Origin of the sequence: Devosia sp. SL43 (genome assembly GCF_021729885.1) — a bacterium.
Classification (GTDB): domain Bacteria; phylum Pseudomonadota; class Alphaproteobacteria; order Rhizobiales; family Devosiaceae; genus Devosia.
Map to the genome: position 1 here is coordinate 173,015 of NZ_CP063401.1, position 55,888 is coordinate 228,902.

Here is a 55,888-nt window from a genome sequence, read left to right on the forward strand (position 1 = left end):
TGATTATATACGATGCGGTGGTGCCACCGAATTTGACGGCACCTACCCCGGGCGCCGCCGCGAAGCCCGTGCCGGTAATGATCACAATCATACCGCCCGTGGCCCGCCCGGCAGTCGCTGTCAGCGATGTAACCGTCGGCCGCGGCACATAAGTAAACTGGTCGGACGGGCCGGTCGCACTGGTGCCGCCAACGGTCGTCACCCGGACATCCACTGTTCCGGCACTTCCGGCGGGGGCAACTGCGGTAATGCTGGTGGGGCTGTTGATTGTGAAGGTGGAAGCCGGAGTGCCGCCGAACGTTACGGCCGTCGCAATCGAGAAGCCGGTGCCCACTATGGTGACAGTCGTGCCGCCCCCGGTGGGGCCTGCAGTCGTGCTAAGCGACGTGACGGTTGGCGCAGCCACATAGGTGAACTGGTCGGCCGCGCTGGTCGCACTGGTGCCGCCTGGTGTGGTCACAGTCACGTCCACCGTGCCAGTCCCCGCGGGGGACGTCGCCGTAATGCTGGTGGCGCTGTTGACGATGAAGGATGCCGCATTGGTCGCACCAAAGCGAACGGCTGTTGCGTTGAGGAGATCCGTTCCGGTGATCGTGACACTGGTTCCGCCGGCAGTCGGGCCGCTGGTGGGGCTGACACCCGTCACCACCGGCGTACCGGCGCAACTGATCAGAGCATGCGACTTGCCAGGATTACTTATGCTGCTCCACGCATAGAGGGTGATGTCCGGGTTGGCGCTGACGGTATATTGCCCGCTCAGGTTCAGTTCGGCGCCGCTGCCAGCGTATTGCTCCAGCACAACATCATAATTGCCGCTCCCTTGATTGATGTAGACGGCGAAGCCTGGGCCGCTATTCGGGTCATTTTGAGGGTCGTTTGTACTTCCGGTGGTCGTGACCGAATAGGTGATGACCTCACCAGGATACAACCCAGAATACTCAAGGAAATACTCGTCCCCCACCGGGGTCACGACACCGGCCCAATCAGAATTGATCAGCCCACATGCCGTACTGGCTGCCATTGCCGGCTGAACCATCGCAACGGCGAGGCCCGCGAAAAGAGCCAACCCCACGAGCGCGTTGACCAACTCCGCATGCGCACGCGTTACTGCAGCAAAAAACATGACCGACAATGCCCCACTCACCCGCCGCGCAAACAGAACCGGCCCCAGGACTGGCAGGGTCAGTTGGTCGCACGACTGAGTCTCAGTGATGCAGCGTCACGTCGGCAAAGTCCTGAAGATGCAGGGCGGACATTCTGATATCTTTCTGATATCTGCTGCCGAAGGGCTGGCCGCGCTCTCCACCACAGAAGGGAGCCGGACACAGCAGTGGGGACCAGATGCTTTGCTTCGCCGGCTTTGAGCTCGATGAGCGACGCGCCGAACTGCGCGGACCGGACGGCGCTCCGACCAAGTTGCGTCCAAAGAGCTTCGACTTGCTGGTGTTCCTGGCAAACAATCCAGGCAGGGTGGTCGACAAGCAGGAACTGATGGCGGCCGTCTGGCCCAACATCCATGTTGCCGATGACAGCCTGTTTCAATGCATCCGCGAACTGCGCGTCGCGCTCAGCGACGACCAGCGACAGCTGATCAGGGTCGTCTCGGGGCGCGGCTATGTGCTGGAGACCGTGGTGACCGGGCCGGATGCAGAACGTGCGTCCAACGCCGAGACAACAACTGCCGCCCACTCCGAAACGGTGAGGTCGCGTACATCGCTCAACTGGCGCAGCCGCTGGGTTGTCGCGGGCTTTGCGATGCTCTGCGTCATTGCCGGCGTAGCATCAGTTGCCTCAGCCCGGTTTGCGCCGCCGACAACTATGACCCTTGCGGTCCTGCCGATCGTCTATTCCGGCAGCGATGCCGATGGCGCCGTAACAGCAGCAGGCGTTACCGATCAGTTGATCGACGGTCTGTCCGGGATCGGCAACATCAAGGTCACGGCACCCGATGATGACGCATCCGGAGCACCGCCGGACCTCATCATCAGGAGCGAGTTGCGCGAGGAGGGTGATTCGTGGACGCTCAAGGCGCGGCTGACCGAGCGCGCCACCGGAACGATCACCAGTCTCGCCCCCGTGACTGTCGACAGCAGCGCGCTCGGTGCTCAGTTGCAGCAGGTTCGGCTCGCCGCTGGCCTGGGGGATAAACTCGCACGTCTCCTCAACGACTTGGTCGAAGGCGCCGGTTCAGTCCGTGATGCTTCGACAGGCGGCCGGGTGGCAATCGAGCAGGCCACGGCTTCGATCAACCAGACGACCCATGAGCGTTTTGCCGCGGCACAGGCAATGCTCGAGGGCTCGCTGGCGAACCAGCCAGACAATGTCGACGTGCAGATCGCTCTTGCCGCGCTGCAAATGCGCGGCATCCAGATGGTCTGGTATGATGCGAACAAGCGAGCCGCCGCCGCGAGCAATGCCGAGGCCCTGCTCAAACGCGCTATTGCGGCGCGACCACGCTCCATTGCGGTGCTCGAGGCCCAATGCCGCTTCCTCAGCGCCACCAACGCCTTCGCCGAAAGTCTCGTCGCCTGCGCGCAGGTGTTGAGCTTCAACCCCTGGGACGGCTCTTCGCTTTACCTTGTTGGCCTTGGCCAGCTGAACCTTGGTCGCCTCCCGGAGGCCCTCGCCACCTTCGAGCTGGCGGATCGATATGACACGCCGTCTGTATCGCGCTGGACCTGGCTGCTGGGCGCTGGCTGGACCAATCTGCTGATGGACCGGAATGCCGAGGCCGTGTCATGGCTGGAGCGTTCGATCGCCATTACCCCGGCATCAGGCCGCTCACACATGCTGCTCGCCACCGCTTACGAACGCCTGGGGCGCCACGCCGAGGCGGCTGCCGCCATAGCCACGGCGATGCAATTGCGACCCAACTCGACGATATCAAACGTGCGACCGCCGACGCAGAATAGCAGCCCCGTCTTCGTCAGCGCGGGCGAGAACATCCTGCAGACCCTGCGAACGCTCGGCCTGCCTGACCGATAGCTTCCATCGGCGCTCCCTGGCGCGATCTCGATCGATCCTGAAGTTTCCTCGGGGCGGTCCAAGCCAATATAGCACCTCTAGTCCGGCCCATGGCCAGCGGCTAAGCAGCACCCGCAGCGATCACTTGCTTGGTCAGTTCGGGTGCGCCGAACAGCACGGTTCGGTTGCGACCCTCCCTCTTTGCCCGGTAGAGCGCGAGATCCGCCTCGACTTGCAGCTTGTCCGCGGTCCATCCTTCACTGCCCGTCCGTGCGGCGACGCCGATGCTGATGGTGACCATCGTTGCCACATTGGACCCCGGGTTGGGCAAGGCCGCGTGAGCAATGTTCTTTCGGATCTGCTCAGCAACGAGAAACGCCTCGTCGGCAGTCGTGTCCGGAAGGATAACCAGGAATTCCTCTCCTCCATATCGGGCGACGTGGTCCGATCCACTCCTGACGCTTCGATCAATTATCGCAGCGACTTCGACGAGGCAGCGATCCCCGTGAGCGTGCCCAAGACGATCGTTCAGCGCCTTGAAGCAATCAATGTCACACATCAGGAGCGACGTGCTTCCGCGGAGGTCGTCCGGATGGCCCGCGAGCGCGTTGAGAAGTTCTGTCATCCATCGGCGGTTCGCCACGCCCGTGAGAGGATCGACTTTCACCAGATGATCTAGTCGCTCATTCGCTTGGGTCAGGGCGGCCAGCCGGGCGCCATCCCTAAGTTCGAGGAGGAAAGCCTTCTTGGCCAATACGGACATGGTTCGGCGCGCGAATACGACAGCGACCACGCCGCAGGCAAAGAAGAAGAAAGCAGCAATGGCCTCGGACAGACCGATCAGTGGATTGCGCAGCTGGAACGTTAGGTAAAGGGCGAGGCAGCTTGTCGCGATTCCCAAAATGGTGGGCATGGGAACGCTGAAGGTGGTTATGCCGACGATGCCCACGAACATCATCACATAGAGGTAGCGCTCCTGCCATAAGCCGCCTGCTGCTGCCCCCATCCAGCAAACGGCCAGGAGGATCAGGAACATGCCTGCATTCAGGGCGCCGCCCAGCAGCCAGCCCGGGCGACGCTCTCTCCAAACCATATGTATGGCCAGAGCGGCTAAAGGAATTATAGCGCCCGGGGCCAGCATGGCGACCGCTTGCGCCCGAGGCAGCAGGAGCAGGTTCATGGACAGGGTGAGAATGTCGAGCACGATCACCCAGACCATCCACGATCTGATGATCTTGGCGGTCTGACGCCACGTACGATCTCGAAAGGCTCGCTCCAGCGATCCCGACAACTTGATGTCGCGGGTTCTGCCGCCCAGGAGACGCTCGGCCTCGAGCATGGTGTTTGGGTCGTCGACGTAACTGGCCAGCTGCGACGCTCCGGTCGCAGTGCCCTGCCGAACTTGTGTCGATTTGCCCTTTGGCCTGTGCATGGCCGTACCATGCTCGCAAACTCCTACGCATTCCTGAATGCGTGGGTTGCAATGCCGTTGCTACGCTCACCATGGCTAGCAACGCCTTAAAAATGCCCTGCAGACAGGCCCTGACGGCTCGTTTTTTCGTGTTCCAGGCACCCTAAGTCTTCCCAAGACATCGAGGGTCACGCCGACGGCTGCGACAGGAACCAGGCCACCAATTCCGCCGAGTTGGCCACGCCGACCGAACGAGCAAGCCGCAGCCGATGCGCCTCCACTGTCCGCCGCGACAGCCCAACCTCCTCGGCAATTAGGGTACTGGTCTTGCCCTGCGCCACTAGCGTCAGTATCTGGCGTTGCCGCCCGGTGAGTTTGAGCGTTGTCTGGGTCAACGGCCGGCTCATGGGTTCAAAGCAATAAAGCGCCGCCGCGAATGGATCGCTCAGATCACGCGATCGCCCGTTGACTCGGCACCAGAAGCGCTTGCCATCGGCCCCCGCCATGATCCGCTCGTCGAAATAGACTGCTCCGCCGGGCAGGTGATGCCGCCACATGTCACCGGTGCGCACGAAATCTGCGATGGCGGGGTAAAGGCGTGAGAAGCTCGTGTCGACAAGCTCTTCGCGACGATAGCCGAACAGGCCCGCAAACTCCGCATTGCAGTCGCGGATGATGCGGTGCGTCGCATAGACCATGGGCACCGGAATATCGGCCAAAGCAAACTGTAGCGCTGCAATCATGTCGTAGAAATACGACTAACTCCTGCCGGGCGGCAAGACCTAGCGTAGGCAAAAGACCACCAGAGGAGGAGGGACCCACATGCGTAAGGTCCATGAGACTGTAGCCGAAGCGCTGGCCGGCGTGCTGGCCGACGGCATGACCATCATGTCGGGCGGTTTTGGCCTTTGCGGCATTCCCGAGGCTCTGATCGAGGGGATCGAGCGCTCGGGCGTCAGTGATCTCACGGTCATTTCCAACAATGCAGGCGTCGATGGCGTCGGTCTCGGTCGCCTGCTTGCGACCCGCCAGATCAGGAAGATGATTTCGTCCTATGTGGGCGAGAACAAGCTCTTCGCTCAGCAGTTCCTGTCGGGCGAGCTGGAGCTTGAATTTACCCCGCAAGGCACGCTGGCCGAGCGCATCCGGGCCGGGGGCGCGGGCATACCGGCCTTTTTCACCAAGACGGGCGTGGGTACAATCATCGCCGATGGCAAGGAGGTGCGCAGCTTCGACGGCGAGGACTATGTGATGGAGCGCGGCTTGGTGGCCGACGTGTCGGTCGTGCATGCCTGGAAGGGCGATGCCGAGGGCAATCTCGTCTATCGCAAAACGGCGCGGAACTTCAATCCAATGATGGCAACAGCCGGTAAGGTAACCATCGCCGAGGTCGAGCATCTGGTCGAGGTCGGCGAAATCGAGCCCGACCAGATTCATACGCCGGGCATTTTCGTGTCGCGACTGGTGCATGTGCCCAACCCGGTCAAGCATATCGAGCAGCGTACGGTGCGGCCGCGCGCCATGGCGGAGGCGAACTGATGGCCTGGACCCGCGAACAGATGGCGGAACGCGCCGCGCGCGAATTGCAGGACGGCTTCTATGTGAACCTGGGCATCGGCATTCCGACGCTGGTGGCCAATTACATCCCCGATGGCATCGACGTGCGGCTGCAGAGCGAGAACGGCATGCTGGGCATGGGCCCGTTTCCCTTTGCCGGTGAGGAAGACGCGGACCTGATCAATGCCGGCAAGCAGACCATCACCGAGCTCCCGCTGACCAGCTTCTTCTCCAGCGCCGACAGCTTCGGCATGATCCGGGGCGGGCACATCGATCTCTCCATCCTGGGCGCCATGCAGGTGGCCGAGAATGGCGACCTGGCCAACTGGATGATCCCGGGCAAGATGGTCAAGGGCATGGGCGGAGCGATGGACCTGGTCGCCGGCGTCAAGCGCGTCGTGGTGGTGATGGAGCATGAGGCCAAGGGCGAGCCCAAGCTGCTCAAGGCCTGCACGCTGCCGCTTACTGGCCCGCGCGTGGCCGACATGGTGATCACCGATCTCGGCGTGTTCACGCTGGAACGTCGTGGCGAACCCAGCATGGTGCTGATCGAACTGGCTGACGGGGTCACCGTTGAGGAAATCACCGCCAAGACCGAGGCGAAGTTCAGCATCGGACAGAGCCTGAGGGCGCTGGCATGAGCGACATCGTCATTGTCAGTGCGGCGCGCACGGCCGTCGGGGCGTTCATGGGCGGGCTTGCTACTGTGCCGGCACATGAACTGGGCGCGACAGCCGTTGCTGCGGCGCTGCAGCGCGCCGGTGTGGACGCAAGCGATGTGGATGAGGTGATCCTGGGCCAGGTGTTGACGGCCGGTGCCGGGCAGAACCCGGCCCGGCAGGCGGCGATGCGCGCTGGCATTCCTCAAGGCGCGACGGCCTGGAGCCTCAATCAAGTCTGTGGCTCGGGGCTGCGCGCCGTGGCGCTCGGCATGCAGCAGATCGCGACCGGTGATGCGCGGATCATCGTCGCGGGTGGACAGGAATCGATGTCGCTGGCGCCGCACTGCCAGCAATTGCGGGCACCGACAAAAATGGGGCCGATCACGCTGGTCGATACCATGGTGGTCGATGGCCTGATCGACGCCTTTGGCGGCTACCACATGGGCATCACCGCTGAGAACGTCGCCAAACAGTTCGGCATCGACCGGACGGCACAGGATGGCTTTGCCCTGGCCTCGCAACAGAAGGCCGCCGCAGCGCAGCAAGCGGGGCGGTTCAAGGCCGAGATCGCGCCGGTGACGGTCAAGACGCGCAAGGGCGACGTCATCGTCGACAGCGACGAATACATCCGCGCCGATACCAGTGCGGAAGCCTTGGCCAAGCTCCGGCCGGTCTTTGACAAGGATGGCACGGTCACCGCCGGCAATGCGTCGGGCATCAATGACGGCGCGGCCGCACTGGTGTTGATGCACGCCGATGAGGCCGCGCGTCGGGGCCTGACGCCACTGGCACGGATTGCAGGCTGGGCGACGGCGGGGGTCGACCCCGCAGTAATGGGCACGGGACCAATACCGGCTTCGACCAAGGCGCTGGCCAAGGCCGGCTGGACGGTTGCCGATCTCGATCTGATCGAGGCCAACGAGGCCTTTGCGGCGCAGGCTTGTGCGGTCAATCAGGCCATGGGCTGGGATCCTGACAAGGTCAACGTGAATGGTGGTGCCATTGCCATCGGGCATCCCATCGGGGCATCGGGTGCCCGAGTGCTGGTGACGCTGCTGCATGAACTGGCGCGGCGCGGTGGTCGCAAGGGCCTGGCAACCCTGTGTATCGGCGGCGGAATGGGCGTAGCGCTCTGCGTCGAGCGGGCGTGACGCCGTTGCCCCAGCCATGAGTGGGGACTAGACTCGCCCATCCAAGCAATGGAAACGAGACCAGCCATGGCGCCTACACCAACCGAACGCTGGCCAGCGGCGAATGGCTTGGCCAGCATCGAAGAGGCAGTTGGTGCTTTCAGCCTGCTGCGGGACTTCTTCGAGGGCGCCATCATTGTAGATGCGCAGACGCGCATTACCTGGATGGACAAGCGCTACCGCGAATTGCTCAAGCTCGCGCCCGATTTCGATCCGATCGGCTTGCCGGTGGAAGACATCCTCCCCCATTCACTGCTGCGCCGCGTGGTCGAGACAGGCCGCCCGATCCTGCTCGACATCATGAACTTCGATGACCGCCAGTTCGTTGTCTGCCGTATTCCGCTCAAGGATGCATCGGGCGCGGTGGAGGGCGCGATCGGCTTCGTGTTCTACGACAATGTCGACTACCTCGCCCCCATCCTCGACAAGTTCGAGGCGCTGCAGAAGCAACTCACCAGGGCGCAGGCCGCGCTCACACGAGAGCGGCAAACCAAGTATTCGCTGTCGAGCTTTGTCGGCCAGAGCGAGACGGTCAAGGAGCTCAAGGCCATGGTGCGCCGTTTCGCGCTGCGTGATGGCGCGGCGCTGATCCTGGGTGAGACCGGTACCGGCAAGGAGTTGCTGGCCCATGCCATCCACCAGCAATCTGACCGCGCCGATGGGCCATTCGTGGCCGTTAACATGGCAGCCGTGCCCGAGGCGCTGCTGGAGGCCGAGTTCTTCGGCGTGTCGCCCGGCGCCTATACCGGTGCCGACAAGAAGGCGCGGCAGGGCAAGTTCGAACTGGCGCATGGCGGCACACTCTTTCTCGACGAAATCGGTGACATGCCGCTGGGCATCCAGGCCAAGTTTCTGCGCGTCTTGCAGGAGGGCGAGATCGAGGCGCTGGGCTCCAATACGGTCAAGAAGATCGACGTGCGCATCATCGCCGCGACGTCGCAGGACCTCGAAGCCAAGATCGCCGACAAGAGCTTCCGCGCCGATCTATACTACCGCGTCGCAGTCCTGACGGTACATGTGCCGCCGCTGCGCGATCGGCGCGAGGATATGGCACTGCTATGTGAGACGCTGCTGGAGCAGACCATGCGGGCGGGCGACCAGCGCGGCTGGGTGATCACACCAGAAGCCATCAAGCTGCTGCAGGGCCATGCCTGGCCGGGCAATGTGCGCGAATTGCGCAACGTACTGGAGCGAGCGGCGGCAATGGCGCCGAGCGAAGTGATGGATGCCGGGGTTATCGCTCGCGCGCTACCACCTGGCGCTGCGCGCTTGGGTGCGCCGCGACAGGGGTTGGCCAATGCCGTTGCGGACACCGAACGGCAGGCAATTCTCGATGCCCTCGAAGCCACGGGTGGCCAGAAATCGGCAGCGGCATTGCGGCTGGGCGTGTCCCGGTCGCAGTTCTATGAAAAGCTGAAGCGCCACAACATCGATCTCTAGCTGTCCGAAATTCCGGACAGTGTCGTGTGCGCCGTACAAATCTGCGCGTCCGCCTCATCGGAAAACGCCCAGAACCCAGCCTTTCCGCGCTTGGCACGGAACTTGATAGGGAGTTCGGCAAAAGACCGGACCCATTGAAGGTCCGCTACAGGGTGGAGCATGACGATAAAGCGCGTGGCACTGGTCACAGGCTCGACGAGCGGCATTGGTCTCTCGATCGCCAGCAAGTTTGCGGCGATGGGTTATGGCGTAGCGATCAACAGCTTCGAGGCTGAGGCCGACGTCGTCGACGCGCTGCGTTCGGTGACAGGCAATGGCGTCAATGTGCGCTACTTCCAGTCGGACCTGTCCCTCAATGGCGGTGGTTACGATCTGGTCGGCGAGGTTGTTTCCGCCTTCGGACAACTCGATGTGCTGGTCAACAATGCCGGCGTGCAGAAGGTCGCCCCGATCGAAGACTTTCCGCCCGCCGATTGGGACCGCATTGTCGCGGTGAGCCTGGACTCGGCATTCCACACCATCCGCGCCGCACTACCCGGAATGGCCAGCCGCGGCTGGGGCCGCATCATCAACATAGCCTCGGCGCACGGCCTGCGTGCTTCGCCATTCAAATCGGCCTATGTGGCAACCAAGCATGCCGTCGTCGGGTTGACCAAGGCAGTCGCTCTGGAAACGGCGGAGAAGGGCATTACCGTCAATGCTATCTGCCCCGGCTATGTGTGGACGCCGCTTGTGGCCGCCCAGGTGGCTGACCAGGCACGGGTGCATGGCATGAGCGAGGAGCAGGTTGTGCGCGACGTGATCCTGGCGCCGCAGCCGACGCGGCAATTCGTACAGCCCGAGGAGATTGCCGAGTTGGCGGCCTATCTCTGCGGTGACCTGGCCCGCTCGATCACCGGCTCTGCCATTTCCATTGACGGCGGGTGGACAGCACGATGAGCGCAGCCATGACCCAGATCGACCCCACACCTGACGTGATCCTCTCGGCCCGTGGCCTCACCAAGCGCTTTGCCGGCTTCGTTGCCGTCAACGGCGTCGATCTCGATGTGCAGCGTGGCTCGATCCATGCGCTGATCGGGCCGAACGGCGCCGGCAAGACCACCTGCTTCAATCTCCTGACAAAATTCCTGCAGCCGAGCGCAGGCACCATCACCCTCAATGGGCGCGACATTACCCGCATGCCGGCCGCCGATATTGCGCGGCTGGGCCTGGTGCGATCATTCCAGATTTCGGCAGTGTTCCCCAAGCTCAGCGTGCTCGAAAACGTGCGCATCGCGCTGCAGCGGCGGCGCGGCGACAGCTTCGACTTCTGGCGCTCGCAGACGGTGCTGCACCAGCTCGACGCCGAAGCGGCGGAGCGCGTCGATGAGGTAGGGCTGTCGAGCTTTACGCACGAAACAGCAGGCGAACTGAGCTACGGCCGCAAGCGCGCGCTGGAGATTGCCACCACGCTAGCGCTCGAGCCCGAAATGCTGCTGCTCGACGAGCCGATGGCCGGCATGGCGCAGGAAGACGTGGCGCGCATCTCGGCGCTGATCCGCAAGATCTCGGCCAATCGCACCATCCTGATGGTGGAACACAACCTCTCGGTCGTCGCCGATCTCTCCGATCGCATCACCGTATTGGCACGCGGGCAGGTGCTGGCCGAAGGCCCCTACGAGACCGTAGCCAAGGATCCACGCGTCATCGAAGCCTATATTGGAGCCGGCCATGAGTGAGGCAATGGCCATGACCGGCACTGACAGCCTGCTCGCCGTGCGCGACCTCAATGGCTGGTACGATGAGAGCCATGTGCTCCATGGCATTAATTTCGATGTGCGCCCCGGCGAGGTCGTGACGCTGCTCGGCCGCAATGGCGCCGGCAAGACCACGACGCTGCGCGCTATCATGGGCATCCTTGGCAAACGCCAGGGCTCGGTGCGCTTCGAGGGCCGCGAACTGATCGGCCTCGAGCCGCGCCACATTGCCAAGGCGGGCATCGCGTTTTGCCCCGAGGAACGCGGCATCTTTTCCAGTCTGTCGGTGGACGAAAACCTCATGCTGCCGCCGCAGGTCAAGCCGGGCGGGCTGACGCGCGAAGCCGTGCTGGAGATGTTCCCGAACCTACGCGAGCGGCTCGGCAGTCAGGGCACCAAGCTCTCCGGCGGCGAGCAGCAGATGCTGGCCATCGGCCGCATCCTGCGCACCGGCGCCAAATTCCTGCTGCTGGACGAACCGACCGAGGGCCTGGCCCCGGTCATCGTGCAGCAGATCGGTCGGACCCTGAGCCAGCTCAAGAGCCAGGGCTTCACCATCGTGCTGGTCGAACAGAACTTCCGCTTCGCGGCTTCGGTCGCGGATCGGCACTACGTGGTCGAGCAGGGCAGGGTGATCGACACCATCCCCAATGCCGATCTCGCCGCCAACATGAACAAGCTGCACGCCTATCTGGGCGTCTAGCACCAAGCCGGAAATCGGCATTTTCAGGAGGAACGCAGTAATGAACTTCAAGACCCTCATCCTGGCCTCGGCCACCAGCCTGTTGCTGGCAGGAACGGCCATGGCCCAGACTGCAATCAAGATCGGCGTGCTTAACGACCGCTCGGGCGTCTATGCGGACCTGTCCGGCGAAGGCTCGGTTATTGCGGCCCGCATGGCCGTCGAGGACTTCGACGCTGCCGGCAAGGGCATCACTGTCGAGATCGTCTCGGCCGATCACCAGAACAAGCCCGACGTCGCCTCCAACATTGCCCGCCAGTGGTATGATCAGGACGGCGTCGATCTGATCGTGGACGTCCCGACTTCGTCGGCCGCCTTTGCGGTCAACGAGATCACCCGCGAGAAGAACAAGATCTTCATGAATTCGGGCGCTGGCTCGGCTGACCTGACGGGTGCACAGTGCTCGCCCAACACGGTCCACTGGACCTATGACACCTGGGCGCTTGCCCATGGCACCGGCTCGGCCATGGTGGCCGAAGGCAATACCAAGTGGTTCTTCATCACGGCCGACTATGCCTTCGGCCAGGCTCTGGAGAAGGACACCACCGCCGTCGTCGAAGCCGCGGGCGGCGAAGTGCTCGGCGCGGTGCGCCATCCGTTCCCTGGCACCGACTTCTCATCCTACCTGTTGCAGGCCCAGGCTTCGGGTGCACAGGTGATCGGCCTGGCCAATGCCGGTGGCGACACCGTCAACACCATCAAGCAGGCGTCCGAATTCGGCATCACACAGGCAGGCCAAGCCCTGGCCGGCCTCTTGATCTTCATCACCGATATCCACGCGCTGGGTCTTGAAACCGCGCAGGGCCTGGTGCTGACCGAAAGCTTCTACTGGGATCTCAACGACGAGACCCGCGCCTGGTCGGAGCGTTTCGCGGCCGAGAATGGCGGCAAGAAGCCGACCATGGTGCAGGCCGGCGTCTATGCCAGCGTGTTGCACTACCTCAAGGCGGTGGAATCCACCGGCGGCAAGGAAACCGAAGCCCTGATGGCGGCGATGAAGTCGACGCCAACCAGCGATCCGCTGTTCGGCGAGGGCATGATCCGCGAAGATGGCCGCAAGGTGCATGACATGTACCTGTTCGAGGTCAAGTCGCCGGCTGAATCGACCGGCCCATGGGACTACTACTCGCTGCTCGCCACCATCCCGGCCGCCGAGGCCTTCCGGCCGCTCGAAGACGGCGGCTGCGCCTTCTTGGCTGAGTAATCCACCACGGGCGCTCCGGCCCTGCCGGGGCGCCTCCTTCGTTTCCACCGGGACCGTTTGTCATGTTCGAGCTTTTGGGCATACCGCCACAGGCACTCTTCGGGCAGTTGCTGCTGGGGCTGATCAACGGCTCGTTCTATGCGCTGCTCAGCCTCGGGCTGGCGGTCATCTTCGGCCTGCTCAACATCATCAATTTTAGTCACGGCGCGCAGTATATGATGGGCGCCTTCGTCGCCTGGATGCTGCTGACCTATACCGGCATCAATTACTGGTGGGCGCTATTGATCGTGCCGCTGGTGGTCGGCGCGAGCGGTGTTGTGATCGAACGGCTGATGATCAGCCGACTTTATCACCTCGACCATCTCTATGGACTGCTGCTGACCTTTGGATTGGCGCTGATCATCCAGGGCCTGTTCCGCAACCAGTATGGCGTCTCGGGTCTGCCCTATTCGATTCCCGTCGAACTCTCGGGCGGCACCAATCTGGGCTTCATGTTCCTGCCCAATTATCGCGGCTGGGTTATCGTCGCCTCGGTCGTGGTGTGCTTCGCGACCTGGTTCGCCATCGAAAAGACTCGGCTGGGTGCCTATCTCCGCGCCGCCACCGAGAACCCGACGCTGGTCGGTGCGTTCGGCATCAACGTGCCGCGCATGATCACGCTGACCTACGGCTTCGGCGTGGCGCTGGCCGCGCTGGCTGGCGTGCTGGCGGCGCCGATCTATTCGGTCAATCCCAATATGGGCGCCGATCTCATCATCGTGGTCTTTGCTGTTGTCGTCATCGGCGGCATGGGCTCGATCCTGGGAGCCATCCTGACCGGCTTTGGCCTGGGCATCGTCGAGGGCCTTACCCGCGTGGTCTATCCCGAAGGCTCCGCCGTGGTGATCTTCGTTATCATGGCCATCGTGCTGCTTGTTAAGCCCGCCGGGCTCTTTGGAAGGACCCAGTGATGACCACCCAATCGGAAACCGGCTATCGTTCCGCAGCCGCCGCTTTGCCCGTCGGCACGCCGCGCCATCACCTGGTGATCTTTGCCACGCTGCTTGTCCTGCTGTTGCTGGCGCCTTCGGTGCTCTATCCCGTCTTCCTGATGAAGGTGCTCTGCTTCGCGCTCTTCGCCAGCGCACTCAATCTGTTGCTCGGCTTTGGCGGCCTGCTGTCCTTTGGGCACGCCGCCTTCTTCGGCTCGTCCAGCTATGTCGCGGCTTACGCCGCCAAGGCATGGGGCTTCAATCCCGAATTCGCCATCCTGCTGGGCGTGCTGGCGGCCGCTGTGTTGGGCCTTGTCATCGGTGCTCTGGCGATCCGACGGCAGGGCATCTATTTCGCCATGGTGACGCTGGCCTTTGCACAGATGGTGTTCTTCTTCGCCCTGCAGGCGCCTTTCACCGGCGGCGAAGACGGGATCCAGGCCGTACCGCGCGGCAGGCTCTTCGGCTTCATCGATCTCGCCTCCGATCGCACCCTCTATTTCGTGGTGCTGGCCATCGTCTTCGGCGCACTACTGCTGATCTACCGCATCATCCATTCCCCCTTCGGGCAGGTGCTCAAGGCTATCCGCGACAACGAGCCCCGCTCGATCTCGCTGGGCTACAAGGTCAACCGTTACAAGCTGGCCGTCTTTGTCATGTCGGCCGCGCTGGCAGGCCTCGCCGGCGCCACCAAGGCCATTGTGTTCCAGCTGGCATCGCTCACGGACGTCTATTGGACAATGTCGGGCGAGGTGGTGCTCATGACCCTGCTCGGCGGCATGGGCACGGTTTTCGGCCCGCTCGTTGGCGCGGCAGTGATCGTTACTATGCAGAATTACTTTGCCAGCTTCGGCGCCTGGGTGACGGTGCTGCAGGGCGCCATCTTCGTGGTCAGCGTGCTGCTGTTCCGCGAAGGCATTGTCGGCGTGCTGGCCAAGTGGTGGAAGAAACCGCTGTAGACCTGCCTGGACAGGCTTCCCCTGGCGTTGGATCGTTCATGACCCAGCGCGCCGGCTAGGTCCTTTGGTGAGTTTGAACACTTTCGGACCAATCCTGGGTCTCACCGTTGAACGCTATTCCGGGTCAAAATCGCAGTTTGTTCCTCCTTTCCCAAAAATTCAGGGTTGCGCCAAAACCCCGGTTTCTCTATGTCTCCGCGCAGTCGGGGCGTAGCGCAGCCTGGTAGCGCATTTGTCTGGGGGACAAAGGGTCGTGGGTTCGAATCCCGCCGCTCCGACCATTCTTTCCAATTGCTTGTTTGACTGCGACATGCGGCCTGGCAGTTGGCCGGGCTCTCTGGAGCCATGCCAATGCCATTGACGACGCAAGGAATTGTTTCGGCCCTGCCGCTCTGGCGCGAACTTGCCGGCGGCGCGGCCCGCCTGGTCAATCATTCCGAAAACCAGACCTTTCGCATCGATACACCCGATGGTCGCGCCTACAGTTTGCGCGTGCATCGCACAGGCTATCAATCCGCCGCCTCTATCGAAAGCGAACTGGCTTGGCTGACGGCCTTGCGCCGCGACACGAGCCTGGCCATTCCCGAACCAATCGCAGGATTGGACGGTCGTCTACTGCAACACTTCACTACGCCATCGGGTGAGCCGCGCATGGCGGTGTTGTTCCACCACATAGCCGGGCAGGAGCCTTCCCCCGACAGCAATCTGGGCGATCTCTTTGCCACGCTGGGGGGCTGCGCGGCGACCATGCACCAGCATGTCACGGGCTGGGCGCGCCCGGTTAGTTTCGAGCGGCAGGTCTGGCAGGCCGCGACCATTCTCGATGCAGACGGTCCTTGGGGCGATTGGCGCATCGCGCCCGGCGTCAATGCCGCCAACCGGCCGATGCTCGACCGACTCGATTCGACGCTCTGGTTGCGGCTGGCCGACTATGGCACTGCGCCCGATCGCTACGGCTTGATCCACGCCGATATGCGGCTGGGCAACCTGCTCGTCGATGGTAACCAGGTCACGCTCATCGATTTCGACGATTGCGGCTTCTGCTGGTTCACCTACGATTTCGCCGCCGCCATCTCGTTCCACGAGACCAACCCGGCCGTACCGGCGCTGAAATCTGCCTGGCTCGACGGCTACCAGACCATCCGACACCTCTCGCCGGCCGACCTGGCAGCCATGGATTCCATGGTCATGCTGCGACGCATGGCGTTGCTGGCCTGGATCGGCTCCCATGCCGAGACCAGGCTGGCGCAGACGCATATGAAGGGGTTTGCCGACGGCACGGCCGAACTGGCCGAGCGCTACATGCGCGGGGCGATCTGGTCGGTCTAGATCAGGATACGGGGATTGGCGGGCTGCCGCGTGCGATCATTGCCCACGGCGGTGCTGATGCCCCAGATCAATCCGGCAAGCAGGTAGTAGTGCCGCCAGTGGTCGCTGTCGATGATGACCGATTCTCCCACCAGCATGGTGAAGGTCGCCACAAGCGGGATCATTATCGGCCGGTAGGGGGAGGGGCGGGCGAGACCGATATAGCCGCGCCACAATGTCAGGATCACGAGAAGGTAATACATGGCGCCGCCGCCCCAGCCGTAGACGTGCAGCACCGACACATAGACGTTGTGCGGTTCCTCGATGATGCGCAGGTTGCGGAATTCGTGCGGCCCGATGCCCAGCGGATTGTCCAGCGCCAGTTCGAACGCATAGCCCTGGCGTCCGAAGCGGCCCGTTTCACCCGAGTCGTAGTTCTGTCCGGCGGCGCGCTGCTCGAACAGCGATGAGACCGAAGGGATGCTCAATAGCCCCGCCAGCGCCACCATGAGCATCGCTGCACCAACTAGCGACATGATCATGATGCGCACCTTGTTGTGCGCGGCGGCCTCCAGCCAGAAGCACAGGACCAGCACGATGATCGACGACAGCGCGAAGTGGCCCCAAGCGGCACGGGAGAAACTGACGAACACACCCACGAACAGCACGAGGTAGATCAGCGTCGACCAGAGCTGGCTACGGCCGCTGCCAAGCAAGATGCGCTGCAGGGCATACATGGCGGGCAGGACCAGGAATGGGCCATAGACGTTAGGGTCGTTGAAGGTCGCCTTGGCACGCCCGTAGCGCATGAAGATGTCGGCGCCGGGGATCAGCCCGAGATAGGCGAGGGTGCCGATCAACGCGCAAAGCACCGCGGCCGCCGTATAGGCATTCATGATGATGCGCATGCGCCGCTCGGTGGCTTCGGCGACGTAGTTGGCGACGAAATACGACGTCAGCAGCAGGAAGATGGTGACGATCGAGAAGATCAGCGCGTCGCTGACATCGGTGAACTTCACCTGGAAGCAGGCGATCAGCGCAAACGGCGTGAAGCCGACCATGATCGCCAGCAGGCCGAAGGTCGAACGATAAAGGCCCAGGCCGGCGATAAAGGCCAGCGGCAGCACGGCCAGAAACGTCAGCTCGTACGGCGATGGCTCGAACAGCACGAGGCCGCCGGTGAAGATCCATATCCCGACCATGACATCGAGCAGGCGCATCGTGCGCGCCCGAATGACGGCGAGGCCGAGTCCAGGGGACCCGGCCGCGTGGCTGCCGTCAATCGTGCCTGATGTGGTCAATAGGCGTTCTCGTTCTTGGAGACGAGCGAGACCGGGGTCATCAGCACGATGTAGAGATCGAGCAGGATGGACCAGTGTTCGATGTAATAGAGGTCGTGGTTCACGCGCTGCATGATCTTGTCGATCGTGTCGGTCTCGCCGCGCCAGCCATTGACCTGCGCCCAGCCCGTCATGCCCGGCTTGACCCGGTGGCGGGCGAAGTAACCTTCGACAGCCTCGTAGTAGAGCTTGTTGTCGGCCTTGGCCTGCAGAGCATGCGGACGAGGGCCGACGATGGAGAGTTCACCCTTGAGCACGTTGAACAGCTGCGGCAGCTCGTCGATCGAGGTCTTGCGGATGAACTTTCCGACCTTGGTGACGCGCGGATCGTCCTTGGTCACCAGCTTGGCCGCCGTGGCATCTGCCATATCGGTCCGCATCGAGCGGAACTTGTAGATCTTGATCAGCTCGTTGTTGAAGCCATGCCGGTTCTGCCGGAAGAACACCGGTCCCTTGCTCTCGAGCTTGATGGCAATGGCGGTGATCAGCATCACAGGCGACAGCAGGATCAGCGCCGTGATCGCGACGACCTTGTCGAACACCCACTTGAACACCAGGTTCCAGTCCGAAATCGGCCGGTCGGCCATATCGAACACGGCGATGTCGCCGACATAGGAATAGGCCTTGTTAGTGAACTTGAGTTTGCTCATATGCGCTGACAGGCGGATGTCGACCGGCAGGACCCAGAGCTGGGTCAGCATGTCGAGCACGCGCTTTTCGGCGGAAAGCGGCATCGAGACGATCACCAGGTCCACCGGCGTGCGGCGGGCGAATTCGATCAGGTCGGCAACCTTGCCCAGCTTGGGATAGCCCGCGACAGAATCGGGCGAACGCTCGTCGATGCGGTCGTCGAACAGGCCCAGCAGGGCTATGTCATTGCTGGCGCTGGAGCGGATCTGCTCGATGAGCGTCTCGGCATCCTTGCCGCCGCCGACGACAACCGTGCGCCGCCGCAGCCGCCCCTGGTCGGTCCAGCGCATCACCAGCGCGCGCAGGGCCAGGCGATAGCCAATCAGCAGCACCGCACCGCCACCGAACCAGCTGGCCAGCCAGACGCGGGAGAACAGGTCGCTTGCCTTGAAGAAGAAGATGCCGACCGCCAGCACCACCATGACCAGCGTCCAGCCAACGAGAACCCGGCTGAGCTGGTTGATTACGGTACGATAGGCCGTGATGCGGTGCGTCCGCCCGGCGTTGAACAGCACGTTGGCCAACAGGCACGAAGCCAGGATCACCGGGATATAGAAGGCCGGTTGCCCGAGCTCGACATAGTATTCGTATATGCCGTATCCCAACGCAGCGAGCAGAGCTGCCTCGACGACCTGCGCCACACCGGCCACCACCGCGCCCGAAATCGTCCGCTCCACCGGCGCGGCGATGATGGCTTCGGTTTGGGGCAGAAGCTGGCGCTCGCCGTCCTGGCTCGTCTGTTTGGCGACGTGGTCAAGCACGGCCTGCTTGGGATCGACACGATACATGGGACGCTACCGGTATAAAACTCGTGCCGGCATTGTCCGCGCAAGGCGTTTAGACTCAGTGAACTTGGAGGCTCAAGCTGCTTTCAACAACGAAAAGTAAAGTGCCTCGATGCCATCGGCCATTGCTTCCAGCGAGAAGTGTTCCGACACGTAAGCCAGTCGTGTCCGCATCTCGATAAGAGTCTCTTCGGGATGGTCGAGTGCGCTCTGCATTGCGACGCGCAGCGCCGCCGCATCGTTGGGCGGGATGAGGCTGGCGGCGGTCGGCCCATAGATCTCGGGAATACCGCCGACGCGAGTGGAAATGACCGGCAACTGGGCCGCCGCCGCTTCGAGAACGATATAGGGCAGGGACTCCGCCAGGGACGGAACGACTGCCACCCTGCCTCTGGCAAAGGTTGGGCGAGCGGGCTGGGCGCCGAGGAGCGAGACGCGATCGGTAAGCCCAAGCTGACCGATCTGGGCCTCCAGCGCCGCCCGCGCCCCGCCGTCGCCTGCCATCACCAGCGTTGCTGGGCTGCCGTCGGGCCGTGTAACGCCGGCCAAGGCGTCGATGAGCACGTGGATGCCCTTGAGGTCGCGCAGTTCACCCACAAAAACGAAGTCGGCCGCATCCTGTGCAGGCGGCACCGGAATGAATTCATCCGGCGTGAGTCCATTGTGAATTACCTGCGTGGGGCAGGTGGGCGCACCGATCAGCGCCGAATAGGTGGCCTGCGCATATTTGCTCTCGAAGATGATGGCGCCGGTCTGGGCCATCAGCCAGCGCTCAAGCTTGTGGAACAGTCGCCCCGACATCGAGGTCTTGGAAAAATGCAGCACACCGCCATGCGGAGTATAGAGCGCCACAGCCTTGCCGCCGCCGATACGTGCAAGGCGGGCATAGAAACCGCCCTTGGCGCCATGGCCATGCAGGATGTCGATATCGAGTGACCTAGCCAGCCGGCGCACCGCCAGCGGTGTCACCATATCCCCACCGCCAAGCACGCGTGGCATGGCGAAGCGATGGATGCCCAGGCTTGCATGCGGCAATAGGGCGGCCAGCCGGCTCTCTGTCTGAGCATCGTTGGCCAGGCTATCGACGACAAGCCCCACCTCATGGCCAGTGGCGGCGAGGGCGCGGGTAAGATCGGCAACGTGGCGAAACAAACCGCCCACAGGCGCGCGCATCACCTGCAGGATCCGCAGTTTGCGCGTAGCCATTGAAATCTCCGTCAGAACCAGCGTTCGAGAATGACGATGGTGTCGCCCGGGAATATTGGAAAGTCCAGATCGACCGTACCCTTAACCATCTGTCCGCCCTGGCGACGATAGACCACGGCGTGATTGCGGTCCGCCGTGTCAGAGAATCCGCCGGCCGTGCTGATCGCAGCACGCACCGTCATGCCATATACATAGGGGAACTGTCCGGCACTGCCGATCTCGCCCTGGATGAAGAATGGCCGGTATTCAGCCACTTCCACCGCCACGTCGGGGTTGCGCATATAGCCATTGGCCAGAGCGGCGGCGATGCTGCCGGCTGCCATGGCTGTGGTCTTGCCGCGCACCTGAACCGGGCCAACCAGCGGGAAGGCCACCGAACCGCTGTCATCAATGCGATATGTGTCGGTCAGCTCGTCGTCGCCATAGACGGAGACCCGCACGACGTCGCCGGTATCGAGCTGGTAGGGGCCCTTTGTGTCCACCAGGTAGGTAGCCGGGCGCGTCGAGGCGCAGGCCGCCAGCGGCAGCATGAGGACAAGAGTGAGCAAGGGCAGCCAGCGCATGAGAATCCCGCGCATTGAGAAGTGTCCCAGTGTCGCTTTCGGATGGTTAACAAACTCCTTCCGAAATCGGCGTATTATTGCGATCTGCAAGCAGCTTAACGAATTGCTTACTACGTGGCGGCGATAAATCGTCCCGCACAACGAGGAATAGCAATGGCCTATGAGTCGCAGGCAGTGCGCGACGCACGAATAGACGTGGGAGCTGTGCTCGGCGCTGTGGTGAAACGGCTGCCGCGCGTCATCCTGCTGACGGTGCTGTTGCTTGCCGCAACCTTCGCTATCCTGATGTTCATGCCGCGGCTTTACGAGTCTTCGGCCTCCATCCTCGTCGAGCCCCGCAGCAACATCTATACGCGTGCCGCCAACGAGCAGGCGCCGTCGCTGACCGGCGGTGAAGCTGGCGTGGTGTCGAGCCAGATCGAGCTGATCAAGTCGCGCGATACTCTGATGAAGGTCATCGATCAGCTCGATCTGCGTTCCGTTCCCGAATTTAACGGCTCGGGTGGTGGTGGCTTTTCACCGCTCGGCCTTGTTACCCAGTTGCTGGGCCGCAAGTCGGCCCCTGTGAGCATCGACGAAACGGTGCTCAGCAATCTCTATGAACGCCTGACCGTCATCCAGGAACGCGATTCGCGCATCATCTCTGTGCTGGTGCGCTCGACCGACCCGCAGCGTGCGGCTGATATTGCCAATGCCGTGGCTAATGCCCACGTCGCCCGTCGCGCCCAACTCTCCCTATCCGACACTGCCGAGGCCTCCGGCTGGCTGCTGATCGAGATCGAACGCCTGCGTGGCGTTGTCAACGCAGCCGAGACCAAGGTCGCCGACTTCAAGGTCGACAACGACCTGTTCACCGGCTCGAACAATACCAGCCTGCTCGATCAGCAACTCTCCGCCATTGCCGCCCAGATCAATTCCGCGCAGGAACGCAAGGCCACGGCTTTGTCGCGCGCTACCCTGATCCGCGGCATGCTGGAGCGCGGTCAATCCATCGAAGGCGTGGCGGACGTGCGCGACTCTGTGGTCATCCAGCAGCTGAGCGAAGAGAAGGCCCGTCTGCAGGGCGAGAAGGCCCAGCGCTCTGCTACGCTGCTGGCCAACCACCCGACGATCCAGGCGCTGACGGCGCAGATCAATGAGCTCAACAATCAGATCACCATCGAGGGCCGTCGTGTTGCCGATGCGCTCGATGCCGAGGCCCAGATCGAAGCCGATCTTGAAGTGTCGTTGCAGGCCGATCTGACCCGCGCCAAGGGCACTGCCTCCACCGCCACCCAGGATACCGTCACGCTTGACGGGCTGCAGCGAGAGGCCAAGGCCCAGCGCGACCTGCTTGAAGGCTACCTGCAGCGCTACAACGAAGCCTTCTCTCGCACCGAGACCAGCTCGGCGCTGCCCGATGTTCGCGTGGTTACGCTTGCCGCCCCGTCTGTCACGCCGGCGTCGCCCAAGACCCAATTGGTGCTGCTGGCCGTAGGTATCGTTTCGGTCGCGACCCAGGTCGGCCTGATCGTTTTCGCCGAACTCATGTCCGGTCGCGCCATTGTTCCCGGCCGCGCCCTTGAGCGCCCCCAGGACGAACTGGACGAAGTGCCATTCTCCGAAGACGAGCTCGAGCCAGACCAGATCGACGCTGTTGCGCCTGAGGTTGCCGAAGCGCCAGCCACGCCTGAACCTGTTGCGCGGGACCAATATGTCGAGCCCCAGCTGCCAGCGCCTGTCGCAGAAGCAACCCCCGCAATGCCGCCGGCCACGAGCAACTTTGTGCGCACGATGGCCGAGGATGTCGAGGCCGTCGTGCCGCGCACGCCTGCCGCCGAACCGGCTGCCGAACCCGTCGCCGCACGTCCGGCGCGTCGCGAGCCGCGTGTCGTCCCCGGCATGATCGCCTTGTCCGATCTGGCGTCCGACCTGGTCCTGGGACGCACCCATCTGGTCATCCTGGCCGGTCACCGCTCCAACGCTGACTGCGAGGCTCTCGCCGAAGAACTGGTTGGTGACGCCCTGGCTCGCGGCTTGAGCGTCGCTCTCGTTGACGCCGGCAGTGCCCTCGCCACCGAGGAGACCGGCCTGACCGATCTCAGCACTGAGGCTGCCAGCTTCGGCGATGTCGTGCACAAGTCGGCCGATAACAGCTTTGCTGAAGTCCCATGGGGGCGCGGTCGCGCGATCTCCCGCCAGTCGAGCAAGCCCCTGACCCTGGTCGAGGCGTTGGGCGACATCTATGAGGTCGTGGTGCTGATGACCGGTCCGGTCGGCATGGCCTCCACGCTGCCGCTGTTCGAGAGTCTCGATGGCCGGCTCGTACTGGTTGCCGGCGATGAAGATGAGATCGATGCCGTGGCCGAAACCCGCGAACAGCTGCTCGACGCCGGCTTCGCCCAGGTCGAGATTGCCGCGCTGTCTGCCCGCGTCGCAGCTTGACGGAGGCTCCATGTCAGCCAAGTACGCGGTCATCCGGGCCATGTTCGAAGTGCTCTGGCTGTCTCGTCTGCCGGACCTGATCCGGGCGCTGTCGCGGTCGCGTGGGGTGATCTTCACGCTGCATCGGATCCTCCCGCAGGAACCGGCCGACTTCTCGCCCAACGCCATCCTGCAGGTGCAGCCCGATTTCCTCGAATATGTCATTGAGCGAGTCCGCGATCTCGGCATCGACATCGTCAGTCTGGACGAGGCGCTGGAGCGCCTGGCCGCATCCAGCAAAGGCCGCCCCTTTGTCGTCCTGACCTTCGATGACGCCTACAAGGACAACCTCAAGTACGCGCTGCCCATCCTGCGCCGCCAACAGGCGCCCTTCACCCTCTATGTGCCGACGGCCTTCGTCGATGGGGTGGGGGAGCTCTGGTGGCAGGCCATCGAAGACATCATCACCCCCCAGCAAGCCATCGCCATGACCGTCGATGGCGAAACTGATTACATCGACACGCTCACCACAGGCCAGAAGCAGTCGGCCTTCGACACGCTCTACTGGCAGATGCGCAAGATGCCCGAGCCAGAGCGCATCGAACTGCTGCGCAAGTTCGCCACCGCCTATGGCTATGATCTCGACCTGCAATGCCGCGAACTCATCATGGACTGGCAGGAGCTGCGCCATTTCGCCGGTGAGCCGCTCTGCACCATCGGCGCCCATACCGTGCACCACTACGAACTGGCCAAGCTACCGGTCGAGCAGGCCCGAAACGAGATGGCGCAGTCGGCCGATATCCTGCTCGCCCAGTTCGGCGTGCGGCCAACCCATTTTTCCTATCCGCTGGGCGGGCCACTTTCGGCCGGCCAGCGCGAATTCGACCTGGCCAAGGAACTCGGCTTCCGTTCGGCAGTGACCACGCGACCGGGCGGCCTCTATCCACGACATGCCAAAACGCCGGAGGCTTTGCCGCGCGTCTCGCTCAACGGTTACTTCCAATCCCGCCGCTATGTTGATGTTTTCGCTACCGGAGCGATCTTTTCGGCAATGGGCAAGGTGACGGGCTAGTCTTACCTCTCCCCCGAAGGGAGAGGTGAAGTGGGTGTGCCTCTAAGCGTCCGGCTTGGCCATCCACCGGATGATCCACATTGCCGGATAGAGCCAGCCCATCCCCGCCACCACAAAATAGGGCATCAACACCCAGATCGGCAGGCCGGGCGGGAAGGCCAGGTAAACCGACGTGAAGATGCTGAGCCAGGCCACGATCGAGCCGAGGATCAGGAAGACGCCGATCAACTTGCGGTTACGCTGGGTCATGTGCGGCATTGCGGCTATTGCGGGTCATCGTGGTCGGGCATACCACTCCGGCCCGTCGACCGACACCGGGAATATGCCGTGACCTCCGTCCACAATGCCGCACTCAGCCAGACCAGCTATGCCAGCGACCGGTTGCGCCCGGTCCGCATCTGGCTCTACGGCATGGCGGCTTTCGTGCTGCTTATGGTGGTCGTCGGCGGTATCACGCGCCTTACAGAATCTGGCCTGTCCATCACCAGCTGGAAGCCCATATCGGGCACGATCCCGCCGCTGAGCGATGCCGACTGGCAGGCCGAGTTCCAAGCCTACCAGCAGATCCCGCAATACCAGGTCAACAACACCTGGATGACGCTGGACGACTTCAAATACATCTTCTTCTGGGAATATCTGCACCGCCTGCTGGGGCGCATCCTCGGCGTGCTGTTCCTCGTGCCATTCCTGGTCTTCCTCGTGCAGAAGCGCTTCACTGCGCAACTGGCCTGGCCGCTGTTCGGCCTGTTCGTGCTCGGTGGCTTCCAGGGCGCCCTCGGTTGGTGGATGGTTTCCTCCGGCCTCACCGAATTGACCTCGGTGTCGCAATATCGCCTGGCCGCGCATCTGACGGCAGCATCGCTGCTGTTCATCGCGCTGATCTATGTCCCGCGTTCCCTCGAGCCCGGCCGGGTGGCGGGCCCCGTTACCGGCCAGAACAGGGCGTCGGCGGCCATCCTGCTGGTGCTGATCGTCCTGCAGATCGGGGCAGGGGCCTTCGTCGCCGGGCTCGATGCCGGCATGGGCTACAACACCTGGCCGCTGATGGATGGCACTCTCGTGCCCGATGGCATGGGCATCATGCAGCCCTTCTGGCGCAATCTGTTCGAAAACAACCTGACGGTGCAGTTCATCCACCGCACTATCGCCTATGTCATCACCGCCTATGTCGCCGTGCTGCTCTGGCAACAGAGCAAGATGGGCGGCTTCAAGGGCGTCCACGGCTGGCTGCCGCGCCTGGCGTTGCTCATCGTGCTGCAGGTCGTGCTCGGCATCATGACGCTGCTCCACGCCGTGCCGATTTCGCTGGCAGTGGGGCACCAGGCATTGGCCTTCATGCTCGCCGGGGTGACCATGGCCTATATCGCGGACATGCGGCGCGCAGGCGGTAGAACGATTGCGGTATCATAATACCGCAATCGTAAGTCATTGATTTTACGTGCTAAAATCAACCCCCTTGACGACCTGTAGATTCCCCCCTACACGACCGACCGAACACGCCGCTTTCTTCCTTGGATGAAGGCTGCAAAGCCCCAATTTTCTAGGGAATTCAAGCATGAGCACTTACTCGGCAAAACCGAGCGAGATCGAAAAGAAGTGGATCCTCATCGACGCCAATGGCCTCGTTGTTGGTCGTGTCGCTTCGATCATCGCTTCGCGTCTGCGCGGCAAGCATAAGCCTACCTTCACCCCGCACATGGACATGGGCGACAACATCGTTGTCATCAATGCCGACAAGGTGAAGCTGACCGGCCGCAAGCTGGACCAGCACAAGTTCTACTGGCACACCGGCTTCCCCGGCGGCATCAAGGACCGTTCGGCCCGCGAGCTGCTGGAAGGCCGTTTCCCCGAGCGCGTGCTCGAGAACGCCGTCCGCCGCATGATGCCTGGCGGCCCGCTGACCCGTGCCCAGCTCAAGAACCTCCGCGTCTATGCCGGCGCTGAGCATCCCCACGAAGCGCAGAACCCAGCCACGCTGGACGTTGCTGCGATGAATCCCAAGAATGCGCGGGTGAAGTAATATGGCCGAAACCATCAACTCTCTCGAAGATCTCGGCACCTCGACTGTTGCTCCTGTGAACACCGCTCCGGTGCACGTGCAGAAGCTCGACGCCCAGGGCCGCGCCTATGCCACCGGCAAGCGCAAGAACGCCGTTGCTCGCGTCTGGATCAAGCCAGGCAAGGGCACCGTCACGGTCAATGGTCGTGAATTCGCCACCTACTTCGCCCGTCCGGTTCTGCAGCTGATCGTCAAGCAGCCGATCGTCGCGACCGAACGCACCGACCAGTACGACGTCGTCGTCACTGTCGCCGGTGGTGGTCTGTCCGGTCAGGCCGGTGCCGTTCGTCACGGCATCTCCAAGGCCCTGAACTTTTTCGAGCCGGCCCTGCGCCCTGTGCTCAAGAAGGGTGGCTTCCTGACCCGCGACAGCCGCGTCGTCGAACGCAAGAAGTACGGCAAGGCCAAGGCCCGCAAGTCCTTCCAGTTCTCGAAGCGCTAAGTTTCGAACTCGCATTTTGGAAAGGGCCGGGCAACCGGCCCTTTTCTTTTGCCCAAGGCTCACCACATCCTCGGCGCCATGCAGATATTGATCACCCGCTTCCACCTGCTGCTGCTTGCCGTGACCGTGGCGATAACCGGCGTGGCCTTCTTCCGCGTTCCGGCCGATTACGCCTTTGCCGCCCACTGGTCGGGCAGCGCCGCCGACTGGCTCTGGCCGCGCGACGCGCTGTTCGTGGCGCCACTGCTGCAGGTGATGCTGCTGGTCAAATTCCTGGTCATCGGTCGCCTGCTGACCAAGAACCAATACGCCAAGTCCCAGCATATCCTCGATCCGGCCCTGACGTTGATCATGCTCGTGGTCGGCGCCTGTCAACTCGGGCTGTTGCTGACGGGCATCGGCTCCGACCTCGACTTCATCCGGCTGACCGGATTTGTGCTGGGTGCCGCGCTGCTTGTGCTGGCTGTCGTACTGTTCGAAGCCGAACGCCACACCTATGCCGGTCTGCGCATGCCCTGGCCGATCAGTTCCGAGCGTGCCTGGCGCTGGGTGCATCGAGTGACGGGCCTGGCCTTCGGCCTCGCCGGTGGGGGGCTGCTGGCCCTCGCCTGGCTCGACGCCGGGGCAGGGGCGCTGGTTCTGGGTTTCGTGGCTGCCCTCTATGGACCCACCACCATTGCCGGATTGACGACGGCCTTGTTCCGTAGAACCTGACGTCACGCTCATGCCACGCCTTGTCAGCATGGTCTGCGAAGAACCTACCAGCACAACCGGAGACATCTGATGCTCGATCACCTTGGCCTGCGCACCAACCAGTTCGACACCTTGCTGACCTTCTACAAGGCCGCTCTGGCGCCCCTCGGCTATTCCGTGATGATGGAATATCCCGGCACAGCCGGCCTCGGTCGCGAATACCCCGATTTCTGGATCGGCGCGGACGACAAGGGCGGCTCGAACATCCACCTGGCCTTCAAGACCAACGACCGCGCAGTGGTCGATGCGTTCCACGCGGCGGCTCTCGCCAATGGCGGCACGGACAATGGCGGTCCGGGCAAGCGGGACTACACGCCGAACTATTATGCAGCGTTTGTCATCGACCCCGACGGCAATAATCTCGAAATCGTCTGCCACTCTGAAGAGTAGGCTACCGTTCTTCACCTCTCCCCCGGTGGGAGAGGTGAGATGGCCTCAACCGACCAGCTTCAGCGCCGGCTTGGCCTTGCGCACCTTTTTGACCTTGGGCAAGCGCGGCACGTAGTTGGCCATCACCCGCTCGATCACCTTGATGGCCTTTTCCGCGCCGTCCTCGGCATGCAGCTGCTCGGCAATATCGGTGGCGTTGCGGCGATAGTCTTCGTTTGTCGAGAGGTCCGCCAGCGCCCCGGCCAAGATCTCCGAGGTCAGCTTGCGCAGCCGCACCGGCTTGGGTCCACAGCCCAGCTCGTAGACGCGGCGGCCCCAATAGGGCTGGTCCACCGTCTGCGGTACGACGAATGTCGGGCGCCCCAGATGCAGGCCTGCCGACGTCGTGCCGGCGCCGCCATGGTGCACCACGGCCGAGACATACTTGAACAGCTTGTCGTGCGGCGCCTTCTCGATGGCGAACACCGAGTCTGGCAGATCATCCGGATTGATGCCGCCCCAGCCGCGCGCCACCACGGCGCGTCCGCCCCACATGGCGACGGCTTCCTTGAGGATCTTGGTATTGCGCTCCGCCCCGAACGGCATCGAGCCGAAGCCGATATAGACCGGAGCCTCGCCCTCGGAGAGGAATTTCTGGAACGCGGCTGACGGCTGCCAGTCGGTCCGGTCCTTGAGCTGCCAATAGCCGGTGACCAGCGCGCTCTTGGGCCAATCGCGCGGGCGCGGCGAGACCACCGGTGAGTAGGCGTAGAGCGTCGTCAGTGACGTCCCGTCCGTATTGCGGAAGAAGCCGCCCTTCTTGCGCGCATCCAGGCCCATCAACTCGCGGCGCAGCTTGTTGCGCGGCAGGTTGTAGTAGATCTGTTGCACGGTCATCGCCGTATAGGTCAGCTTGTTGAAAGCCGGACCAAAATCGGCGCCGTAGTAGATGCAGAGCGGGAATTCGCTGGTCGAATTCAGCGGCTGCAGCGCCACCATGATGGCGGGGATATGCAGCGCTTCGGCGATGTCGATGCCAAAACTGGTATTCATGTTCAGGATCAGCATGTCGGCGCCCTGGCACATATGCCAGGCGTGGCGCGCTGCCGTATCGACGATCTGCTGGCCCTGTTTGAGCAAGGACGGCCCGTTGATGAGCATGGACTGGCTCATCGCATTTTCGAATCGCTGCTGGGTCAGGAAGGACTGGATCGATGGTCCCAGCGTGTGGAACTCGATGCCATAGCCCTCGACCATGCCCTGGAATTCCTCGGAGGCGCCAAGGACGACAGAGTAGCCCCGCTCCTTGAGCGCGATGGCCAATGCCAGATAGGGTTGAACGTCGCCTTGCGTGCCGATCGTGACGAGGGCAATGCGCTTCAAAGTCTAAACCTCACCATACGCCGCGCTGGAGCCGAAGGTTGGCGCGCTTCGGACCATTTACAATACCCTGACGAGGATTTATGTACGGCCTTATCGATAGCTGATTTCCTTACAAAAATCGGGTCTGAAGGGCAAGGGACATGCAGTCTCTGTACACTGTTGCTAAGGTTGGAGCCTCGCTCGCCATTGGTGCAGTGGCCGCCGCTGCCGCCTGCGTGGCGGCAGGCGCAAACGCCCGCTAGCTCTTCCCGAGTGGCCTCGATGAGGCCGGGAAGAGCCGAACATCACGAAAAGCGCCCCATGCCGGGGCCGTTTAACCCGTTCACAACCATAATTCCGCGATAATCCCGGCCTCAAATAGAGGTGCAGCGCTTACAGGCGCGTCGCGGCCAGTCCAGGTTCCCGAGGGAACCGTCGAGGAAATCATGAGCGCAGACTTCCACAAAATCCGCCGTCTTCCGCCTTACGTTTTTGCCCATATCGATCCGCTCAAGGCCAAGGCGCGCGCCGAGGGTGTCGACGTTATCGACCTCGGCATGGGCAATCCGGACATGCCGACGCCCCAGCACATCGTCGAAAAGCTGCAGGAAACGGTCAACAACCCGCGCACCCATCGCTATTCGACCTCGCGCGGCATTCCTGGCCTGCGCAAGGCCCAGGCCAGCTATTACGGTCGCCGCTTCGGGGTGAAGCTCAATCCCGACACCCAGGTCGTCGCGACCCTGGGCTCCAAGGAAGGTTTCGCCAACATGGCGTCGGCCATCACCGCCCCCGGCGACGTGGTGCTGGTGCCCAACCCGACCTATCCGATCCATTCCTTCGGTTTCATCATGTCGGGCGGGGTGGTCCGCTCCATGCCCGCTGATCCGAATGAGGATTTTCTGCGCTCGCTCGATCGCGCCGTGCGCCACTCGATCCCCAAGCCGATCGCGCTGGTGCTGAACTACCCGGCCAATCCGACCGCCTATACCGCCACGCTCGATTTTTACACCGAGGTGGTCAAGTATTGTAAGGCCAACGACATCTTCATCCTCAGCGATCTCGCCTATTCCGAGATCTACTTCGACGAGAACGAACCGCCGCCGTCGGTGCTGCAGGTGCCCGGCGCCATCGACATCACGGTGGAATTCACCTCGATGTCCAAGACCTATTCCATGCCTGGCTGGCGCGTCGGCTTCGCCGTCGGCAACGAACGCCTGATCGCGGCCCTGGCGCGTGTGAAGTCCTATCTGGACTACGGCGCGTTCACCCCGATCCAGGTCGCGGCGGCTTCAGCGCTGAACGGCTCTGACGACGTGATCGACGAGGTCCGCAAGATCTACAAGTCGCGCCGCGACGTCATGGTCGAAAGCTTTGCGCGCTCCGGCTGGGATATTCCGGTGCCGAAGGCAACCATGTTCGCCTGGGCCCCGATCCCGGCCCAGTTCGCCCATCTCGGTTCGCTCGAATTCGCCAAGCTCCTGATCCAGGAAACCGGCGTCGGCGTCGCACCGGGCGTCGGCTTCGGCGAATATGGCGACCAGTATATCCGCCTTGCCTTCGTCGAAAACGAACAGCGCATCCGCCAGGCCGCAAGGAATGTGAAGAAGCTGCTTGGCTCCAAGCCTGGGGCAGGGAATGTTGTGCCACTAGTTGGCTGACGAACGCCTGCGCAATCCCCCTCATCCGCCCTTCGGGCACCTTCTCCCGCAAAGGGAGAAGGCGACTACTCGACGCCCGCAGTCGATACCTTCTCCCCTTTTCGGGAGAAGGTGGCGCGTCGCGCCGGATGAGGGGGATGCCTAACGTCCTCGGCCCCACTCAAATAATACATGACATAACAACTCACCTTTTGTATGGAGAACCACCTCCATCCCACAGGTGCGTCATGCGTCTACTCCTCGCCATCCCATTCGCCTTCGCTGCCACCGCAGCCTTTGCCCAGGACTTCCCGGTCACCCTCGACCACGCCTGGGGCACCACCACCATCGAGGCCGAGCCCACCCGCATTGTCACCTGGGGCTGGGGCAATGAAGACGCCGTCATCGCGCTTGGCGTGATCCCGGTGGGCATCCCGTTCAAGGCCTATGGCGGCGGCGACAACGGCATCCAGCCTTGGGTCGAGGATGCCCTGGCAGCAGCGGGCGCCACGCCCACCGTGCTCGAGAACACCGACCAGCCACCGTTTGAACAGATCGCCGCGCTGGCGCCGGACCTTATCATCGCCGCCTATTCCGGCATCACCGAAGAGCAGTACAAGCTGATGTCGGCCATCGCGCCGACCATTGCCTATTCCGGCGAGGCCTGGTCCACGCCCTGGCAGGACGTGACCCGTACTGTGGGTAAGGCCCTCGGCAAGGCCGACGAAGCCGAGGTGCTGGTGACTGAAACCACGGCTTGGCTGACGTCCGAGATTGCCGCCCATCCAGAGCTGTCGGACATCACCTTCGCCAGCGCCAATGATTACGATGGCTCGATGGCTGTCTATGCGCCGCTCGACGCCCGCATGAAGTTCCTCACCGATCTCGGCCTCACACTTGACCCCAGCGTGGCTGCGCTCGCCCCCGCCGATGGCCAGTTCTACTACCCGCTAAGCTATGAACTGTTCGATCAGCTCCACGGCGATATCTTCGTCACCTACTACGAAGAGCAGTCCGCCCTCGACGAATGGCTGTCCACACCGCAGGCACAGACCTATCCGCCCATCGTCAACGGCGGTCTTGCTGCTCTCGTCGGCACCGAGAACGTCGCCGCCGTCTCGCCACCCACCGTCCTGTCGCTCCGCTGGGGCTTCCCGACCTACCTCAAGGTGCTGTCGGATGCAGCACACAATGTCAAAAAGCCTTGATCGATTAGCGGCTTAAGCCTGAGAAGCGAATCATCTTGTGAGGTCCGCCATGGCGGCGGGCCTCACCCGGAACGACCGTTGACGGACTCGGTACGTCGTGTTCAATGCGGGCATGGGGCGCTGTCATAAATCTGTCTTGAACCGGCCTGCCGCGCTGGCCGGATTGGCGTCGTCATGAGCCCTCTGGTTATCGGCCTGGCACTGTTTGCCGCCATCATGCATGCGACCTGGAACGCCTTCCTGCGCAGCGGTGCCGACAGGCTCTGGACCGTCACGGTGATGAGCTTTTCCGGCACCATCATCGCCATCCCCTTCGCCTTTGTCTTTCCGCTGCCCGCGTCAGCCGCCTGGCCCTACATCGTCCTCTCGTCGGCACTACAGGTGGGCTACACCTTCTTCCTCGTTGCCGCCTATCGGCAGGGGCAGTTGGGGCAGGTCTACCCCATCGTCCGTGGCACGGCGCCACTGCTGGTCACCCTAGGCACCTTCCTCCTCACCGGTCTCACACCGACGCCATTGCAGGCCATTGGCGTCACCATGGTCGCCGTCGGCATCATGAGTCTGGCGCTGGGACGGGGCAGGGCGTCGTGGACCTCGCTTGCCTTCGCCTTCACCACCGGCGTGATCGTGGCCAGCTACGGCACGGTCGATTCGATCGGCGTCCACGTGGCCGAGCATGCCGGCGCCTACGCGGCCTGGGTGTTCATCGGCTACGGCACGCTGCTGCCGCTGGCTTTCCTGGTGGCACGCCGCAAGCTGGTGGTGAACTTCCGCGCCACGGAAACCCACAAGGCGCTCGGCGGCGGCATTGTCGCGCTGTTTGCCTATGGCCTGGTGGTCGTCGCCTTCTCGATGGGACCGGCCGGACCCATCACTGCCCTGCGCGAAACCAGCGTGGTTTTCGCCATCCTCATCGGCTGGCTGTTCCTCGGCGAGAAGCTCACAGCGCCCCGCATCGTCGCGGGTATCGTCGTCGCGATAGGGGCGATTTGTCTCGGCTATGGTGGATGAACCAAACTCCTATTGACGGCTAGGCACAATCCTATGCAGATGTCGCCCCCATGAGTGATATCCAGTCCTTCCGCCAAGCCGTCGAAACTTTCATCTCCGCCCGGGGGTGGACACCGACCCGCTTCGGCCGCACCGTCGCGGGCGATCCGCTGTTCGTTTTCGACCTGCGCGAAGGCCGCGAGCCGCGCTCCGATACCCGCACCCGCATCCTTAAGGCGATGCAGGATTTCGGCGATGGCGAGGCCCAGGCGCCGCTGCGCATCGGCGTGGCCGGGCTCGGCAATGTTGGCGCCACGCTGGTGCGCATCCTGCAGAAGGACGGCGCCGAGCTTACGAAAAAACTCGGCCGGCAGATCGTCGTGACGGCCGTTGCCGCGCGCTCGCGATCCCGCGACCGCGGCATTGATATTTCCGGGCTCGAGTGGTTCGACGATCCGGTCGCTCTGGCCAAGTCTGACGGCATCGACCTCTTCGTCGAGCTCATCGGTGGCGAAGACGGTCCGGCTTTTGCCGCGGTGAAAGCGGCTCTCGAAATCGGCCGCCCCGTTGTCACCGCAAACAAGGCCCTCCTGGCCAAGCATGGCGTCAATCTTGCCAAGATGGCCGAGGAATCGGGTGCTCAGCTCGGCTTCGAGGCTGCCGTTGCCGGCGGCATTCCCGTTATCAAGACTCTGCGCGAAGGCCTGGGCTCCGCCCGCATCGCCAAGGTCTTCGGCATCATGAACGGCACCTGCAACTATATCCTCACCCGCATGGGCAACGAGGATATTTCCTTCGCCGATTGCCTGAAGGACGCGCAGGCCCTCGGCTACGCCGAGGCCGACCCCACCTTCGACGTCGAAGGCTTCGACACCGCGCACAAGCTGTCGATCCTGGCCACGCTCTGCTTCGGCTACGAGATCGCGCCCGACAAGATCCGCGTCGAAGGCATTTCGCGCATCACCCAGCACGACATCAAGGTCGCCGCCGACCTCGGCTACAAGATCAAGCTGCTGGGCATCGCTCAGCGCACCGATGACGGCATCGAGCAGCGCGTCCACCCCACCTTCGTGCCCAAGGGCTCGGCCATTGCCGGTGTCGATGGCGTGATGAACGCCGTCGCTCTCGAAACCGACCACGTGCACGAGCTGTTGCTGGCCGGCCCCGGGGCCGGCGGCCCACCGACTGCATCGTCGGTGCTGTCCGATATCCTCGACATCGCCCGTGGCACTCGCGTGCCACCGCTCGGCGTGCCCAGCGACGAATTGCTGCCCTATCGCGAGGCGCCGATGCGTGCCCACGAGGGCGGTTACTACATCCGCCTCAACGCCAAGGACGTGCCGGGGGCATTGGCCTCCATCACCACCCGCATGGGCGAACGCGGCATTTCCATCGATAGCGTCATCCAGCGGTCGGATTTGAGCGCTAAAGCCATCGCGCCGGATGGGTCGGCCACGCGCACCGTGGTGATGATCACTCAACAGACTTTGGAATCAGCCGTGCGTGAATCGCTTGCGCAGATCGCTGCCGACGGGTTTATCGTGGGTGAACCGCAGTTGATCCGGATCGAAACGCTCTAATCCCTCGCGGGGCAAGGAGCTCCGGGAGGGAAATAGATGAAGCTGAGCAAGGTCGAGGGCGATAAGAGCCCCGCCAACCTTCACCGTAGCCTGACGCTCGAACTGGTGCGCGTCACCGAGCGCGCCGCCATCGCTGCCGCCGAATGGCGCGGCAAGGGCAATGAGCAGGCGGCCGACGAGGCCGCCGTCAAAGCCATGCGCGCCGAGCTCGACCGCATCGCCATCTCCGGCCGCATCGTCATCGGCGAGGGCGAAGCGAACGAGTGCGATGACCTGTTCATCGGCCAGGCCGTCGGCGCAGGCGAGGGGCCCGAGGTCGATATCGCCGTCGATCCGCTCGAAGGCGTGACCCTCTGCGCCAAGAACCAGCCCGATTCCATCGTCGTCCTGGCCATGGCCGAGCGCGGCGGCCTGCTCAACGTCGCCCGCAACGTTTATATGCACAAGATCGCCATCGGCGCCGAATATGCGCCAGGCACGGTCCACATCGATTGGTCCGCCACCGACAACGTCAAGGCGCTGGCCAAGGCCAAGGGCGTGCCGCTGAGCGAAATAACCGCCATCGTCCTCGACCGCCCGCGTCACGCCGCCCTCATCGAGGAACTCCGCACTACCGGTGTCGCGGTGAAGCTGATCAGCGACGGTGACATTGCTGGCGTCATCCACGCGGTGAACACGGAGGATACCGGCATCGACATCTATCTCGGTTCAGGAGGCGCCCCCGAAGGCGTGCTGGCCGCCGCCGCCCTGCGCTGCATCGGCGGCCAGATGCAGGGCAAGCTGATCCTCGATACCCCGCCCAAGCGCGACCGCGCACGGGAAATGGGCATCGAAGACCCCAACCGCATCTACGACGTCACCGAACTGGCCTCCGGCGACGTGCTGGTCGCCGCCACCGGCGTCACCGACGGCACGCTGCTGGAGGGTATCCGCCTGCGCAGGAATTCGGTGCAGACCAGCACGATCGTCATGCGCAGCTGGAGCCAGACGGTGCGCTGGATCAAGGCGCAGCACGCGCGATAGCGGGGCCTCTTCTTATCCTCCCCCGCCTGCGGGGGAGGGGGACCACGCATAGCGTGGTGGAGGGGGGTGCCAAATGCACCAATCTTGGCCTTGTTCGGCCGCCATGGCGCAAGCCGCTCCCCTCTCCACCGCCTCCCAGCGGTCCCCCTCTCCCGTATACGGGAGAGGAAAGGCAGGTGCCGCGTGGTTCCTCCCTTCCCACCACAACCCAAATCGCCTACCTCTGCCCCATGCTGGATGCCCCGCGCCCCTTCCTCGACGTCACCCGCTCCATATCCGGCCGCGCCTGGACCGATCGGCTTGACGCCAGCACCACACGCATAGCCACGGCCATCTCCCAGCGCACGGGCATCTCCGAAATCCTCGCCCGCATCATTGCGGCCCGTGGTGTCGCGCTCGATGACGCCGCGCAATATCTCGAGCCCACCATCCGTGGCCTGATGCCTGATCCGTCGACGCTGACAGCCATGGACGCCCTGGCCGATCGTCTCGCCAAGGCCGTCACCGACAACGAAGCCATTGCCCTGTTCGGCGACTACGACGTCGATGGCGCCTGCTCCTGCGCCCTCATGGCCCGCTATCTGCGCCACTTCGGCATCGAACCGCAGGTCCACATTCCCGACCGCATCTTCGAGGGCTACGGCCCCAATATCGCGGCCATGGACAAGCTGATCGACAGCGGCGCCAGCCTCGTCATCACCCTCGATTGCGGCACCACCAGCGATGGCCCCATCGCTCATGCGCGGGCCAGGGGCGCCGATGTGCTGGTCATCGACCACCACCTCAGCGATCACGAGCTCCCCGACGCCAATGCGCTGGTCAATCCCAACCGGCCGGACGACATTTCCGGCCTCGGCTACCTCTGCGCTGCGGGTGTCACCTTCATGGTGCTCGTCGCGGTCAATCGCGTCCTACGCAATCGCGGCGATACCGGCCTGCCGGACCTGCTCAAACTGCTCGACCTGGTGGCGCTCGCCACCATCTGCGACGTGGTCCCGCTCACCGGCCTCAACCGCGCCTTCGTCCTGCGTGGCCTCGAAGTTGCGCGTCGCGGCGACAACAAGGGCATCGCGGCTCTGGCGCTGGCCGGCCGCATCAGCGGTCCGCTCAACCCCTATCACATGGGCTTCATTATCGGCCCCCGCATCAATGCCGGCGGCCGCATCGGCAACGCCGCCATGGGCACCGAATTGCTGACGGTCGACGACGAGCACCACGCTCTGGCCATTGCTGCACGGCTCGACGAACTCAATATCGAGCGCCAGCGCATCGAAGTCGAAGCGGTCGAAGAGGCCGCGGCCGTCGCCGAAATGGAGATCGGCTCCGGCGAGGGCCCGCCGGTCCTGGTACTCGCCTCGGCCAATTGGCATCCGGGCGTGGCCGGCCTCATCGCCGCGCGGCTGCGCGAGCGTTTCGACCGGCCAGCCTTTGCTATCGCGTTGCAGCCCGACGGCACCGGTACGGGTTCGGGCCGCTCGGTTCCGGGTGTTGATCTCGGTCGTGCCGTGATCGAGGCGGTGGAAACCGGACTCATCGCCAAAGGCGGCGGCCATGCTATGGCGGCGGGCGTCACCATCAAGCCGGGGCAACTTGGCCCGTTCCGTTCGTTTCTGGTGCAGGCGCTGTCGGTCGACGTCACCGCAGCCCGCGCCGCCACGGCCCTGCCAGTCGATGCTGCGCTGACCGCGCGGGGCGCGACGGTCGATCTCGTCAAGGATCTGGAGCGTGCAGGGCCCTTTGGCGCCGGCAATCCTGGGCCGCTCTTTGCGTTCCCTGCTCACCGTGCAAAATTCGCCCAGGTGGTGGGCAAGGGCGGCCACGTCAGTTTCGCCCTGACCTCCGAAGACGGCGCTCGGCTAAAGGCCATCGCCTTCCGTGCTGCTGGCACCGATATCGGCAATGCGCTGCTGCGCGACAGCGATGCGGCATTCCACTTTGCCGGAAGTCTGGGCATCGATCACTATCAGGGCCGCGAGCAGGTGCAGTTTCGCCTGACCGATCTGGCTAAGCCCAAGAGTTAGCGAAACTTTCGTCGATCCATTTCGTTGCTGCGTGCGTAACAAGTCCACTGCAGGACGGAGAACGATCCGAGTATGAGTGCCTCCAATATTGCCGTTGTCGGATCGGGCATATCAGGGCTTTCAGCGGCCTGGCTGCTCTCCCGGAGCCAGAACGTTACCGTGTTCGAAAAGAATGCGCGGCTCGGCGGTCACTCCAATACGATCATGGCACGGGTGCCGGAAGGCGAAGTTCCGGTCGATACCGGTTTCATCGTCTACAACGAGCAGAATTACCCGAACCTGACGGCCTTCTTCGACCACCTCAACGTCGCCACGGCGCCGTCGTCCATGAGTTTTGCCGTCTCTATCGCCGAGGGTCGTCGCGAATATTCCGGCCGCCATCTCAACGGCCTCTTCGGCCAGCGCCGCAACATCATCCGCCCAGAGCATTGGCAGCTGGTCGGCGACATCCTGCGCTTTTTCCGCGAGGCCGAGCGTCAGGTCGCCACCTGCAGCGACGAGCTCTCCATCGCCGATTTCCTCGACCGTTTCGGCTATTCCCGCATCTTCATCGAAGACCATATCCTGCCGATTTCCGCCGCCATCTGGTCAACCCCGTCGCGCGGCATGCTGGACTTCCCGGCTAGGACCTTCATCGAATTCTTCGCCAACCATTCGCTGCTGCAGGTCGGTAACCGTCCGGTCTGGCGCACGGTGGTCGGCGGCAGCCAGCAATATGTCTCGCGCATTGCCGCCGAGCGCCGGTTCGAGACGGTGACCAATGCCGATATCGGCACGGTTGTCCGACATGCCCAGGGTGCCGAGATATTCTTCACCGATGGCTCGCGCCGCCATTTCGACGAGGTCGTGTTTGCCTGTCACGCCGACGAGGCTCTGGCTCTGCTGGCCGATCCGAGCGACGCCGAACGCAACATCCTTGGCGCCTTCCGCTTCACCACCAATCACGCGGTGCTGCACAGCGACGCCAGCTTCATGCCGCGCCGCAAGCACCTGTGGTCGTCGTGGAACTACCTGCGCGGTGCCACGGACGAGAACGCACTAAGCCTTACCTACTGGATGAACAAGCTGCAGCCGCTGGAGACCAAGTCAAACGTTTTCGTCACGCTCAACCCGCATCGCGACTTTGCCCCCGGCAGCGTGCAGTTCGAGATCGACTACGAGCATCCGCTGTTCGATGCCCGCGCCATCGCCGCGCAACGCGACCTCTGGCAGGTGCAAGGCACGCAGCACACCTGGTTTGCCGGCGCCTGGATGGGCTATGGTTTCCATGAGGATGGTCTGCAGGCCGGGCTCGAAGTCGCCGAGCGGATCGGATCGCTGCAGCGTCCTTGGCAGGTCAGCCAGCCGCGCGAACGCATCGCGCATAACTGGACCGAGGGCGATCAGCAACTCCGGGCTGCCGAATGAGCGAGTTCGGCGCCATCTATGTCGGCGACGTCGTGCACAAGCGGGCGCGACCCAAGCGCCATTCCCTGCGCTACCGGGTATTCTCCATGCTGGTCGATCTCGACCAGCTTGAATCACTGGATCAGAAATTGCGGCTATTCTCCTTGAATAGATTCAACCTTGTATCCCTGGTGACGGGCGATTTCGGGCCCCGCGATGGCAGTAGCATTGCCGCCTTCATCCGGCGCAAGGCCGCCGCAGCTGGCGCCCCTGAGATCGCACGCATCCGCATGCTGGCCTATCCGCGACTGCTGGGCTTCGCTTTCAACCCGATTACGGCTTACTTCTGCGAGGACGCGGCTGGTGAAACCGTGTTCCTCGCCTACGAGGTCAGCAACACATTCGGCGAGCATCATTTTTACCAGGCCGCGGTGACCGCCGAGGGTGCTGACATCCACCATGAGGCCAAAAAGGCGTTCTTCGTTTCGCCATTCAACACGCTCGAAGGCAACTACCGTTTTTCCATCCGCCCGCCGGCCGAAGAGGTGTTTCTCGGCATCACCCTTTCCACCGGCGAGGGCGGTCTGCTGACAGCCTATTTCGAGGGCGAACACCGCCCGCTCACCGACGCTACGCTCTTGAAACTGCTGCTTGCATATCCATTTATGACCGCTAAAGTGGTAGCGGGCATACACTGGGAAGCTCTGCTTTTGTGGCTCAAGGGTGTGCCGCCGACGCTTAAACTGAGGCGACAGCTCAAGAGCCGACGCCGAGCCTAGCGATGGATTCTGCGGCCCGATGACTAAGACAGCAGTAGACACTTCAAGCACCGGCGCTACGCCGTGGACCCGCCTTGCCTCATGGTTCGTGGAGCGCGTTGGCGTGTCCCTTCTCGGCAAGCCGCGCCACGGTGCGCTGACGGTTATTTTCCCCAACGGCCGCACCCGCACCGTCGGCAGCCCTTCGACCGGCGAGCACGCGGTTCTGCGTCTCAACAATCTCAGGGTTGTTTCCGAGGCCATGCAACGCGGCACGGTCGGCTTCGCCTCGTCCTATATGAACGGCGATATCGAGTGCGATGACCTGACAGCGCTGTTCCGCTTCTTCCTGCAGAATCGCGACATGTTCGAGCAAGCCAATCCCGGTTTCTTCCGCCGGGCCGCAGGCGATCTCCACTACCACCTGTCGCGGCGCAATACGCTCGAAGGGTCCAAGAAGAACATTGCTGAGCATTACGACCTCGGCAACGACTTCTACGGTCAGTGGCTCGACCCCTCCATGACCTATTCCTCGGCCGTCTTCACCTCCGGCGACCAGAGCCTCGAAGAGGCGCAACTGGCCAAATATCGCCGCGTCGCCGACATGGCCGGCGTGACCGAAGGCTCGTCCGTGCTCGAAATCGGCTGCGGCTGGGGCGGTTTCGCCGAAACCGTCGCGCGCGACTACAAGGCCAACCTGCGCGGCATCACCCTGTCCGCCGAGCAGCTCAAATACGGCCAGGAGCGCCTTGCCAAGCAGGATCTGGACACGTTCGCGACGCTGGTCTTCGAGGACTATCGCCACACCCAGGGCCAGTTCGACCATATCGGCTCGATCGAGATGATCGAGGCCGTGGGCGAAGACAATTGGCCCAGCTATTTCCAGACCATCCATGACCGCCTGAAACCCGGCGGTACCGCTGCCATCCAGGCCATCACCATCAACGAAGCCGATTTCGACGGCTATCGCAGCGGCCCCGACTTCATCCAGCGTTACATCTTCCCGGGCGGAATGCTGCTGACCAAGACGGTGATGAATGAATTCGGCGACAAGTATGGCCTCGTGCTCGAGAACGTCGACACGTTCCGCCTGAGCTACGCCAAGACCCTAAAACTCTGGCGCGAGCGCTTCCTCGAACGCTGGCCGATGATCGCCCCTCTCGGCTACGACGAATATTTCAAGCGCAAGTGGGTCTACTACCTCAGCTATTGCGAGGCAGGCTTCACGGAAGGCTCGATCGACGTCGGGATCTACCAGTACCGCAAGCCGGCATGAGCGACGCCTTACTCTCCCCCGCTTGCGGGGGAGGGGGACCGCCCATAGGGCGGTGGAGGGGGGTGCCGCAGGCTGGATGCAACCGTGCATTGTGGGCGTGGCCGCCCTCTCCACCACGCTTCGCGTGGTCCCCCTCTCCCGTGAACGGGAGAGGACGACATCTCGCTTACTACTTCGGCAGCATCTTCCCCGTCAGCCAGAAGAACACCGGATAGGGCAGCCAGCGCACCGTCTTCATCAGCCACACCATCCGCTTGGGGAAGGCGATCTCGAAGCGGTCGGACCGCGTCAGCCCATCGACGATCCGCTTGGCCGCGTCGTCCGTCTCCATCAGGAACGGCATGGGGAAGTCGTTCTTGTCGGTCAGCTCGGATTTGACGAAGCCCGGGGCGATCATCCGCACCTTGATGTTGCGCGGCGCCAGCTCTGTCCGCATTGTCTCAAGCAGGTTGATCAGTCCCGCCTTGGTCGATGAATAGGCCGCCGATCGCGGCAATCCGAAATAACCCGCCACCGAGGCAATCACGGCGAAATGCCCGCCGCCCTGCTTGTCCATCTGCGCCAGCACCGGATTGGCGATGCGGATGACGCCCAGGTAGTTGGTGTCGACGATCTTGGCGAACTTCTCGAACGCGTAGTCGCCCACATCCATCGGCTGCCAGGCTGCCGCGCCGAAGATGAAGAGGTCGATCCGTCCCAGGTCGCCGGCAATCGCCTTGACTGTCTCTCCGATCGCAGCCGCATCGGTCACGTCGAGAGTGTAGGGACGTATTGCGCTATGCGCCTTGGCCACGGCATCCAGCTTGTCTGCCCGTCGGCCGGAAATCGCGACGGTCCAGCCGCGTTCCGCCAGCAATTGGGCCACCGCGGCCCCGATTCCGGAGCCGCCGCCGATAATCCACGCAATGCCCTGCTGCATACTGTTTTCCTTGTTGTCACTAGTGACTACGAGCCAGGGCCGGTTTCAGTTTCGTGCCGGATACTAACATGACTTGACCGCTCATATTTAGACCGCTAGTTACCGGCTCAATACCGCATTCCCGGGAGCTTGCCGTGACCTTTAAAACCCTGCTGTCCCTCACAATTGCCGCGCTGGCTCTGGCGCCCTCCCTGGCTGCCGCCGAACCCTGGAGCTACACCGACAGTACGGGCAATACCGTAACACTCGACGCCGTTCCCACCCGCATCATCGCCAGCCAGGACGCCGCGGCCGGGCTGATCCCGCTCGGCATTCGTCCGATCGCCATCTTTGCCGACAGCCCGGTCGCCGAAGCCAAGCCGCTGCAGGGCCTCGACCTTACAGGCATCGAGATCATCGGTCAGGCCTGGGAGGAGGTCGACATCGAGAAGGCCGCCGCCCTGCAGCCTGATCTGGTGATCGGCGAATACTGGCCGCTCGACAAGGCTTGGAGCGGTGGCGAGAAGGTCTACACCGCCCTCACCCAGCTCGCGCCGTTCACCGGCCCGACCCAGGGCGATTCGATCGTTGCCCTGATCGAGGACTACGAGACCCTGGCCGAAAGCCTCGGCGCCGACCTGAGCAAGCCAGAAATCGCCTCGGCCAAGACCACCTTCGAAGCCTCGTTGGAGGCCTTCAAGGCCGCCGTCGCCGCCAAGCCGAACCTGACCGCGCTGGCCGTCTGGGCCGGCACCGACGCGCTCTACGTGGCCGCTACCGCCGGTTCGGCCGAATTGGTCGATTTCCACAACTGGGGCCTCGAGCTCATCGACCCGGAAGTCGCTGACGACCGCGGCTACTGGGAAACCCTCTCCTGGGAAAATGCCGACAAATACCAACCCGACCTGATCCTCGTCGACAACCGCTCGGCCACCACCATCGAGACCGCCAAGGCCCAGCCCACCTGGACCCTGATGAAGGCCGCCGCCGCCGGCGCCGTCACCGACTGGCCCGCCTTCTGGCTCCGCAACTACGCCGCCTATGCCAGCGAACTCGACAAGCTCACGTCAGCCATCAACGCCGCCGACGAGAACCTCACGGAATAGTCGTGCCCACTGGCCAGCCAACCGTCCGCCACAGCAAGGAGGCCGTGCTCACGCTCGGCCTTCTGTGCCTTGTCGCGGCCTTGCTGGCGGTGGCCTTCCTCTCTATCACGGTCGGGGCACGACCCATCACGCTCGACACCGTCTGGGCCGCGCTGACCGCCTACGACGCCAGTTCAACCGATCACCGCATCATCTGGGATTTGCGGCTGCCGCGCACCGTCATCGGCCTCACTGTCGGCGCCGCGCTGGGCCTATCCGGCGCCGTGCTGCAGGGCGCCACCCGCAACCCGCTCGCCGATCCCGCCATCCTGGGCATTCATGCCGGCGCGGCCCTCTTCGTCGTTCTGGGAATAGCCGTTCTGGGCATCACCCAACTCAGCCTTTATGTCTGGCTGGCCTTTGTCGGCGCTGGCGTGGCCATGCTTGTGGTCTATTCGGTCGCCTCGCTTGGCCGCGAGGGCGCGACCCCAATCAAGCTGGCTTTGGCCGGCGCTGCAGTCACCGCCGCCCTGCAATCGGTCATCAACGCCATCCTCCTCACCAGCCCGCGCACTCTCGACGAGGTCCGCTTCTGGCAGGTCGGTTCGCTCGCCGGGCGCAGCATGGACATCTTCATCCAGGTCGCACCGTTCCTCGCTATTGGCGTCGTTCTGGCACTCATGACCGGCCGCCTGCTCGATGGTCTCTCCATGGGCGAGGATGTCGCCCGTTCTCTGGGTCAGAGTGTCGGCCGCTCGCGCGCCATTGCCGGGCTCGCCGCCGTGATCCTGGCCGGCGCCTCCACCGCGGCTGCGGGGCCGATCGCCTTTGTCGGCCTCACCGTGCCGCATGTTGCCCGCGCCATCACCGGCCCCAACTATCGCTGGATATTGCCCTATTCGATGCTGCTCGCCCCCATGCTGCTGCTGGGCGCCGACGTGATCGGCCGCGTCATCGCGCTACCGGGCGAGGTTCAGGTCGGCATTGTCACCGCCTTCATTGGCGCGCCGTTCTTCATTGCGCTGGTCCGCCGCCGCAAACTGGCGAGCCTGTGATGACCGCGCTCGATGCCGCCGCCACAGTTCATGCCATCAGGGGCCGTCTCGCTGCCCGGCGCTACGCCGTCACCGCCATCCTGGCCGCCCTACTGCTGCTGACCATCGCAGTCTCGCTCTATCTGGGCGATTTCCCCGTCGCCCCCGCCGACGTGGTCCGCTCGCTGCTCTCGCCCATCACCGGCGAGGTCAACAAGGGCATCGACTTCATCGTGCTCAATGTCCGCCTGCCACGCACCACGCTGGCGGTGCTGTCAGGCATTGCCTTCGCTCTGTCCGGAATCATTTTCCAAACGATCCTGCGTAACCCCTTGGCCAGCCCCGACATTATCGGTATTTCCCACGGCGCCAGCGCCGCCGCCGTGTTCTGCATCATCACCCTTGGCCTGTCCGGTTTCGCCGTCTCCCTGGGCGCGCTGGTCGGCGCCGTGCTCACGGCCTTCGCCATCTACGGCTTCGCCTGGCGCGGCGGTGTCACCGCCTATCGCGTGGTGCTCATCGGCATCGGCATGGCCGCCATGATGGGCGCCGTCATGTCCTATCTGTTCACCCGCGCCCGCCTCGTCGAGGCCCAGCAGGCCCTCGGCTGGCTCATCGGCAGCCTCAATGCCGCCAATACCGACAAGATCGTGCCCCTGGCCATCGCCATGGCCGTGCTCCTGCCTATCACCATCATCGCCGTCCGCGCCCTTGACGCCCTGCAGCTGGGCGACGACACCGCCACCGCGCTCGGCGCCCGCGTCGAGGTCGTTCGCCTCGGCCTGATCCTCGCCGCCGTCGGCTACGCCGCCTTCGCCACTGCCGCGGTCGGTCCGGTAACCTTTGTGGCCTTCGTCGCCGGTCCCATCTCCCGCAGCCTACTCGCCGGCAGCGGCAAGGGCTTCGTCCAGGCCGCCCTTGTCGGGGCACTGGTCATGCTGGGCTCCGACCTCGTGGCGCAGCACGCCTTGCCAACCATCCAGCTCCCCGTCGGCGTCGTCACCGGCCTCTTCGGTGCGCTATTCCTGCTTTGGCTGCTCGTGGTATCGAACCGGGCAGGGCGGGTGAACTAGGAGTGTCCAATTGACCGTGAACCACCAGCTGCTCGCCGCCGGCATGGATCTGGGCTATGGCGACCGCCAGATCGTCAATGATCTCAACCTCACCATTCCGTCAGGCAAGCTCACCGTCATCGTCGGCGCCAATGCCTGCGGCAAGTCCACCGTGCTGCGCGGCCTGGCCCGCTTGCTCGCGCCCACCCGCGGCGCCGTCTATCTCGATGGCAAGCCCATCCACCAGATGTCGACCAGGGAGGTCGCCACCATCCTCGGCGTCCTGCCGCAATCGCCGATCGCGCCAGATGCCATCGTCGTCGCCGATCTCGTTGGACGGGGTCGCTACCCCCATCAAGGCTGGTTCCGTCGCTGGACTCCGGAGGATGATGCGGCCGTCGCCGAAGCCCTGACGGCCACCGACACGCTCGATATTGCCGATCGCCCCGTGGACGAGCTCTCCGGCGGCCAGCGCCAGCGCGTCTGGATCGCCATGGCCCTGGCCCAGCAGACCGATGTGTTGCTACTCGACGAGCCGACCACCTTCCTCGACATCAATCACCAGGTGGAAGTGCTCGATCTGCTGACCGACCTGGTCAAGCACAACGGTCGCACCGTCGTGGTCGTGCTGCACGATCTCAACCTGGCCTGCCGCTATGCCGACCACATCATCGCGATGAAATCAGGCAAGCTCGTCGCCGAGGGTCGCCCGTCGGACGTGATGACCGAAGCCGTGGTCGCCAATGTCTTCGGCATGGCCTCGCGCGTGGTCATCGACCCCATCTCCGACACCCCGATGATCGTGCCAATCGGCCGGCACCATCTGGTCAGCGTCACAACCCGGGCGGGCACGGACTGAAGAGTACAGCGCAGCCGTCAGGCCGCCATTGGCTTGCGCAGGATGCCCCATTGCGACAAAGCCGCCTTGCGCCGCAGCGAGACCTGCTCGAACAGTGGGATGCGCTCGAAATAGACCAGATTGGAATGTGGACTGGTCCTGCGCTGGTTGAGGCCCAGCCACTCCAGCAGCTTCATCGCCCAATCCATATGCGGCACGGGTGAGGTCAGCAGAATCTGCCCGCCGGGCTTGAGCAGGTCATAGGCTTCGCGCACCAGGTCGACATGCTCGATCACCTCGAAGGCGATCACCACGTCGAACGAGGCCGACTCAAGACCGAGCGAGCGCCATTCCTTGATATCGCCGACGATGTCGGCCGGCGGCACCAGATCGGCGCCGATATAGTGTTGCCAGCCACTGGCGCGCAGATAGTCGCCGACCCAACGCGAGCCGCAGCCAATCTCGAGAATGCGGGCGTCCTTGGGGATGGGCGCCAGAAAATGCTCTATCTTCTTGCGCTGTGCATATTCGCTGAGTGCTGGCACGTCTGTCCTCCCGCCTCGTCATAGGCGGCAAGGTGCAACGGTCACGGTTAAAATCTGGTGACGGCGCTTCCGATCGTGGGGGAGAGGTTCCTGGTACGGCCACGGGGAATCGAACCCCGCTCTGCACCGTGAGAGGGTGCCGTCCTAACCGATAGACGATGGCCGCGGACCTAGGAACATTTGGCTTAGTCTATGTCATTCCCAACGAAGAAGGAATGGTACGCCCTAGGGGAGTCGAACCCCTCTCTGCACCGTGAAAGGGTGCCGTCCTAACCGATAGACGAAGGGCGCCTAAGCGCTGGTGGTCGTATAGTTGGGTGATTTCCGATGCGCAACCCATTATGCGCATTCATCCCGAAATTTTTAGCAGCCCGAGAATGTCACCGGCCGGTTGTAGCCGCGCGGCCGGTCGCGAACATCCACATGGATGAATTGCCGACCCGGATAGCAGCCCAGCCCACCGACGCTGCTGGTGCGCATCGCAAAGGCTATGAGCGCACTTTTGTCGACGCCGGGGATGTAGAAATCGGCCGCCATGCACTTGGTATGATAGGAGTTATCCGCTCCGCCGGCGGCCGAGTTATGCTGGCCGTCGCGATAGCCTGAGTTCATCACCACCTTGCGCCCGAAGTGGCCCTCAAATTCCCAGATCAGGAACCGCAGCTTGGGCGCCAGGCACAGCGCATTGACCTCGTTGCTCGATACGAACGTGCCCCAATCGTTGCGTTTGCCGGAATAGCCGGCGCCGCTTGAACTGGCAAACATGGCCATAGGCACGCAGGCTGCCAAGGTCAGCGCGCAAATCGCGATGGCGGCGAGGGTGCGAAGGGTAGAGTACATGGCGGCTTCCGATGGCCACCTGTTGCTCTGGAGCAACAGGCAATGACCCGTTTCTGAAGTCGCTAAAATACGATCGGTTTCGCTAACCGCAGCCTAAGCGGTACGGTTAGCGATGTGTTGCCAGGCAGGGTAGCAGTCTGTCCGCATATTCGCGCGAAGTGCGGCCCTGCATCGAATGGGGTGCTACCACTTTCCGGCATTCGGCATGGACAGCCAGGGTTCCTGCGGGGGCAGGGTGCCGTCCTGGATCAGCTCCACCGAAATGCCGTCCGGCGAGCGCACGAAGGCCATGTGACCGTCGCGTGGCGGCCGGTTGATGGTCACACCCATATCGCTAAGGTGCTGGCACAGCGCGTAGATATCCTTGGTCCGATACGCCAGGTGGCCGAAATTGCGCCCGCCGGTATATTCTTCCGGATCCCAGTTATAGGTCAGTTCGACCTCGCCACCCTGATCGCCCGGCGCGCGCAGGAAAATCAGGGTGAAACGACCCTTCTCATTCTCGATCCGCCGCGTCTCTTCCAGACCTAACCCATTGCAATAAAAGCGCAAACTGTCCTCGACATTGGTCACACGAACCATGGTGTGCAGATACTGCATTGGTGTTTCTCCTTGGCATTGCCGGTTGACCAATGGCCTACCAAGCTAGACGTCCTCGGGCAACCTTGAGAAATTCCTAAGAGATGCTTAACAAGCGCCGCTGAATCGGACACAGTGTTGCCATTGTGGAGTACCCTGCGGCGGTGGGGCGAGTACGAAGGTTTGGGGAATATGGGGGCCAAGTTCGGCGGCGATGGCGAAGAGCCCGCAAACCTGCCAGGTCAGGCAGGCGCGACGGATCATGCCGATAGCATGCACAGCACTGGCGACGCTGGCCTCGACACCATCGAAATCGCGGGAGCGATCAAGTGGTTCGACGCTGGCAAGGGCTTCGGCTTCATCGTGCCTGACAACGGCATGCCCGATGTTCTGCTGCATGTGACCTGCCTGCGCCGCGATGGCTACCAGACCGCCTATGAGGGCGCCCGCATCGTCGTCGAGGCGCTCAACCGTCCCGGCGGCTTGCAGGCCTTCCGCATTGTTTCCATGGATGAATCCACTGCGCGGCATCCGGCGCAGATGCCCGCGCCACGTACGCATGTCGTGGTCGAGGCGACATCCGGCATGGTTCGGCTCGAAGTGAAATGGTTCAACCGCATCCGCGGCTTCGGCTTCCTGTCGGCCGGCGAGGGCACGCCTGATATCTTCGTGCATATGGAAACCCTCCGCCGCTTCGGCATAACAGAGCTGCGGCCGGGCCAATATGTGCTGGTCCGCTACGGCAATGGCCCCAAGGGCCTTATGGTCGCCGAAATCCGGCCCGATGGTTGGGGCGACGCGCCGTCCTCCCACTAGGAAATCTGCCATGATCCTGTCTGCTCAAGGCCTCGCCCCGGCACTTCGCTGTGCGGGCGTTGCTATCGCTTTTGCCGTGATGCTGGCTCCGGTAGCGGCCCTGGCCGAGGATTTGATCCTGCACACCAGCACCGGCGACTACACCTTCCAGGTCGACGTGGTCGATACGCCCGAAAGCCGCGCCCAAGGTCTGATGTTTGTAACTGAACTGGCCGACGATGCCGGAATGCTGTTCGATTTCAAGGAAGAGCGAGAAGTCTCCTTCTGGATGCGCAACACCTTCATCCCGCTCGACATGATCTTCGTCGGCACCGATGGCGTGGTGAAAACCATCCACGTCAACGCCCGCCCGCAGGATCCAACCTCGATCCCGTCGGAAGTACCGGTCCAGTTCGTGCTGGAAATTCCAGGCGGCCGCTCAGTCGAAATCGGCCTCAAGCCCGGTGACACGATGGAACATGACCGGGTGGTGCCCGTCGTCAATTAAGACGGTGGATCACCATGCAGTCGATGACGGCCCAAAGGTGAAGGCTGGCACCCACCACCACGAATACGTGCCACAGCGCGTTTTGGAATTTCAGCTTCTCCCAAAGATGGAAGATGATGCCCATCGAATAGGTCACCCCGCCGGCTACCAATAGCCACATCGTGGTCGGGGGCAGGGACTGGGCCAGCGACTGGAACACCAGGATGCCGCTCCAGCCGATGGCCAGATAGAGCGCGATGGCCAGTCGGCCGAAACGCTCGGGCACGATCAGCTTGAGCGCCACACCGATCAGCGAAGCGCCCCAGACGAAAGTCGTCATCAGGATGCCCGTTGTCGAGCCGCCAAGAACGGCTAGGAACGGCGTATAGGTGCCTGCGATGAAAAGAAAAATGGCGGCCTGGTCAAAGCGTGCCAACAGCATCTTGACCGGCGAAACCGGCCAGAGATTGTAGGCGAGAGACACCCCTAGCACGGCGATCAGCGAGCCAACATAGACTGCAAGCGCTGGCACGGCCTCAGGGGCCGTCTCGAGAATGGCAAAAGCAAGGAGAATCGATCCGGCGGCGACGGCCACGACCAGCCCCAGCACATGAACCACGCCGTCCACGATCAGTTCGGCAAGGGTGTAGGGCCGCTGTTCGCGGCTCCACCAGGAATATGTCGCCTGATCATTTTGCACTGTCGGACTGCTCCTTTGGCCCCGACCTTCGCCGAAGGAAGTAACCGGATTATTGCACACACTTTACGATCGGGTCGCATCGTAAAGCGCACCACAACGTATCTGGTGAACAAGCCGTTGCACGAACAATGCGGCATCTTGACGAGTAACCCTATCGTTACCTAAGCCAAAGTGCCTTTGTTCCGGATTTTTGCATGCCACCCATTGCCATCCTTGTTGCCCTGGCCGATCCAACCCGTTGCCGGATCATCGAAATCCTGCAGACTGGACCGCAGCCGGTGCATCAGATCGCTGATGCCTTCGATATCAGCCGCCCGGCGATCTCGCGCCATCTGGGCGTGCTGAAGCAGGCCCGGCTGATCAGCGAGAAGAAGTCAGGTCGCGAAAACCGCTACGAGCTGCATACCAAGAGGTTGAAGCCGGTCCGGGATTGGCTGGTCGGCCTGGCGTCTGTCCCATTACCAAAGGCAAAGCCGCCGGCCAAGTCTGCCGCCTTGACCCCAAAAAAGCAGCCCGAGCCCAAGCCCGCGCCGATCCCTGTGCTTGAACAACCTGTCGTCGCCGCGACCCGGCAGAAGCCGGCGGCGTCGCAGATGGGCTTCGACTTCTAGACAGGCGACGCCGGAATTGATCTCGTCGCTCCGCTGGAGGCCGTATGGAAATCGCAATCGTCATCGGTCTCGCTTTGGTTCTGGTCGCCGCCCTGGTGATCGGGATGAATGCGGCGCGGCGCTTGTCGCTCTTGGCCAAGTACAACGACGAAAACGCCGTCGACATGATCATGCACAAGCGCATCTGGGAGGGCATGACCAGCGAACAGCTGATCGAAGCCTGGGGCCGCCCCGCCGAGATCGACGAGCGCGTGCTCAAGACCAAGGTTGCCCACGTCTACAAATACGGACGCACAGGCAAGAACGCCTTCCGTGACCGCGTCAAGCTCGACGATGGCGTCGTCGTCGGCTGGGATCAGAAGGGCAGACGATAGCACTTCGACTGTAGCATCGCGCCTCGACAATTGAACCAATCGGCATCTCGCTGCCTTGTCCCTGTCGGACGACCAGGAGACCGAGCATGATCACCCGTGACGCAGAAGGTCATCATACGATGGCCAACAAGCCCCCGAAGCCCGCGCCGCTCGAAACCGATCCGGAGGAACAGAAGGACGACAATATCGACGCGTTTGGCAGAAAGCCGGACGGATCGAAACAGTAGCAGCCGACCGATCCAAAGCCGCCAAAATAGCAAATGATGGCGATCCCGGAGGGACTCGAACCCCCGACCAACAGCTTAGAAGGCTGCTGCTCTATCCAGCTGAGCTACGGGACCGGATGCGCCCATTTAGCGCATTTTTGCCCAAAGGAAACGGCATTTCCCACTATGCATGTGGAAGCATCAGCGCAGCCTCGAACAGGGCAGGGGCGCGGGCCGTGCTGTCGCGGATGATCAGCTCGGAGCTGAGCACCATGTTCATTGGCAGGCGGCTTTTGCGCTGGCCTTCGATGACGTCGATCAGTGCTCCGGCCGCGATACGGCCCAGCGCCTCGCGTGGCTGGCGCATCGTGGTCAGCGGCGGCTGGGTGTGTGCAGCAATCTCAAGATCGTCGAAGCCGACCAGCGAAACATCGCCCGGGCAGGTGATGCCATGACGATGGAGCGCGGAGAGAAATCCGATGGCACTTTCGTCATTGGCCGCAAACACCGCCGTGGGCCGGTCTTTCAGCGCGGCGAATCGAAGTCCCGCTGCGTAGCCGGCATCCATGTCGAACGAGCCCCAGAACAGCCAGTCCTCCCGTACAGTCAGGGCTGCATCCCCCATGGCTTTGCGAAAGCCGGCCTCCCTTTCCCCGGTCAGCACATTGTTGACCGGGCCCCTTATGTGTCCGATTCGAAGGTGACCCAGCTCGATCAGGTAGCGGGTCGCGCACTCAGCCGCGTAGCAGTTGTCGGTACGCACCGTGTGAAACGGCGCGGCGGCGATCTGTTCGCAGACCACCACCAGCGGTACGGGCGTCGGATCGCCGGTCAGCAGCATCAGTTGCGCCAGGTCCACCGCGCCATCAAAAAGCAACAGGCCGTCGACGCGGTTGGAGAGGAAGTAATCGCGCATCCGACGGCCCGAATCCTCGGCGGAAAAGCGATTGGCCACCAGCACGCCGTAGCCGCGCATGCTGGCCTCGCGCTCGATGGAATCGAGGATGGCCGAGAAAAACGGATTGCCGATATCGGGTAGGGCCACGAGGATCGTGCGAGCCGTTTTTTGGCGCAAGGACCGCGCCGATTGGTTGGGCGTGTAGCCGGTAACCCGTACCGCCTCGTCAATGCGCAAGCGGGTGCTCTCGCTGACCCGTTCGGGGCTCGAAAGGGCGCGGCTCACGGTTGCCGTCGATACACCTGAAAAGCGCGCAACGTCTTGAATTGTCGGCGCTTTTTTTACCAAATTCATGCCTGCCAGCGCCCCCTCTCGCTGTCAGTTATGCATTCTGTGTAAATCTGTATTGACAGGTCCGCAAGGCATGTACGAAAGTAATGCAATCGATTGCAACGATTTCGGGATGCCTGAAATGCAATCGATTACATGCGGCCAGCTCGGGATGCCTCACAAGAAGGCAACCTTGCGGCTGGCACTTCGCGGGAGCGATATCGCTCCAAGTGATCGTTGGGAGGACAACCTATGAAGAAGTTTGCAGTGGTCGCCGCTATGGCAACTGCTTTGCTCGGCTCCACCGCTGTTAATGCAGCGGATGTCGAAGTTATCCACTGGTGGACGTCGGGTGGCGAACAGGCTGCCGTGTCCGTTTTTGCTCGCGAGTTCGACGCTCTGGGCGAAGACAAGTGGGTCGATACCGCCATTGCCGGTGGTGAAAACGCCCGTTCGGCTACGCTTCAGCGTACCCTCGGTGGCGATCCTCCGGGCGCCGCTCAGTTCAACATCAGCCGTCAGTTCGAAGAACTCGCCGAAGCCGGCCTGCTGCTCGACCTGACCCCGCTGGCGACCGAAGAAGGCTGGCGCGATTTTATCCGTCCGGCCGCTATTCTGGACGTGTGCGAGTTCGAAGGCGCCATCTACTGCGTCCCGGTGAACATCCACTCGTGGCAGTGGGCCTGGGCTTCGGTTCCCGCCTTCGAAAAGGCTGGCGTTCCGCTGCCGAAGAACCTCACCGAGTTCATCGCTTCGGCTCCGAAGCTCCAGGAAGCTGGCATCATCCCGTTCGCAATCGGTGGTGAAGCCTGGCAGATCGGTGGCGCCATGGGCGTCGTGATGCTCTCGCAGCTCGGCAAGACCGGCCACGAGGCCATCTACAAGGACCGTAACCTTGAAGTCGCTGGTGGCCCGGAAGTTCTGAGCGCTATTAACATCTTCAAGTCGCTCAAGACCCTGACCGACGAAGGTTCGGCCAACCGTACGTGGAACGACACGACCAACCTGGTTATCCAGGATCAGGCCGCGCTCCAGATCATGGGTGACTGGGCTCGTGGTGAATTCGCCGTCGCTGGCGAAGTCCCCGGCGTCGACTATGCTTGTATCGCTGGCCCGGCTGAAGAAGCCTACCTCGATACCGGCGGCGACATCTTCCTCTTCCCCAAGCAGGAAGATGCTGCTGTGGAAGCGGCTCAGCTGAAGATGGCCTCGATGATGGTCAATCCATCGGTCCAGGCCCTGTTCAACAACGCCAAGGGCTCGCTCCCCGTGCGTGACGACGTTGACATGTCCCTCGCCGACGATTGCATGAAGGTCGGCCTCGACATCCTGAAGGACCCGAACCGCGTGATCCAGGGCGCAGGCATCTACCTGACCCAGGACTCCATCGGCCAGATGGACGACCTTTGGGCTGAAGCCTGGGCTAACCCCGACCTGACGGCCGAGGAAATCCAGCAGCGTTTTGTCGACATCATCGCGTCGGCTGAATAATCGAGAACTGACGAACCGGGTGACCCTGCAAGGGGCCACCCGGTTTGCCATTGGGGCTTGCTGGTCGCGCCTGAGTTCGGACCGCCCTTAAACACACGACCCACAAGGGAAATCGTCATGGCTCAGCTTGCTACGGCCAAGGAAGACGGAGTTGCCGGGAGACCGGCTGCCGGCTCTTCCGGGCGGAAGCCGTTCCGCCTTACGACACTGATGTCCATCATCGGCACGGCGCCGCTGATCGTGACCGCAGTCGGTGTCTTCTTCATCTGCATCATCTATTCGTTCGTGCTGTCCTTCACCAATTCCCGCATTTTCCCGGCCTTTGGCGCTGAGAATTTCGTTGGTGGCGAACAATACGCGCGTCTTTGGTCGACCGGTCGCTGGCTGATCTCGGTCAATAACATCTGGTTCTTTGGCCTGCTGTCGATCGCCGCCAACATGATCGCGGGCTATCTGCTCGCTGTGTTCATGGATCAGCGGATCAAGGCAGAAGACTGGTTTCGCTCGATTTTCCTGTATCCGTTCGCCATGTCGCTGGTCATTACCGGCCTGGTCTGGCGCTGGATCCTCGATCCCAACTACGGCATTCAGGCCACGGTTCGCGGCCTCGGCTTCACCGATTTCGCCTTCGCCCCGCTGGTCAGCGCCGATACGGCCATCTATGGCCTTGTGGTTGCCGGCATCTGGAACGGCGTCGGTGTCACCATGGCCATCATGCTGGCGGGTCTGCGCGGCGTTGATGCCGAAATCTGGAAGGCCGCGAAGATCGACGGCATCCCGACCTGGCGCACCTATCTGTTCATCGTGCTGCCAATGATGAAGGGGGCTCTGCTGACGGCCTTCATCCTGCAATGCGTTGGCGTCGTCCGTGTCTATGACTTGATCGTCGCCATGACCCAGGGCGGTCCCGGCATTGCCACGCAGATGCCCGCCATCTTCGTCATCCAGCACATCACCGACCGCTCCAATGTGGGCCTCGGCATGGCCGCCGCGACCATGATGCTGCTGCCCGTCATCCTGCTGCTTGGCCTGCAAGTGTTCGTGCAGTGGCGTGCCAACCGGGTCAAGGAGAGCGCATAATGAGCACTGAAACCATGGCCGCTCCCGCCGCTTCGCGTATCGAAGCCGGTCCCCGCGGTGCCAAGCCAAAATCGCTCACCTTCAGCCGCGTCGGCATCTATGTCTTCCTGGTGCTTGCCGCGCTGTTCTTCCTCATGCCCCTGTGGGTCATGGTTGTGACCTCGCTCAAGGCCATGCCGGAAATCCAGTTGCGCCACATCTTCCAGTGGCCGCAGCAGATCACTTTCGAGCCTTGGCTCAAGGCCTGGGACACCGCCTGTACGGGCCGCGACTGCAATGGTCTGAAGCCCGGCTTCCTGAACTCGGTCAAGATCACTTTGGTCGGCACAACAGTCTCGATCATCATCGCCTGCCTCAACGGCTATGCGCTGTCGTTCTGGAAGTACAAGGGTGCCAACGTCCTGTTCGGACTGCTGGTGTTCGGCGCGTTCGTCCCGTACCAGGTGGTGATCTACCCGCTGATCGTTGCCTTCCGTGAACTAGGTATTTTCGGCACGTTCCCTGGCATCATCGTCATCCACACCATTTTCGGCATGCCCATTCTGACGCTGCTGTTCCGCAACTTCTTCGCGGCCCTGCCGCCGGAGCTGTTCAAGGCCGCACGCGTCGACGGGGCAGGATTCTGGCAGATATTCTTCCAGATCATGATCCCCATGGCGGTGCCGATCACCATCGTGGCGGTCATCCTGCAGGTGACGGGCATCTGGAACGACTTCCTGTTCGGCACCGTCTTTGCCGGTCGCGAAAACATGCCGATGACTGTGCAGCTCAACAACATCGTCAACACGACAACCGGCGTGCGCGAATACAACGTGCACATGGCGGCGACTATCCTGACCGCTGCCGTGCCGCTGGCTGTCTATTTCATCTCGGGTAAATGGTTCGTCCGCGGCATCGCCGCCGGTGCGGTGAAGGGTTAAGCAGATGACGCAACACAGTGTTTCCATCCGGGATCTGTCGCTCAACTTCGGCAAT

General features: G+C 62.9%; 56 protein-coding genes and 4 tRNA genes (2 of these 60 cut by a window edge). 42 read left to right on the forward strand and 18 right to left on the reverse strand.

The window, feature by feature from the left end; all coding sequences use genetic code 11:
* Nucleotides 1-1,123, reverse strand: the 5' end (the start) of a protein-coding gene (locus IM737_RS00820; RefSeq protein WP_236897588.1) for an IPT/TIG domain-containing protein. Its footprint begins 4,295 nt before the window's first position; the window shows 1,123 of its 5,418 coding nt (coding positions 1-1,123); it begins with the start codon at nt 1,121-1,123; the stop codon falls past the left edge of the window.
* Between the two features lie 218 nt (nt 1,124-1,341).
* Between IM737_RS00820 and IM737_RS00825 the strand changes: the two genes are divergently transcribed.
* Nucleotides 1,342-2,985, forward strand: coding sequence for a winged helix-turn-helix domain-containing protein (locus IM737_RS00825; RefSeq protein WP_236897590.1), 1,644 nt, complete (start codon nt 1,342-1,344; stop codon nt 2,983-2,985).
* A 100-nt stretch (nt 2,986-3,085) separates the two neighbouring features.
* On the opposite strand, the gene IM737_RS00830 is transcribed toward IM737_RS00825, so the two are convergent.
* Together IM737_RS00830 and IM737_RS00835 are read right to left on the reverse strand one after the other, a co-directional pair.
* The gene (locus IM737_RS00830; RefSeq protein WP_236897592.1) at nt 3,086-4,396 is read right to left on the reverse strand and encodes a GGDEF domain-containing protein; all 1,311 of its coding nucleotides are present in this window, start codon (nt 4,394-4,396) and stop codon (nt 3,086-3,088) included.
* Nucleotides 4,397-4,563: 167 nt separating this feature from the next.
* Nucleotides 4,564-5,118 (reverse strand): helix-turn-helix transcriptional regulator, encoded by a 555-nt coding sequence (locus IM737_RS00835; protein WP_236897594.1) that lies wholly within the window; start codon nt 5,116-5,118, stop codon nt 4,564-4,566.
* Nucleotides 5,119-5,197: 79 nt separating this feature from the next.
* On the opposite strand from IM737_RS00835, the gene IM737_RS00840 reads away from it, so the two are divergent.
* The 12 genes from IM737_RS00840 (at nt 5,198) to IM737_RS00895 (ending at nt 16,165) form a co-directional block, all read left to right on the forward strand.
* Nucleotides 5,198-5,914, forward strand: a complete 717-nt coding sequence (locus IM737_RS00840; protein WP_236897596.1) for a CoA transferase subunit A — start codon at nt 5,198-5,200, stop codon at nt 5,912-5,914.
* The gene (locus IM737_RS00845) at nt 5,914-6,573 is read left to right on the forward strand and encodes a 3-oxoacid CoA-transferase subunit B (RefSeq protein ID WP_236897598.1); all 660 of its coding nucleotides are present in this window, start codon (nt 5,914-5,916) and stop codon (nt 6,571-6,573) included. Before IM737_RS00840 ends, IM737_RS00845 begins: the two co-directional genes overlap by 1 nt.
* Entirely contained in the window at nt 6,570-7,745 is a 1,176-nt protein-coding gene (locus IM737_RS00850) for an acetyl-CoA C-acetyltransferase (protein WP_236897601.1), read from the forward strand. Before IM737_RS00845 ends, IM737_RS00850 begins: the two co-directional genes overlap by 4 nt.
* Nucleotides 7,746-7,811: 66 nt before the next feature.
* On the forward strand, nt 7,812-9,224 hold the full coding sequence (locus tag IM737_RS00855) for a sigma-54 interaction domain-containing protein (protein WP_236897603.1): 1,413 nt from the start codon (nt 7,812-7,814) through the stop codon (nt 9,222-9,224).
* Between the two features lie 159 nt (nt 9,225-9,383).
* Nucleotides 9,384-10,163, forward strand: a complete 780-nt coding sequence (locus tag IM737_RS00860; protein WP_236897605.1) for a 3-hydroxybutyrate dehydrogenase — start codon at nt 9,384-9,386, stop codon at nt 10,161-10,163.
* Complete coding sequence (locus IM737_RS00865) at nt 10,160-10,942, forward strand: ABC transporter ATP-binding protein (RefSeq protein WP_236897607.1); 783 nt, start codon at nt 10,160-10,162, stop codon at nt 10,940-10,942. Before IM737_RS00860 ends, IM737_RS00865 begins: the two co-directional genes overlap by 4 nt.
* Nucleotides 10,935-11,663: an ABC transporter ATP-binding protein gene (locus tag IM737_RS00870; protein WP_236897609.1), complete on the forward strand. Its 729-nt coding sequence runs from the start codon at nt 10,935-10,937 to the stop codon at nt 11,661-11,663. The genes IM737_RS00865 and IM737_RS00870 overlap by 8 nt, the downstream gene beginning before the upstream one ends.
* A 40-nt stretch (nt 11,664-11,703) precedes the next feature.
* Nucleotides 11,704-12,906 (forward strand): ABC transporter substrate-binding protein, encoded by a 1,203-nt coding sequence (locus IM737_RS00875; RefSeq protein WP_236897611.1) that lies wholly within the window; start codon nt 11,704-11,706, stop codon nt 12,904-12,906.
* A gap of 62 nt (nt 12,907-12,968) precedes the next feature.
* Nucleotides 12,969-13,856, forward strand: a complete 888-nt coding sequence (locus IM737_RS00880; RefSeq protein WP_236897614.1) for a branched-chain amino acid ABC transporter permease — start codon at nt 12,969-12,971, stop codon at nt 13,854-13,856.
* Nucleotides 13,856-14,836 (forward strand): branched-chain amino acid ABC transporter permease, encoded by a 981-nt coding sequence (locus IM737_RS00885; protein WP_236897616.1) that lies wholly within the window; start codon nt 13,856-13,858, stop codon nt 14,834-14,836. The genes IM737_RS00880 and IM737_RS00885 overlap by 1 nt, the downstream gene beginning before the upstream one ends.
* 204 nt (nt 14,837-15,040) lie before the next feature.
* Nucleotides 15,041-15,117, forward strand: a tRNA-Pro gene (locus tag IM737_RS00890).
* A 70-nt stretch (nt 15,118-15,187) separates the two neighbouring features.
* A complete protein-coding gene (locus tag IM737_RS00895) occupies nt 15,188-16,165 on the forward strand; it encodes a phosphotransferase enzyme family protein (protein WP_236897619.1) in 978 nt (325 codons plus the stop codon).
* Here IM737_RS00895 and IM737_RS00900 read toward each other — a convergent pair.
* From IM737_RS00900 to IM737_RS00915, 4 genes are all read right to left on the reverse strand, one after another.
* Nucleotides 16,162-17,445 carry an O-antigen ligase family protein gene (locus tag IM737_RS00900; RefSeq protein ID WP_236897621.1) on the reverse strand — a complete coding sequence of 428 codons (1,284 nt, stop codon included), beginning with the start codon at nt 17,443-17,445 and terminating at the stop codon, nt 16,162-16,164. The genes IM737_RS00895 and IM737_RS00900 overlap by 4 nt on opposite strands.
* Nucleotides 17,442-18,962 (reverse strand): undecaprenyl-phosphate glucose phosphotransferase, encoded by a 1,521-nt coding sequence (locus tag IM737_RS00905; protein ID WP_236897622.1) that lies wholly within the window; start codon nt 18,960-18,962, stop codon nt 17,442-17,444. Before IM737_RS00905 ends, IM737_RS00900 begins: the two co-directional genes overlap by 4 nt.
* A 72-nt stretch (nt 18,963-19,034) precedes the next feature.
* Nucleotides 19,035-20,165 (reverse strand): glycosyltransferase family 4 protein, encoded by a 1,131-nt coding sequence (locus IM737_RS00910; RefSeq protein WP_236897624.1) that lies wholly within the window; start codon nt 20,163-20,165, stop codon nt 19,035-19,037.
* An 11-nt stretch (nt 20,166-20,176) separates the two neighbouring features.
* Nucleotides 20,177-20,743 carry a polysaccharide biosynthesis/export family protein gene (locus IM737_RS00915; RefSeq protein ID WP_236897626.1) on the reverse strand — a complete coding sequence of 189 codons (567 nt, stop codon included), beginning with the start codon at nt 20,741-20,743 and terminating at the stop codon, nt 20,177-20,179.
* A gap of 138 nt (nt 20,744-20,881) precedes the next feature.
* Between IM737_RS00915 and IM737_RS00920 the strand changes: the two genes are divergently transcribed.
* Both IM737_RS00920 and IM737_RS00925 read left to right on the forward strand, forming a co-directional pair.
* Nucleotides 20,882-23,152: a GumC family protein gene (locus IM737_RS00920; RefSeq protein WP_236897629.1), complete on the forward strand. Its 2,271-nt coding sequence runs from the start codon at nt 20,882-20,884 to the stop codon at nt 23,150-23,152.
* Between the two features lie 10 nt (nt 23,153-23,162).
* On the forward strand, nt 23,163-24,203 hold the full coding sequence (locus IM737_RS00925) for a polysaccharide deacetylase family protein (RefSeq protein WP_236897630.1): 1,041 nt from the start codon (nt 23,163-23,165) through the stop codon (nt 24,201-24,203).
* A 42-nt stretch (nt 24,204-24,245) separates the two neighbouring features.
* On the opposite strand, the gene IM737_RS00930 is transcribed toward IM737_RS00925, so the two are convergent.
* A complete protein-coding gene (locus IM737_RS00930; protein WP_236897631.1) occupies nt 24,246-24,452 on the reverse strand; it encodes a DUF2842 domain-containing protein in 207 nt (68 codons plus the stop codon).
* Between the two features lie 78 nt (nt 24,453-24,530).
* Between IM737_RS00930 and IM737_RS00935 the strand changes: the two genes are divergently transcribed.
* From IM737_RS00935 to IM737_RS00955, 5 genes are all read left to right on the forward strand, one after another.
* Nucleotides 24,531-25,613: a COX15/CtaA family protein gene (locus IM737_RS00935; protein WP_236897632.1), complete on the forward strand. Its 1,083-nt coding sequence runs from the start codon at nt 24,531-24,533 to the stop codon at nt 25,611-25,613.
* A gap of 145 nt (nt 25,614-25,758) precedes the next feature.
* Nucleotides 25,759-26,223 carry a 50S ribosomal protein L13 gene (rplM, locus tag IM737_RS00940; protein WP_236897633.1) on the forward strand — a complete coding sequence of 155 codons (465 nt, stop codon included), beginning with the start codon at nt 25,759-25,761 and terminating at the stop codon, nt 26,221-26,223.
* A 1-nt stretch (nt 26,224) separates the two neighbouring features.
* A complete protein-coding gene (gene rpsI, locus IM737_RS00945; protein WP_236897634.1) occupies nt 26,225-26,704 on the forward strand; it encodes a 30S ribosomal protein S9 in 480 nt (159 codons plus the stop codon).
* A 48-nt stretch (nt 26,705-26,752) separates the two neighbouring features.
* A complete protein-coding gene (locus IM737_RS00950; protein ID WP_236897635.1) occupies nt 26,753-27,418 on the forward strand; it encodes an SdpI family protein in 666 nt (221 codons plus the stop codon).
* 69 nt (nt 27,419-27,487) lie between these two features.
* Nucleotides 27,488-27,847 carry a VOC family protein gene (locus tag IM737_RS00955; protein WP_236897636.1) on the forward strand — a complete coding sequence of 120 codons (360 nt, stop codon included), beginning with the start codon at nt 27,488-27,490 and terminating at the stop codon, nt 27,845-27,847.
* A 45-nt stretch (nt 27,848-27,892) separates the two neighbouring features.
* On the opposite strand, the gene IM737_RS00960 is transcribed toward IM737_RS00955, so the two are convergent.
* Nucleotides 27,893-29,209: a glycosyltransferase gene (locus IM737_RS00960; RefSeq protein ID WP_236897637.1), complete on the reverse strand. Its 1,317-nt coding sequence runs from the start codon at nt 29,207-29,209 to the stop codon at nt 27,893-27,895.
* Between the two features lie 425 nt (nt 29,210-29,634).
* Between IM737_RS00960 and IM737_RS00965 the strand changes: the two genes are divergently transcribed.
* The 9 genes from IM737_RS00965 to IM737_RS01005 all read left to right on the forward strand — a co-directional run bounded on the left by IM737_RS00965 (nt 29,635) and on the right by IM737_RS01005 (nt 41,070).
* Nucleotides 29,635-30,849 (forward strand): LL-diaminopimelate aminotransferase, encoded by a 1,215-nt coding sequence (locus IM737_RS00965; RefSeq protein WP_236897639.1) that lies wholly within the window; start codon nt 29,635-29,637, stop codon nt 30,847-30,849.
* 227 nt (nt 30,850-31,076) lie between these two features.
* The gene (locus IM737_RS00970; protein ID WP_236897641.1) at nt 31,077-32,036 is read left to right on the forward strand and encodes an iron-siderophore ABC transporter substrate-binding protein; all 960 of its coding nucleotides are present in this window, start codon (nt 31,077-31,079) and stop codon (nt 32,034-32,036) included.
* A 174-nt stretch (nt 32,037-32,210) separates the two neighbouring features.
* Entirely contained in the window at nt 32,211-33,047 is an 837-nt protein-coding gene (locus tag IM737_RS00975) for an EamA family transporter (protein WP_236897643.1), read from the forward strand.
* Nucleotides 33,048-33,265: 218 nt separating this feature from the next.
* Nucleotides 33,266-34,606, forward strand: coding sequence for a homoserine dehydrogenase (locus tag IM737_RS00980; protein WP_236899826.1), 1,341 nt, complete (start codon nt 33,266-33,268; stop codon nt 34,604-34,606).
* A gap of 36 nt (nt 34,607-34,642) precedes the next feature.
* Complete coding sequence (gene glpX, locus IM737_RS00985; protein WP_236897644.1) at nt 34,643-35,629, forward strand: class II fructose-bisphosphatase; 987 nt, start codon at nt 34,643-34,645, stop codon at nt 35,627-35,629.
* Nucleotides 35,630-35,859: 230 nt separating this feature from the next.
* Nucleotides 35,860-37,650 (forward strand): single-stranded-DNA-specific exonuclease RecJ, encoded by a 1,791-nt coding sequence (gene recJ, locus IM737_RS00990; RefSeq protein ID WP_236899827.1) that lies wholly within the window; start codon nt 35,860-35,862, stop codon nt 37,648-37,650.
* Between the two features lie 72 nt (nt 37,651-37,722).
* Nucleotides 37,723-39,057, forward strand: coding sequence for an NAD(P)/FAD-dependent oxidoreductase (locus IM737_RS00995; protein WP_236897646.1), 1,335 nt, complete (start codon nt 37,723-37,725; stop codon nt 39,055-39,057).
* On the forward strand, nt 39,054-39,815 hold the full coding sequence (locus IM737_RS01000) for a DUF1365 domain-containing protein (RefSeq protein WP_236897647.1): 762 nt from the start codon (nt 39,054-39,056) through the stop codon (nt 39,813-39,815). The genes IM737_RS00995 and IM737_RS01000 overlap by 4 nt, the downstream gene beginning before the upstream one ends.
* Nucleotides 39,816-39,918: 103 nt before the next feature.
* Nucleotides 39,919-41,070 carry an SAM-dependent methyltransferase gene (locus IM737_RS01005; protein WP_236897648.1) on the forward strand — a complete coding sequence of 384 codons (1,152 nt, stop codon included), beginning with the start codon at nt 39,919-39,921 and terminating at the stop codon, nt 41,068-41,070.
* A gap of 169 nt (nt 41,071-41,239) precedes the next feature.
* Here IM737_RS01005 and IM737_RS01010 read toward each other — a convergent pair whose 3' ends face one another.
* On the reverse strand, nt 41,240-41,989 hold the full coding sequence (locus IM737_RS01010) for an SDR family NAD(P)-dependent oxidoreductase (RefSeq protein WP_236897649.1): 750 nt from the start codon (nt 41,987-41,989) through the stop codon (nt 41,240-41,242).
* 134 nt (nt 41,990-42,123) lie between these two features.
* On the opposite strand from IM737_RS01010, the gene IM737_RS01015 reads away from it, so the two are divergent.
* The 4 genes from IM737_RS01015 to IM737_RS01030 are packed head-to-tail and all read left to right on the forward strand — an operon-like array spanning nt 42,124 to nt 45,998.
* On the forward strand, nt 42,124-43,074 hold the full coding sequence (locus IM737_RS01015) for an ABC transporter substrate-binding protein (RefSeq protein ID WP_236897650.1): 951 nt from the start codon (nt 42,124-42,126) through the stop codon (nt 43,072-43,074).
* 2 nt (nt 43,075-43,076) lie between these two features.
* Nucleotides 43,077-44,108, forward strand: coding sequence for a FecCD family ABC transporter permease (locus IM737_RS01020; RefSeq protein WP_236897651.1), 1,032 nt, complete (start codon nt 43,077-43,079; stop codon nt 44,106-44,108).
* Nucleotides 44,108-45,160 carry a FecCD family ABC transporter permease gene (locus IM737_RS01025; RefSeq protein WP_236897652.1) on the forward strand — a complete coding sequence of 351 codons (1,053 nt, stop codon included), beginning with the start codon at nt 44,108-44,110 and terminating at the stop codon, nt 45,158-45,160. The genes IM737_RS01020 and IM737_RS01025 overlap by 1 nt, the downstream gene beginning before the upstream one ends.
* 43 nt (nt 45,161-45,203) lie before the next feature.
* The gene (locus tag IM737_RS01030) at nt 45,204-45,998 is read left to right on the forward strand and encodes an ABC transporter ATP-binding protein (RefSeq protein ID WP_236899828.1); all 795 of its coding nucleotides are present in this window, start codon (nt 45,204-45,206) and stop codon (nt 45,996-45,998) included.
* Between the two features lie 17 nt (nt 45,999-46,015).
* Here IM737_RS01030 and IM737_RS01035 read toward each other — a convergent pair whose 3' ends face one another.
* The 5 genes from IM737_RS01035 to IM737_RS01055 all read right to left on the reverse strand — a co-directional run bounded on the left by IM737_RS01035 (nt 46,016) and on the right by IM737_RS01055 (nt 47,962).
* On the reverse strand, nt 46,016-46,522 hold the full coding sequence (locus tag IM737_RS01035) for a class I SAM-dependent methyltransferase (RefSeq protein WP_236897653.1): 507 nt from the start codon (nt 46,520-46,522) through the stop codon (nt 46,016-46,018).
* Between the two features lie 91 nt (nt 46,523-46,613).
* A tRNA-Glu gene (locus IM737_RS01040) sits at nt 46,614-46,688 on the reverse strand.
* 50 nt (nt 46,689-46,738) lie between these two features.
* A tRNA-Glu gene (locus IM737_RS01045) sits at nt 46,739-46,813 on the reverse strand.
* A gap of 72 nt (nt 46,814-46,885) precedes the next feature.
* Entirely contained in the window at nt 46,886-47,362 is a 477-nt protein-coding gene (locus IM737_RS01050; protein WP_236897654.1) for a YcbK family protein, read from the reverse strand.
* 183 nt (nt 47,363-47,545) lie between these two features.
* Nucleotides 47,546-47,962: a VOC family protein gene (locus tag IM737_RS01055; RefSeq protein WP_236897655.1), complete on the reverse strand. Its 417-nt coding sequence runs from the start codon at nt 47,960-47,962 to the stop codon at nt 47,546-47,548.
* Nucleotides 47,963-48,214: 252 nt separating this feature from the next.
* Between IM737_RS01055 and IM737_RS01060 the strand changes: the two genes are divergently transcribed.
* Nucleotides 48,215-48,757: a cold-shock protein gene (locus IM737_RS01060; protein ID WP_236899829.1), complete on the forward strand. Its 543-nt coding sequence runs from the start codon at nt 48,215-48,217 to the stop codon at nt 48,755-48,757.
* 10 nt (nt 48,758-48,767) lie between these two features.
* Nucleotides 48,768-49,244 (forward strand): DUF192 domain-containing protein, encoded by a 477-nt coding sequence (locus IM737_RS01065; protein WP_236897657.1) that lies wholly within the window; start codon nt 48,768-48,770, stop codon nt 49,242-49,244.
* Here the strand turns inward: IM737_RS01065 and trhA are convergent.
* The gene (gene trhA / locus IM737_RS01070; RefSeq protein ID WP_236897659.1) at nt 49,237-49,923 is read right to left on the reverse strand and encodes a PAQR family membrane homeostasis protein TrhA; all 687 of its coding nucleotides are present in this window, start codon (nt 49,921-49,923) and stop codon (nt 49,237-49,239) included. The genes IM737_RS01065 and trhA overlap by 8 nt on opposite strands.
* 194 nt (nt 49,924-50,117) lie before the next feature.
* Here trhA and IM737_RS01075 point away from each other — a divergent pair, with 194 nt between their 5' ends.
* From IM737_RS01075 to IM737_RS01085, 3 genes are all read left to right on the forward strand, one after another.
* The gene (locus IM737_RS01075) at nt 50,118-50,534 is read left to right on the forward strand and encodes an ArsR/SmtB family transcription factor (protein ID WP_236897661.1); all 417 of its coding nucleotides are present in this window, start codon (nt 50,118-50,120) and stop codon (nt 50,532-50,534) included.
* 44 nt (nt 50,535-50,578) lie between these two features.
* On the forward strand, nt 50,579-50,908 hold the full coding sequence (locus IM737_RS01080) for a hypothetical protein (RefSeq protein WP_236897663.1): 330 nt from the start codon (nt 50,579-50,581) through the stop codon (nt 50,906-50,908).
* A gap of 86 nt (nt 50,909-50,994) precedes the next feature.
* The gene (locus IM737_RS01085; protein ID WP_236897664.1) at nt 50,995-51,135 is read left to right on the forward strand and encodes a hypothetical protein; all 141 of its coding nucleotides are present in this window, start codon (nt 50,995-50,997) and stop codon (nt 51,133-51,135) included.
* A 37-nt stretch (nt 51,136-51,172) separates the two neighbouring features.
* Here the strand turns inward: IM737_RS01085 and IM737_RS01090 are convergent.
* Nucleotides 51,173-51,249, reverse strand: a tRNA-Arg gene (locus tag IM737_RS01090).
* Nucleotides 51,250-51,298: 49 nt separating this feature from the next.
* Nucleotides 51,299-52,297 carry a LacI family DNA-binding transcriptional regulator gene (locus IM737_RS01095; protein ID WP_236897666.1) on the reverse strand — a complete coding sequence of 333 codons (999 nt, stop codon included), beginning with the start codon at nt 52,295-52,297 and terminating at the stop codon, nt 51,299-51,301.
* Between the two features lie 297 nt (nt 52,298-52,594).
* On the opposite strand from IM737_RS01095, the gene IM737_RS01100 reads away from it, so the two are divergent.
* The 4 genes from IM737_RS01100 to IM737_RS01115 all read left to right on the forward strand — a co-directional run.
* Nucleotides 52,595-53,833: an ABC transporter substrate-binding protein gene (locus IM737_RS01100; RefSeq protein ID WP_236897668.1), complete on the forward strand. Its 1,239-nt coding sequence runs from the start codon at nt 52,595-52,597 to the stop codon at nt 53,831-53,833.
* Nucleotides 53,834-53,950: 117 nt separating this feature from the next.
* Nucleotides 53,951-54,913 carry a carbohydrate ABC transporter permease gene (locus IM737_RS01105; protein ID WP_236897670.1) on the forward strand — a complete coding sequence of 321 codons (963 nt, stop codon included), beginning with the start codon at nt 53,951-53,953 and terminating at the stop codon, nt 54,911-54,913.
* The gene (locus IM737_RS01110) at nt 54,913-55,833 is read left to right on the forward strand and encodes a carbohydrate ABC transporter permease (protein WP_236897671.1); all 921 of its coding nucleotides are present in this window, start codon (nt 54,913-54,915) and stop codon (nt 55,831-55,833) included. The genes IM737_RS01105 and IM737_RS01110 overlap by 1 nt, the downstream gene beginning before the upstream one ends.
* 4 nt (nt 55,834-55,837) lie before the next feature.
* A protein-coding gene (locus tag IM737_RS01115; RefSeq protein ID WP_236897672.1) for an ABC transporter ATP-binding protein crosses the window boundary here: on the forward strand, nt 55,838-55,888 show its beginning. Its footprint extends 1,035 nt past the window's final position; the window shows 51 of its 1,086 coding nt (coding positions 1-51); its start codon is at nt 55,838-55,840; its stop codon lies beyond the right edge, outside the window.

What these genes read in the sequence shown, in the direction of transcription:
- recJ (WP_236899827.1), top strand. Translation starts at nt 35,860, where the DNA reads ATGCTGGATGCCCCGCGCCCCTTCCTCGACGTCACCCGCTCCATATCC.
- IM737_RS00975 (WP_236897643.1), top strand. Translation starts at nt 32,211, where the DNA reads ATGAGCCCTCTGGTTATCGGCCTGGCACTGTTTGCCGCCATCATGCAT.
- IM737_RS00930 (WP_236897631.1), bottom strand. Translation starts at nt 24,452, where the DNA reads ATGACCCAGCGTAACCGCAAGTTGATCGGCGTCTTCCTGATCCTCGGC.
- IM737_RS00850 (WP_236897601.1), top strand. Translation starts at nt 6,570, where the DNA reads ATGAGCGACATCGTCATTGTCAGTGCGGCGCGCACGGCCGTCGGGGCG.
- IM737_RS01080 (WP_236897663.1), top strand. Translation starts at nt 50,579, where the DNA reads ATGGAAATCGCAATCGTCATCGGTCTCGCTTTGGTTCTGGTCGCCGCC.
- IM737_RS00875 (WP_236897611.1), top strand. Translation starts at nt 11,704, where the DNA reads ATGAACTTCAAGACCCTCATCCTGGCCTCGGCCACCAGCCTGTTGCTG.
- IM737_RS00865 (WP_236897607.1), top strand. Translation starts at nt 10,160, where the DNA reads ATGAGCGCAGCCATGACCCAGATCGACCCCACACCTGACGTGATCCTC.
- IM737_RS00965 (WP_236897639.1), top strand. Translation starts at nt 29,635, where the DNA reads ATGAGCGCAGACTTCCACAAAATCCGCCGTCTTCCGCCTTACGTTTTT.
- IM737_RS00920 (WP_236897629.1), top strand. Translation starts at nt 20,882, where the DNA reads ATGGCCTATGAGTCGCAGGCAGTGCGCGACGCACGAATAGACGTGGGA.
- IM737_RS00955 (WP_236897636.1), top strand. Translation starts at nt 27,488, where the DNA reads ATGCTCGATCACCTTGGCCTGCGCACCAACCAGTTCGACACCTTGCTG.
- rpsI (WP_236897634.1), top strand. Translation starts at nt 26,225, where the DNA reads ATGGCCGAAACCATCAACTCTCTCGAAGATCTCGGCACCTCGACTGTT.
- IM737_RS00995 (WP_236897646.1), top strand. Translation starts at nt 37,723, where the DNA reads ATGAGTGCCTCCAATATTGCCGTTGTCGGATCGGGCATATCAGGGCTT.
- IM737_RS01100 (WP_236897668.1), top strand. Translation starts at nt 52,595, where the DNA reads ATGAAGAAGTTTGCAGTGGTCGCCGCTATGGCAACTGCTTTGCTCGGC.
- IM737_RS00915 (WP_236897626.1), bottom strand. Translation starts at nt 20,743, where the DNA reads ATGCGCGGGATTCTCATGCGCTGGCTGCCCTTGCTCACTCTTGTCCTC.
- IM737_RS01030 (WP_236899828.1), top strand. Translation starts at nt 45,204, where the DNA reads ATGGATCTGGGCTATGGCGACCGCCAGATCGTCAATGATCTCAACCTC.
- IM737_RS01060 (WP_236899829.1), top strand. Translation starts at nt 48,215, where the DNA reads ATGCACAGCACTGGCGACGCTGGCCTCGACACCATCGAAATCGCGGGA.
- IM737_RS00870 (WP_236897609.1), top strand. Translation starts at nt 10,935, where the DNA reads ATGAGTGAGGCAATGGCCATGACCGGCACTGACAGCCTGCTCGCCGTG.
- IM737_RS01050 (WP_236897654.1), bottom strand. Translation starts at nt 47,362, where the DNA reads ATGTACTCTACCCTTCGCACCCTCGCCGCCATCGCGATTTGCGCGCTG.
- IM737_RS01010 (WP_236897649.1), bottom strand. Translation starts at nt 41,989, where the DNA reads ATGCAGCAGGGCATTGCGTGGATTATCGGCGGCGGCTCCGGAATCGGG.
- IM737_RS00835 (WP_236897594.1), bottom strand. Translation starts at nt 5,118, where the DNA reads ATGATTGCAGCGCTACAGTTTGCTTTGGCCGATATTCCGGTGCCCATG.
- IM737_RS00880 (WP_236897614.1), top strand. Translation starts at nt 12,969, where the DNA reads ATGTTCGAGCTTTTGGGCATACCGCCACAGGCACTCTTCGGGCAGTTG.
- IM737_RS00910 (WP_236897624.1), bottom strand. Translation starts at nt 20,165, where the DNA reads ATGGCTACGCGCAAACTGCGGATCCTGCAGGTGATGCGCGCGCCTGTG.
- IM737_RS00895 (WP_236897619.1), top strand. Translation starts at nt 15,188, where the DNA reads ATGCCATTGACGACGCAAGGAATTGTTTCGGCCCTGCCGCTCTGGCGC.
- glpX (WP_236897644.1), top strand. Translation starts at nt 34,643, where the DNA reads ATGAAGCTGAGCAAGGTCGAGGGCGATAAGAGCCCCGCCAACCTTCAC.
- rplM (WP_236897633.1), top strand. Translation starts at nt 25,759, where the DNA reads ATGAGCACTTACTCGGCAAAACCGAGCGAGATCGAAAAGAAGTGGATC.
- IM737_RS01105 (WP_236897670.1), top strand. Translation starts at nt 53,951, where the DNA reads ATGGCTCAGCTTGCTACGGCCAAGGAAGACGGAGTTGCCGGGAGACCG.
- IM737_RS01075 (WP_236897661.1), top strand. Translation starts at nt 50,118, where the DNA reads ATGCCACCCATTGCCATCCTTGTTGCCCTGGCCGATCCAACCCGTTGC.
- IM737_RS01110 (WP_236897671.1), top strand. Translation starts at nt 54,913, where the DNA reads ATGAGCACTGAAACCATGGCCGCTCCCGCCGCTTCGCGTATCGAAGCC.
- IM737_RS01025 (WP_236897652.1), top strand. Translation starts at nt 44,108, where the DNA reads ATGACCGCGCTCGATGCCGCCGCCACAGTTCATGCCATCAGGGGCCGT.
- IM737_RS00845 (WP_236897598.1), top strand. Translation starts at nt 5,914, where the DNA reads ATGGCCTGGACCCGCGAACAGATGGCGGAACGCGCCGCGCGCGAATTG.
- IM737_RS00840 (WP_236897596.1), top strand. Translation starts at nt 5,198, where the DNA reads ATGCGTAAGGTCCATGAGACTGTAGCCGAAGCGCTGGCCGGCGTGCTG.
- IM737_RS01085 (WP_236897664.1), top strand. Translation starts at nt 50,995, where the DNA reads ATGATCACCCGTGACGCAGAAGGTCATCATACGATGGCCAACAAGCCC.
- IM737_RS00830 (WP_236897592.1), bottom strand. Translation starts at nt 4,396, where the DNA reads ATGCACAGGCCAAAGGGCAAATCGACACAAGTTCGGCAGGGCACTGCG.
- IM737_RS00825 (WP_236897590.1), top strand. Translation starts at nt 1,342, where the DNA reads ATGCTTTGCTTCGCCGGCTTTGAGCTCGATGAGCGACGCGCCGAACTG.
- IM737_RS01000 (WP_236897647.1), top strand. Translation starts at nt 39,054, where the DNA reads ATGAGCGAGTTCGGCGCCATCTATGTCGGCGACGTCGTGCACAAGCGG.
- IM737_RS00905 (WP_236897622.1), bottom strand. Translation starts at nt 18,962, where the DNA reads ATGTATCGTGTCGATCCCAAGCAGGCCGTGCTTGACCACGTCGCCAAA.
- IM737_RS01065 (WP_236897657.1), top strand. Translation starts at nt 48,768, where the DNA reads ATGATCCTGTCTGCTCAAGGCCTCGCCCCGGCACTTCGCTGTGCGGGC.
- IM737_RS00885 (WP_236897616.1), top strand. Translation starts at nt 13,856, where the DNA reads ATGACCACCCAATCGGAAACCGGCTATCGTTCCGCAGCCGCCGCTTTG.
- IM737_RS00980 (WP_236899826.1), top strand. Translation starts at nt 33,266, where the DNA reads ATGCAGGATTTCGGCGATGGCGAGGCCCAGGCGCCGCTGCGCATCGGC.
- IM737_RS00970 (WP_236897641.1), top strand. Translation starts at nt 31,077, where the DNA reads ATGCGTCTACTCCTCGCCATCCCATTCGCCTTCGCTGCCACCGCAGCC.
- IM737_RS00925 (WP_236897630.1), top strand. Translation starts at nt 23,163, where the DNA reads ATGTCAGCCAAGTACGCGGTCATCCGGGCCATGTTCGAAGTGCTCTGG.
- IM737_RS00855 (WP_236897603.1), top strand. Translation starts at nt 7,812, where the DNA reads ATGGCGCCTACACCAACCGAACGCTGGCCAGCGGCGAATGGCTTGGCC.
- IM737_RS01055 (WP_236897655.1), bottom strand. Translation starts at nt 47,962, where the DNA reads ATGCAGTATCTGCACACCATGGTTCGTGTGACCAATGTCGAGGACAGT.
- IM737_RS00860 (WP_236897605.1), top strand. Translation starts at nt 9,384, where the DNA reads ATGACGATAAAGCGCGTGGCACTGGTCACAGGCTCGACGAGCGGCATT.